Origin of the sequence: Paenibacillus dokdonensis (assembly GCF_004916975.1) — a bacterium.
Lineage (GTDB): Bacteria > Bacillota > Bacilli > Paenibacillales > Paenibacillaceae > Paenibacillus_AQ > Paenibacillus_AQ dokdonensis.
The window spans coordinates 761,609-819,108 of the sequence record NZ_STGQ01000002.1 but is presented as its reverse complement, the minus strand read 5'-3'; the positions used below and the strand labels follow the sequence as shown (position 1 = coordinate 819,108).

The following is a 57,500-nucleotide window of genomic DNA, read 5'->3' as shown; positions in this document are numbered from 1 at the left end:
TGATGCTCTTGGCTTAGACAGTATATAACACATTGAAGAAGGAGGAATTTTAATGGAGAGTAAAAGAAAGCTGTTTAAAACAACGACGAGTTTACGAAAAATACTTGTATTCCTGGTTATACTTGCAATCGCACTCCCTGTAACCGGCACGGTTTCTGCAGCCACTCCGCCGTCACTTGTTATTACTAATACAACCTCCAACGTAACGCTGCCCAGCAGCGGTATCGTCACGCTCTCTGCGAGCGTAACTTTTACTGGGGGGACCGCGCCTGCCGGCTGGATTAATACTACACTAACTACACCCAGCGGCGTATTAACAACTCCTTTTTCTGTCACTGGAAATAAGTCATTTACTGTGTCCACCACTCTTCCCACCGCTGGACTGATAGCCGGCACATATACCTGGGCTGCAGCCTATACCGATGATGTTAATTCGGACAATAATACTGTCAGCAATCAAATTCAAACTACCGTTTACGCAGCAGATACTACCCTTGCACCCAACGCCTCCTCCTCGACCACGATCGGATCGTCCCCCGCCGTGCTCAGTTCTTCCGTGAATTTATCCGGAGGATATTACCCGACCGGTACGATTACGTTCAATCTGCACGCTCCCAGCGGAGCCGTTGTTGATACTGAGACAGTCGCCGTTAACGGAAATGGAACTTATACAACTCCAACAGGATTCACACTTACCCCATCAGGGGCGGTAACCGGCACGTATACTTGGTATGTACTTTACTCAGGTGATTCTAACAACATCAATTCCACCACTTCCAACGACTGTTCTGTAACGGTAATTCCTCTACAGGCAGACCTCTCCATCACAACTACGGCGATTAACGCGACGCCGAATGTGGGAGACACGATAGCTATCACCGTCACTGTTAAAAATAATGGGCCTGCTAGTGCGACAGGTGTCGTTGTAAACGATTTGCTGCCTGCCGGTCTGACATTCGTTTCCGCAACGCCAAGTCAAGGATCCTACAACTCCTCAACAGGAGCTTGGACTGTCGGAACCGTCGCGGTAGCATCGCCTGTATCTCTCCTGCTCCAAGCCAGAGTTGTCTCGCCGAATACTCAAACAAACTCAGCGACGATATCGCAAGCCGACCAGTCCGACCCAGACATAAGCAACAATTCGGCAACGGTAATGGTAACTCCCCAACAAGCTGACCTCTCCGTCGCAAATACGGTGAGTAACGCGACACCGAATGTCGGAGACACGATAACCTTCACCGTCACTGTCTCAAACAATGGACCTGACCGTGCAACCAATGTGGTTGTAACCGATTCGCTGCCTGCCGGTCTGACATTTGTTTCTGCAACGCCAAGTCCAGGAACGACCTACGACTCCATATCCGGAGATTGGACTATCGGAACAGTCGCACAAGCTTCGGCTCCATCTCTCAAGCTCCAAGCTGAGGTTGTCTCGCCGAATGCGCAAACAGACACAGCGACAATATCGAGGGCTGACCAGTATGACCCCAATACAGTCAACAATACGGCATCGGTAGCGGTAACTCCTGTAGCTCCCCAAGCCCCAACCTACACTGTAACCTTTGACTCCCGGCAGGGTAGTTCTGTATCAAATATAAGCGGTGTTCCCTCAGGCTCCACAATAAGCGCACCGGCTGCACCTACATTATCAGGCTATACATTTGTTGGCTGGTATAGGGAATCATCCTATACTACCGCGTGGAATTTCAGCATAGATACTGTAACCGGTAACTTAACCCTATTTGCGAAGTGGATGTATAATGGTGGCGGCGGTAGCGGTAGCGTTAGCGGGAGTAGTGGCGGTAACAGTAGCGATAGTAGTGGCGGTAGCGGAAATCCCCCTGTCACATCAACTTACTATGCAGTTGCATCAGGAACCGGCATGTCAGGTTCTACCCTGCCTATTATTACAAATACGGATGCCGGCAGCGCTGCGGTGGACCTGGGAAATATGGCAGAATATAAGCCCAATGGCGAAAAAACGATTGTTATCACCATGCCTGGCATCCCTGGAGTGAATACCTATACCTTGGGAATTCCCATTGACTACCTGTCCACGCCAGATAGCAAAGGTATTTTGGTCTTCAACACCAATATAGGCGGCATAACTCTTCCTGCGGGAATGTTGGCTAATATTGGTGGATCAAAAGGACAAAAAGCTGAAATTACCATCAGCCGGGGCGATAAATCAGGTTTGCCTAACAGCGTAAAAACAGCTATAGGTGATAGGCCGCTGATCCAATTGACAGTGAGTATAGGCGGAAAGAGGAATAATCCCAATGCACCGGTCATGATATCCATACCCTATACACCGACAGCGGCCGAGCTTGCAAGCCCCGAAAGCATTGTGATCTGGTACATCGACGACAGCAGCAAGGCGGTCTCCGTACCAAACGGACAGTATGACCCGGTCACAGGAACCGTGACCTTCTCCACCACCCATTTCTGTAACTACGCTGTAGCCTACAATCAAGTTAGCTTTAAGGACGTGGCGGCAGGCACGTGGTTTGGCCAAGCGGTTTCCTTTATTGCCGCAAGAGAGATTACCACAGGAACAAGCAGCGGGAATTACAGCCCAGATACCAAACTGATCCGTGGGGATTTCCTTGTCATGCTAATGAAGTCATATGGTATAGCCGCGGACACTAATCCGGCGGATAACTTCTCCGACGCAAGCAATGCATACTATACCGGTTATCTTGCAGCGGCAAAGCGGCTCGGCATATCCTCTGGCGTGGGTAATAATATGTTCGCACCGAAAAAGGAAATCACACGCCAGGAAATGTTTACTCTGCTCTACAATGCCTTGAAGGTCATCGGAAAACTGCCGCAAAGTCATTCCGGTAGGACGCTCTCTGATTTCACCGACGCTAACCTAATCGACTCTTGGGCAAAAGAAGCCATGACGCTGCTGATCGAAACGGGAAGCATCGGCGGCAACGCTGGAAAGCTCACCCCTACGAGCACGACTACAAGGGCGGAAATGGCGCAGGTGCTGTACAATCTATTGGCGAAGTAAATCAAATACACTTTGAAAATCAGGCCGCGAGTCAAAAAGCACGCGGCCTGTCTTACATACAATAAAGCCTGTAAATAAGTAGTAAAGAACTGGACGTAACAGTGATGAAAGGATTAGGTCATTGGGGCCTATAAGGATATTATGCGCGCGTCGATCCCTCACGCATACGTAACACGGAAACGACAAAAATCCACAACCTAATCGGTTGTGGATTTTCATAATGGAGGCGAGGGGAGTCGAACCCCTGTCCGAAGACAACGCCACATAAGCTTCTACGGGTGTAGTAACAGTTTTGATGTCACCCAATCAAGCTCCCCGTTACCGGATCTCAAAAGGGTCAGCCTGATTATCTTCTTCCGTCGACCCCAGGCGGAGACCGAAGCGGCGTATCCCACTACTTGTTAGCCCCTAGCCTAGTCACATGGGCGATGCTAGGTAGGAGCACGCTAACAGGTTATTAAGCTGCTAAAGCGTAGTTGTTTTGTTGTTTGCCGTTTAATAGGCTTTAGCGTTGATGAAGTGGACGCGTCCCCACTACCCGCAACCTATGCTCGAACTATCCCCGTCGAATCCAAGAACGCCCCCTTATTATAAAGGGCTTCTTCGGATTAGATGAGCTGCTCTGCAGCATAAGAAGCAATCTATTCCGCATCCTTTCCCTCCATAAGAAAGGATGATCAGAAGCAAATTCATCAGTCATGTAAAGGACGTTGTGTTAACCGCGCCTCTTACATTACTTATTATATCACACCATCCGGCCAAAATGACACAGAGGATGCAGGAAATACAGGTGAAACTTGGTTGTTTTCTCGCTTAACCGTGCGTTAACGCGCGATTTTCTGCTTCTCACGCAGTGCGCGCTGAATGTCACGCTGTGCATCACGCTTGGCAGCCGTTTCACGCTTGTCATACTGCTTCTTACCGCGGCCTAAGCCCAGCAGCAGCTTGGCATAGCCGTTGCGGATATAGATCTTCAGCGGAACAATAGAGAAACCCTCCTGCTTGGATTGACCTAGCAGCTTATGAATCTGCTCTTTATGCATCAACAGCTTACGCGTGCGCGTCGGATCTGTCGGATTGCTCCGGTTTCCCTGCTCAAACGGGCTGATGTGCATGTTGTGAATATGAATTTCCCCATTACGGATCGTTGCGAAGGCATCACCGATGTTCGCCTTACCGTTACGGATCGATTTGATCTCCGTCCCAGTCAGCACCATGCCTGCTTCGTACGTATCCTCGATGAAATAATCATGGGAAGCTTTCTTGTTCTGGGCCAGTACCTTCCCGTCACTCTTCTTACCACCCATGCTCTTCACTCCTCACCCATTACAAAAATAGCCGGACTTCCGGTCTTTTCTGCATCATTCATGACGCATCTAACCAGAAATCCATTGTATCAACTGACCTCCGCAAAATCAAGGTGGAGCAAGGCTCCACCCATACCCAAAGTTCAGCTGTTTTTACACCAAACTACAAACTACGTAGCAGCTAACCGATTATTTTTTCTTCTTCCGAACAAAAGCCGCCGTGCTGTTTTTACCTTCACCTTTTTTCTTCTTGCGCTTGCGGAAGCCGCCTTCTCCATTGCCTGGTGCGCTGCCTGCTTCCTGCTCGCCGCTGCGGCGCTTCTGTCCACCATCACCTGAAGATGCGCCTTCTCCAACAAACACACCGCTGCCCGATGTCTTCTTCCGGCGTCCGCCGCTAGTGTTCTCGCCTTGTGCAGGCGAGCTGTAGCCACCTTTGCCCGAGCCGAAGCCAAAGGCCATCGGACGTTTCGCTTCCACGCTTGCGTCCGAAGGGGCCGGACCGCGTCCGCCACCACGCTTGCCGCGCTTGTCCGAGCCTGGCGTCGCCGATCCAGCGCTACCTGCAGCTGGGGAGCCAGTCGCTGTGCGCTCACGTTTACCCGGCCGGCCGGATTTGCCGTCGCCTGCGCCAGCCTTTTTGCTGCGGCCTCCACCGCGCGCAAATCCGCCTTTATCGCCGCTGCGTTCGCCGCCACGACCGCCAAACCCGCCGCCGCGATTGCGCTCGCGGCGCGGCTTCATATCCAGCAGTTCAAAGTCGATGGTGTGATCGTCCATGTTAACCCGCGCCACCCGGATTTTAATCTCATCACCGATGCGATAGATCTTCGAAGTCCGCTCGCCAATCAGCGACATGGATGCTTCATCGAAATTATAATAATCATCAGTCAGTGCAGCCAGACGGATCAATCCCTCAACCGTGTTCGGCAGCTCGATAAACATACCGAAGCTGGTCACGCTGCTGATCATGCCATCGAATTCCTCTCCGACCTTGTCCAGCATATACTCCGCTTTCTTCAGCTGGTCGGTGTCGCGCTCCGCTTCAACAGCTACGCGCTCACGCTCGGAGGAGTGCTGAGCAATCTCCGGCATCCGTGATGCCAGATACTCCTGCCGCTTCTCTGACAAAATGTTATTGCTCTCAATGACCTCGCGAATAACACGGTGTATCACCAAATCCGGATAACGGCGGATCGGCGACGTGAAGTGTGAATAGAACTCAGCAGCCAGACCAAAGTGACCCGACATGTCCGCATCATACTTCGCCTGCTTCATCGAACGCAGCATCATCGTGCTGATGACCGTTTGTTCCTTGGTATCCTTGATTTGCTCCAATAAGTTCTGCAGCGCACGCGGGTGTATAGCATTGCCCCGTCCCTTAACGTGGTAGCCAAAGTTCTCGGCAAAAGCCATGAAATTCTGGAGCTTCTCAGGATCCGGATTTTCGTGAATCCGGTAGATGAACGGTACCTTCAGCCAGTGAAAATGTTCCGCTACGGTCTCGTTGGCCGCCAGCATGAACTCCTCGATAATCTGCTCGGCAATCGAGCGCTCGCGTTTCACGATATCAACCGGCTTGCCGTTTTCATCCACGATGACCTTGGATTCCACAAAATCGAAATCCACCGCGCCTCTGTTCATACGCTTCGAACGCAGTCTTAATGCGATTTCTTTCATCAATCTGAAATCGTCGACAAGATCCTTGTAGCGCTCCATCAGCTCAGGTTCTTCATCCTCGAGGATTTTACGCACATTATTATAGGTCATTCGTTCTTTCGTCTTGATGACGCTTGTAAACACGTCATGCTTTACAACCTTCATATGCTCGTCGAATTCCATCTCACAAGAAAGTGTCAGACGATCCACCTGCGGATTCAAGCTGCAGATTCCGTTGGAGAGACGATGCGGCAGCATCGGAATAACCCGGTCTACGAGGTATACGCTGCAGCCCCTATTATATGCTTCCTTGTCGAGCTCAGAGTTCTCCCGCACATAGTAGCCGACATCAGCAATATGAACGCCTAGACGGAAATGACCATTCTCCTGACGCTCCACGTTAACGGCATCATCCAAATCCTTGGCATCCTCGCCATCGATAGTGACGATTTTTTTACCGCGCAGGTCTCGGCGGCCCTGCTTTGCGATCTCTTCATCGGTGATCGAATCCGGAGCATTCTCCGCTTCTTCCATAACTTCCTCAGGGAAGCCCTCTGGCAGTTGATGCTTGCGGATAATGGATAGAATATCCACGCCTGGGTCATCCTTATGTCCCAGAACCTCGACAATTTCACCTTCCGCCGCCGTACGCCCTTCCGGATAGCTGATGATTTTCGCAACGACCTTATCCCCGTCTACCGCGCCTGCGATCGACTCCTTCGGGATGAAAATATCGCGTACAATCCGCTTATCATCCGGCAGCACAAAGCCGTATGCTTCATGCCCCTGAAATACGCCTACAACCTGACTGACAGCGCGTGTAACGATCTTCACGACTTCACCTTCAAGCTTGCCGCCTGCAGGTCCCCGGGTTGTAACGCGGGCAAGCACTGTATCGCCGTTCATGGCGCCCATGAGATCATGGGCTCCGATATACACATCCGGATGCTCCTTATCCTCGGGAATCAGGAATGCAAAGCCCTTGGCATGCATCTGCAGCCGTCCGCGCTGCAAATCCAGACGCTCTGGGAGACCATAACGGTCCGAACGTGTCATCATGATCTTCCCTTGCTGCTCAAGCGCGTTCAGCAGCTTCAGGAATTCCTTGAATTCCACCGCATCGGCGATTGCAAAATGCTTCTCAAGCTCCTGATAGGTCATTGGTTTATAATCCGGTTCCTGCATCAAATCCAGTATTGATTGTTCCGTTATCATGATTATCTCCTCGGTTGACTCGCAGTTGGAGTAATCCTTCCGCAAGTATCTATGTATTGATTCATAATGTTTTTGCCGCTTTAGTATACACATACCCTAGTATACACGAATTTAATCGTTTACATCCCTGCCAGCACCCTGAATACTGCTGAAAGTGGCGGTCGTATGCCGGTTTCAATATATCAAAAAACCCCCGCTCATCTTCATTGCAAGAGCGAAGGTTTTCTCAAATCAGCTATATTATTTCGCAAAGACAGCCGTAAGAATGGCCAGAATAAAGAAGCAGGCTGCGACAACCACCGTCACGCGCTGCAAGACCAAGTCCATGCCGCGTGCTTTCGTTTTTCCGAAAAGATGTTCTGCGCCACCGGAGATGGCACCGGCCAGACCTGCGCTTTTCCCTTTCTGCAAAAGAACAATTGCGATCAAAGCAACAGAGAAAACCACAAGCAGCACTTTCAATAAGATATCCATTCGTTCCACCTCCTAATAGCTAAACATCATCTTATATGGGATTTTTTCAAAACCCTCTAATAAATGCAAATTCATCGTCCATAAACAGCATTTTTATTGTACCATAGCCCATTTCCTAAAACAAGGACTTCCCCCTCCCTTTGGCAGAAAAAAGAACAAAAAAGCTGTTCCGGCATAAAGCCGGAACAGCTTTTATTCAGCACGAGGGCTGCAATTATCTTTTCAAGTTGTAGAAGGATTTCAGGCCGTTGTATTGAGCCAGATCAGCCAATTCGTCCTCAATGCGGAGCAATTGGTTGTACTTCGCAATACGGTCGGTACGGGAAGGTGCACCTGTTTTGATTTGGCCTGCATTGGTTGCAACAGCGATGTCAGCGATGGTGCTGTCTTCGGACTCACCGGAACGGTGGGAGATAACAGCTGTGTAGCCAGCGCGTTTTGCCATTTCGATAGCATCAAAGGTTTCAGTCAGTGTACCAATTTGGTTCACTTTGATCAGAATCGAGTTACCGATGCCTTCATCGATGCCTTTGCCTAGGCGCTCTGTGTTTGTAACGAACAGGTCGTCACCAACGAGTTGGATTTTGCTGCCAAGCTTCTGGGTAAGAAGCTTCCAACCTTCCCAGTCATCTTCGGAGCATCCGTCTTCGATCGTGATGATCGGATATTTGTCGACCCAAGAAGCGAGCAGATCAACGAATTCTGCGGAAGTGAAGGATTTGCCTTCGCCTTCGAGATGGTATTTACCGTCTTTGTAGAACTCGGTCGAAGCCACGTCCATGCCGAGGAATACGTCAACGCCTGGTTTGTAACCGGCTTTTTCAATAGCTTCCATGATGGAGGACAATGCGTCTTCGTTAGAAGTGAAGTTAGGAGCAAAGCCGCCTTCGTCGCCTACTGCAGTATTGAGGCCTTTACCCTTCAGTACGTCTTTCAAGCTGTGGAAGATTTCAGCGCCTGTACGAAGTGCTTCTTTGAAAGTAGGAGCGCCCACTGGCAGAACCATGAATTCTTGCACGTCTACGTTATTGTCGGCATGAGCGCCGCCGTTAACGATGTTCATCATAGGTACAGGCAGTTGTTTAGCGTTGAATCCGCCGAGGTATACATACAGCGGCAGGTCCAAAGCGTCAGCTGCTGCGCGTGCAGTAGCCATGGAAACAGCCAGGATAGCGTTCGCGCCCAGTTTACCTTTGTTTGGTGTTCCGTCCAGTTTGATCATCATTTTGTCGATGCCGAGCTGGTCAAGAGCGTCCATACCGATAACTTCAGGTGCGATAATTTCGTTTACGTTATTAACGGCAGTCAGAACGCCTTTACCGAGGTAACGGGATTTGTCGCCATCGCGAAGCTCAACAGCCTCGTGAGCGCCTGTAGATGCGCCGGATGGTACGATTGCGCGGCCCATAGCGCCGGATTCCAGATAAACTTCAACTTCAACAGTCGGGTTGCCGCGGGAGTCGAGGACTTCGCGTGCGTACACGTCAGAAATAATAGTCATAGTACTTGTTCTCCTTTGTCGTTCATATTTAGTCCAGGTTAAATCTCATCTATATCATTATACCGCCTATTTACGGCTTGCAATCATCGATTCTCCGGTCATTTCAGCAGGCTTCGGCAGCTGCATCAGATCGAGAATGGTAGGAGCCACATCGGCCAGGATACCTTCCTCACGCAGTGTCACGTTATCAGCTGTCAAAATAAACGGTACCGGGTTGGTCGTATGTGCTGTAAACGGACGTCCATTTTCATCAAATACCATATCGGCGTTACCGTGGTCCGCGATGATAATCGCTACCCCGCCTTTGGCAATGACGGCATCCACAACTTTACCCATGCATTCATCTGTCACTTCAACGGCCTTGATTGTCGGCTCCAGCATGCCGGAGTGTCCAACCATGTCAGGGTTCGCAAAGTTCAGGATAATCGCATCATGCTTTTCAGCCTCAATTTCCTTCACGCAGGCATCTGCCACTTCATAAGCGCTCATCTCAGGCTGCAGATCATAGGTTGCAACCTTCGGCGAATTAATCAGGATGCGCGTTTCGCCCGGAAGCTCAACATCGCGTCCACCGCTGAAGAAGAAGGTAACATGCGGGTACTTTTCCGTCTCCGCAATACGAAGCTGCTTTTTGTTGTTCTGAACAAGCACTTCACCAAGCGTATTGTCCAGGTTTTTCGGCTCGTAAGCCACAAACCCTTCCACCGTCTCGCTGAACAGCGTCAGACATACAAAATGAAGGTTCTCAGGGAACTTCGGTCCACGGTCAAAACCGCGGAAGTCCTTGTTCGTGAATACCTGGGACAGCTGAATGGCACGGTCCGGACGGAAATTGAGGAACACGACAGAATCGCCGCTTTCCACAAGAGATACCGGCTGGCCGTTCTCATCCACAATAACCGTAGGCTCTACAAACTCATCGAATACCGATTTGTTGTAGGATTCCGTAACAGCTTCCAGAGGATCGGTGTATTTAGGTCCATCACCGTACACGATCGCACGGTAAGATTTCTCTACACGCTCCCAGCGCTTGTCACGGTCCATTGCATAATAGCGGCCTTGTACGGTCGCAATCTTGCCGATGCCTACTTCTTTAATTTTGGCTTGAAGATCTTCAACGAACTTCTTGCCGGAATCCGGAGCCACATCGCGTCCGTCAAGGAAGGCGTGGATATATACTTCATCCAGTCCTTCTTTCTTGGCGAGATCGAGCATAGCGAACAAATGCTCAATGTGGCTGTGTACGCCGCCGTCCGAGAGAAGGCCGTACAGGTGCAGTTTCTTGCCGTTGTTTTTGGCAGCACGCACTGCCTCTACCAACGTCGGGTTTCCGAAGAACTCGCCCTCGCGGATCGACTTCGAAATCCGGGTCAAATCCTGATACACGACGCGTCCTGCCCCAATGTTCAAATGGCCCACTTCGGAGTTGCCCATTTGGCCTGCAGGCAAGCCTACGGCTTCACCGCAAGCAGTCAGCGTGGTATGCGGATATTTTGCTCTCAAACGGTCATAATTGGGCTTCTTGGCCTGAGCAACGGCGTTGCCCTCCTCTGTGCCGCGAAGTCCGAATCCGTCCATAATAATCAGTGCTACCGGTTTAGGTGCGGTCATCTTACTTCGCCCCCTGGGTGAGCTGGATGTAAGAGGCAGGCTGCAAGCTGGCACCGCCGACAAGAGCGCCATCGATGTCGCTTTGGCCCATGTATTCAGCTACATTCTCAGGCTTCACGCTGCCGCCGTATTGAATGCGTACCTTGTTTGCTATGCTTTCTCCATACAATCCTTTCACCAGTTCGCGGATGTAAGAAATAACTTCATTCGCGTCCTGTGCCGTTGAGGATTTACCCGTTCCAATGGCCCAGATCGGTTCGTAAGCAATGACTGCTTCAGCTGCCTGATCCGCGGACAGACCTTGGAAAGCTGCTTCCGTTTGCACTTTGCAAACATCCTTCGTTTGGCCGGCTTCACGCTCTTCGAGCTTTTCACCCACACATACGATTGGAGTCAGTCCATGGCGGAATGCCGCATGCATTTTCTTGTTGACGGTCTCGTCCGTTTCCGCAAAATAAGCACGGCGTTCGGAGTGTCCGATGATGACATAGTCCACGCCCAGATCCTTCAACATTTCGCCGCTGATTTCACCGGTATACGCACCGTTGTCTTCGAAATGCAGGTTTTGGGCACCGATTTTAAGGGAAGTTCCTTTAACTGCTTCGACCAAAGCTGGAAGATTGGTGAATGGTGCACAAATCACGCTTTCCACGCCGTCGACTTCCGCTTTTCCTTTTACTTCTTCGATGAATGCTTTGGCTTCCGGAACGGTTTTAAACATTTTCCAGTTGCCTGCAATGATTGGTGTTCTCACATGTTTCAACTCCTTCTTAAGTCCTTACAAGCTGTACCACCCGGATTATTTATCGTTCAGGGCTACGACGCCAGGAAGCGCCTTGCCTTCCATGAACTCCAGCGAAGCGCCACCGCCTGTGGAGATGTGATTCATTTTGTCAGCCAAATGGAATTTTTCCGTTGCTGCCGCAGAGTCACCACCGCCGATGATTGTGTAGCCTTCTGTTGTTGCACAAGCTTCAGCCACTTCACGCGTGCCGTTGGAGAATGGGTCGATTTCGAATACGCCCATCGGTCCGTTCCATACGACCAGCTTGGAGTTTTTGATCACTTCGGCATATTTCGCGCGGGTTTTCGGTCCGATGTCCACGCCTTCCCATTTCTCAGGGATGTTGCCTACTTCTACGATCTCAACGTTGGCATCCGCTTTGAAGTCGTCCGCAATAACGATATCCACCGGAAGCAAGAAATTCTTGCCGAGGTCCTTCGCTTTTTGGATAAATCCGAGCGCTACATCCAGTTTATCATTATCGCACAAAGACAAGCCAATTTCATATCCTTGAGCCTTCATGAAGGTATAGGACAGTCCGCCGCCGATCAGAACGTTGTCAGCAATGTTCAGCAGGTTGTCGATAACATCGATTTTATCTTTAACTTTCGATCCGCCGATAATAGCTGTGAAAGGACGTTCCGGATTCAAGAGCGCTTTACCCAGTACAGACAATTCTTTCTCCATCAAAAGACCGGATACAGCCGGCAGGAAGTGAGCGATGCCTTCTGTCGAAGCATGTGCGCGGTGAGCGGCGCCAAATGCGTCGTTAACGAACAGATCGGCAAGCTCTGCAAATTGCTTGGCAAGCTCCGGATCATTCTTTTCTTCACCAGGATAGAAACGCACGTTTTCAAGCAAAAGCACGTCGCCGTTTTGCATCTTCGCGATTTCAGCCTTTACAGCCTCGCCCACAGCTTCGTCCGCTTTTGCGACCGGTTTGCCAAGCAGCTCGGACAGACGCTCTGCAGCAGGCGTCAGACGCATGGAGTCCACAAATTGTCCTTTTGGACGGCCCATATGGCTCGCCAAAATGACTTTAGCACCGTTTTCGATCAAATACTTGATCGTTGGCAGTGTTTCGCGGATCCGTGTATCGTCAGTAATTTTGCCATCTTCCAAAGGCACATTGAAATCCACGCGTACAAATACGCGTTTTCCGTTTACTTCCACATCACGTACAGACTTTTTATTCATTGTTCGTTCCTCCGCACCCATTATTTGTTTGTATCAGGAATCAGGGGTAACAGTTATAGAATGAACTAAAGAGAAGTCATGCCCCGAACACCTATCTGCCCGCAAAGCCTTTAGTTCAATCTATAATAAGTATCGGGATTTTTACAATCCTCTAGATTCTATCTATCCAAACTCTCCAGTTTCTCTATCCAAATCTTTTCTCTATCCGAAAAAACCTGGTATTTATAAAGAGCGGAAACAAAAAGTTCTGTTTCCGCTCCATATGTTCGTTAAACGGCGTCGTTATTACTTAGCCAGTTTAGCGAAGTATTCCAATGTGCGAACCAATTGAGCTGTGTAGGACATTTCGTTGTCATACCAAGCTACTGTTTTAACGAGTTGCTTGTCGCCAACAGTCAGCACTTTTGTTTGAGTAGCGTCGAAGAGGGAACCGAAAGTGATGCCTTTGATATCGGAAGATACGATTTCGTCTTCAGTGTAGCCGTAAGTTTCTGGATCGGAAGCTGCTTTCATAGCTGCGTTAACTTCGTCAGCTGTTACTTTTTTGTCCAGAACAGTTACGAGCTCAGTCAGGGAACCCGTTGGTACCGGAACACGCTGAGCTGCACCGTCAAGTTTGCCTTGAAGATCAGGGATTACCAGACCGATGGCTTTAGCAGCACCAGTTGTGTTAGGAATGATGTTCTCAGCAGCTGCACGAGCGCGGCGGAAGTCGCCTTTTGGATGTGGAGCATCCAAAGTGTTTTGGTCGCCAGTGTAAGCATGGATTGTAGTCATCAGGCCTTCAATGATACCGAACTTGTCGTTCAATGTTTTAGCCATTGGTGCGAGGCAGTTCGTTGTGCAAGAAGCGCCGGAGATTACTGTTTCAGTTCCGTCCAGAGTTTCATGGTTTACGTTGTAAACGATCGTTTTCATATCGCCAGTAGCTGGAGCGGAGATTACAACTTTCTTAGCTCCACCTTTCAGGTGCTTTTCAGCTGCTTCTTTAGTAGTGAAGAATCCAGTACATTCAAGAACGATATCAACACCGAGGTCTCCCCAAGGAAGCTCTTCAGGGTTACGGTTCGCAAGAACCTTAACTTCTTTGCCGTTTACTTTGAAGAAGCCGTCATGAACTTCAACGTCGCCACCGAATTTGCCTTGCGTTGTATCATATTTAAGCAAATGAGCCAACATTTTAGCATCAGTCAAGTCGTTGATTGCCACAACTTCGATGCCTTCCACATTTTGAATGCGGCGGAAAGCGAGTCGTCCGATACGTCCGAAACCGTTAATGCCTACTTTTACACTCATTGAATAGTCCTCCTAGAATTTCTTTTTTTTGAGGATTCTGCAGAAGCCGTTCATACGGTCGCAAAATCCAGTATTTATTCAAAACAGGCATTACACCTGTATTGATAACTCTGTTGTGTTATTGACTTTCCGGTAATTGTCCATCAATCCGTCTGCAAATTTCGATTGCTGCTGCTTCATCCGTAACGAGAATGTTCTCATGTCCGAACTTCAGCACCGAGTGAATGGCATCCGCCTTGTCTCTCCCGCCAGCGATCCCAATCACAATCTCCGTACTCACAATATCCTCGAGCCGGAGGCCAAGCGTGAGCATCCGATGAACAACTTCACCCTGTTCGTTAAAGTAGTAGCCAAAAGATTCAGCCACCGCGCCTTCCTTCTGAATATCCTGCACCGCAGATAAATCCAGCCTTCTGCGCCGGGTCATTTCCATTGCGTCCCCAATGCCGTGCATAATAATACGGCACTGCCGGATCACCTGTACAATCTCCTGGATATTCCGGTCCTGTACAAGCGATTGATACGCGTCATCGCTCAGCAGATCCGGTACATGAAGCAGCCGGTACTGTGCGCCTACACGCTTCGCCATGGTTGAGGCAATGGTGTTCGCCTGGAATTCCATACTCTCTCCAAGGCCGCCCCTCGCCGGTACAAACCAGCTGTTCTTCATTGGGACAGACACTTGAGGATTGAGCTCCTCCGCGACAGCTGCCAGCGTGGAACCACCGGTAACTGCCACGGTGTCTTCCTGATTCATAACTCCCAGCAAAGCCTTGGCCCCTGCACGTCCGAGATCCCGTTTGGTCAGCGGCGAGGTTTCACAATCTCCCGGCACGACCACAACCTTCTGCAGGCCGTAGGCATGACGGATTTTCTCGCCGAGCTCGTTCAGTCCGAACAGCTCCTTGGCCATCGGTCCCATCTGTTCCAGCAGGCTTCTTCCCGCTTCGCTGATCTTCATGCCGGAGCTCTCAATTTCAATGAGGCCTTGGGCTTTCAACAGATCTGTCTCTGCCCGCAAAACCCGCTCCGTCATATGAAGCGATGCTGCCAGCGTACGCCGGCCTATCAGCTCCGAAAGCATGATCTGATGAAGAATGGTGTACCTTGTCTTGAGGATGTCCATGAGATCAGGCAGAAGCTGCTTTTGTATCTCTATTATTTTCCGCATTGCTTTCCACTCCTGCAACTTCAACTTCCTTCACTCTGACTCCATGGCCCTAAAATGTCCCGGGTTAACGTTTTAAGTCCCACTTACATTCTACTCAATTTTCAGGCCAGTTGCAAGTAGTCCAACGTCTATCATTCACATTCTTCTTTCCTCTTATACGGGTGTACAGGCAAAAGGCCCGCAGCGCCGCTAATAACACGTGCTTGTCCCTATTCACCAAAAGATCTCTTGCAATCTTCAGCCATTTATCATATAATAATTTTTGCTGTATAGGACATGTGGTGAATTGATTAACCAGCACCCATTTTACAGAAATTACATTATGCGCCCGTGGTCCAATGGATATGACGTAGGCCTCCGGAGCCTGAGATCGAGGTTCGATTCCTCGCGGGCGCGCCATTATTTTTACCAAACTTCTACCATATGTTTAACCAGCAGGACAAAAGCCAATCATCGGCTATTTTTTTTACCCTGAGTTTGACTTTCTTTGACTTTTTGTTTGAAATTGTTTATCATGTGGTTAATACGGTAACAGTATGTATAGAATGATTATACTTGATCTATGTGAATAGGGAGGTTTTCCACGTGAGTTATGTACCTATGGTCGTTGAACAAAGCAACCGCGGCGAACGCGCGTACGACATTTATTCCAGACTCTTGAAAGACCGCATTATTTTCCTGGGTTCCGATGTCAACGACGTGGTTGCCAATTCGATTATTGCCCAGCTTCTGTTCCTGGCTGCCGAAGACCCTGAAAAGGATATTCACCTGTACATCAACAGCCCGGGCGGCTCCATTACAGCCGGTATGGCGATTTTTGATACAATGCAGTACATCAAGCCGGATGTGTCTACCATCTGCGTAGGCCTCGCTGCTTCCATGGGCGCATTCCTCTTGAATGCGGGTGCCAAAGGCAAACGTTTCGGTCTGCCAAACAGTGAAATCATGATTCACCAGCCGCTCGGCGGCGCTCAGGGCCAGGCAACGGATATCGAGATCCGCGCCCGCCGCATCCTGAAGATGCGTGATACGTTGAACCGCATCCTCGCTGATCGTACGGGTCAACCGCTGGAACGGATCGAGAAGGATACGGACCGCGACTACTTCATGAGTGCAAAAGATGCCGCTGAATACGGCCTGATCGATAAAGTATTGGAGCATCCTCCGGTACAAGGCGTCTAAGCTTCTAGGCATTAAAAGAGAGCTGCTTCCTGAAGCAAAGGAGGCGGCTCTCTTTTTATCATATTCCATGCTTACATTCCATCGTATTTTCTGAATGCCACAATAAAAGGTGCCGCTGGCTTAATACCCGCGGCACCTTTTTTTTATTTTCGAATGAAAAATATTTTATTTGTAATCCGCGAATGGATCGGTACCCTTCGGAAGCAGCTCACCGAAGCTGAACGTATATGTCGGAAAGCCGGCTGCATAAGGCGCAATTTCATATTGCTGATAGTAGATAGCAAGTCCGCCCTCTTTGACATAGAAATTCGGCTGATCCGAGAGGCCTGCTCCCTTGGCGTCAAAGGTAACCTTTATCGTCTTCTGTTTCAGCAGCTTGTCGAGCTTCTGCTTGTAATCCGGTGCGGCTTTAAGCACATCGCCCAGCTCCAGCTGCTTGCCGTCCTTCAGAGAGAAGGTCATGCCGTCGCGGTAGGTGCTTCCGTGAGCCCCACCCGAATATCCATACTTGTCGGTAACCACGCTGAGAATTCCTTCACGGTTGTAGGTAACAACGAAGCTCTGGATAAAGTCGTACATATGCTCGATCTTACCATCCCTGTGGCTCGCCTGCTCTTCGCTATCTGCAGCAAAGGCTTCAGCATCATCCTTAAAGGCTTTGTTGATCTTGGATTGCACATCCTCAGGGAGTCCACTCACTTTCGGATAATGAATCACGATACTAGCGTTTTTATTGCTCTTGGTCAGGGTTTCACTGGAAACACTGATGTTGTTCATCTCCTGCTTGCTGATGTCGAGCGACTTTAGGGAAGGATTCCATACGCCCTTAAAGCCCATAAAATCGTTCAGCACCTTAAATGGCACGTACAGATGACCGCCGATATTTTTGGATTCATAGATATCGATGTCGTTATCGCCGTAGCTATAAATATAATAGCTGTTCAGATTCGAGGTCACACCATACTCGGACAATTCGAGATTCAGCTTGGTTGTTCCGCTTCCAATGCTGTAAGTTTTCGTACCCGGGTTATAATTCAGCGGCAGACCCAGCGAATCACGCAGAACCGTCACCGGAATCATCGTAATGCCGTTTACGATTTTCCCCTGCTCTTTTAAAGTTGTACCGTTATATTTGAGGACAACGGACGGCTGCACACTTTGCTTTGCTACCGGTTTAACGGCCGCAGCATGTACCATTGCTCCCCCTGTCATATTCGCTCCGCCAAAAAGCACGCCGGCAGCAAGTACAGCCGCGCTCCATTTCATTGTTTTATTCATTGATTGCGTCCCCTCTCTCCAAAGATTGCTACATATGCTAGTCATATGAATGATTACAGAATTTATCCACTTCCCCATTATACAAAGGGACTCGCCTTATTTGATGACAAACGCGGTTACAGTATTGTCGTTTACAAGCGAAAAAAGTATAATTCTGTTCATCATTTTTCCATATGCCTGGATAAATCCAGTACTAAGACGATTTACTTGAACGCTTGCAAAGGATCAGCATCTGCTGGCAGCAGCTCGTGGAAACCTACCGTATAAGTCTGAATTCCTTTGACAAAGGATTCCGGACCGGTATTTCCGAAGTAAAAGTTCAGACCCGCACCGGATACGTAGAATTGGAGAGAACTCCGGTCATTTTCAAGAATCATGGTATTGCCATCCTTCTTCATACGCTGCTCCAGAATCTGATACAGCTTCTGCTCTGCTCCGCTGCCTTGGGGAAGCAGATCACTCAAGCTTAAGGGACGTCCATCCTTCAGGGAGAAGGTCAGGGCCTCACGCTGAACAGGATCCTCGCCGCCGGTATACGTAGATTGGTCAGTCAACACACTGAGGATACCATTTTGATTGTACGTCACCACATAATTCGTATTATAGCTGTAGGGAAAAGGAACAAGTTTAGGATCGCGGTGTAAAGATCTTTCGTTTCCTTCCGCTGCAAAAGCATCCGCTTTTCTCTTGAATTCTTCGTTGATCTGCTGCAGTACCTGTGTATCAGCCAATCCGGTAATCTGAGGATATTGGATCATCGTCTCGAGATCTTTGGTCTTCTGCGATAAAGTCCCCGTCATCACTTGGATGGCGTTGGTATCCCTTTTCTCCAGCTTCAGCGTACGAGTTACCGCATCGTACTCTCCCTTGTAATTGAGCACATCATTCAATAGCTTGAAAGGTACATAAAGCCTGCCTTGAATATTCACAGCGTTGTACTCGGTACTGATGCTTCCCATATAAAAATGGTTTACACTCGTCAGCACACCGTATTCGGATGTGTCCAAATTTAGCTGGCTGGCTCCTGAGCCCACATTATACGTATACGTGCTGTTATCGTAGGAGATGGGAAGACTCATGACATCCCTAAGTACTGTAATCGGAACCATGGTTCGCCCGTTTACCAGCAATCCCTTCTGCTGCAGCTTATTATCATTAAATATGAGTTGTACCTGTACCCTCTGTACGGCCTTTGTGAGAGCAGGCGCTTTTACTGAAGCCGGAGCTTTCGCGGCCTGAACTGCGTTTGCTCCGCCCATCAGCAAACCTGCTGACATCATGATGGAACTCCATTTCATCCATTTATTCATTTTTCCCGGTTCTCTCCCATTCCAATTCCAATAAATATGCGCTAGGGATTATTACCCAAACTTGCAGGCATTTATATCCTAAGCGATGTAAAAGAGAGATAAGTAACAAGAAAATGACAGGTGAGGGAGCCTTTTTTAGTCTTTTTACAATTTATTTGCCCGCGGACGTTTGTTATAGCCCTTATCATCATAAGGTTGGAGCTTCTCAAGCCATTCCTTCTCCATCTTGGCCACCTTATCCGTATAAATCTTTTGCTGCTTCTGATCATTAGCCGCCTGTGGATCAGGCTGCAGCTCCTCAAGAATTTCAAAAGCAAAAGCTTCCTCCCCAAGCTCCTTCCAGTCTTTTTGCAAGGCTGGACTGACATGGTAATTAGAATAAAGTCTCGCTTTCTGGCCGTTAATTGCTCCCGGCACATTCGTGCTGCTTGTCACATATATCTTTCCATTTTCCAGGTTGCGGATTTGGATAACCCCCATAGGTCGCGGCGTGCTCATATATTCATCTACCAGTTCTTTTCTTCTCTGGTTTTTCATTTCTTTCTTCACCTTCCCTTTCTCTTCGGTCTGCTTAACCCAATATTCGCTACCGTCCGGCAAACGGTCCATAAAGCCATATTCGATCAAAAACCTTCTCATCGTCACAAAGTCTGCGTAGCGTGCTTCAATGACTTGGTTGACCTCTTTTTCGGAATAGATGCGCCCCTGCTCGAAATCTCCGGCCATGTGCCGCAGAACAGCAACTCTGCGCTTTTCCTGTTTAGGAAAAGATGTAAGCGGTCCATACAGCCCATCCGCGAAATATTTGCTTAAAATCTGCTCATTCTCTTCATTTGTAATTGAAAGACGCTCGCCCAGCTTGCCTGGCAGCTTGGATTGCGCAGTTTTAGACGAAGCAGCCGATGGCTGGCGGCCGGGGCCCTTCCCGCCTTCCTCCATCAGTTCCATCACAGCCAGGAACAACTTCGCCTGCTTCATCTTCTCCCGCAGCATAAAGCGGTGATTACGGATGGTGGACGTGCTCCCCCCGTCAATCTCGGCAATAATGTCATGATCACTTAATCCCCGGTTGAACAATCCGATAAGCGTACGCTGCAGATCCGTCAATCCCGTTACCTTCTTGTCGAGGCTCAGCAGATAATCGAGCATGGAATCATGCCCATCCTGTATATGGCGGCGCATGGACTTCTCTGCTTCATATAAAATCCCGTTCTCCAGGTAGACAATTCCTTTTTCTGTTTGGTACCCGCAAATCAGGCATGTATACGTATCCACACCGGAATCCTCCACATACCCTCGTTTAAGATCATGAATATCGGCATGCAGCAGATCTTCGGAAACAGTATCCATTAGCAAACAACTCCTCATAACATTTATTATATATTAGACATTTTATATTATTGCCTATTATTTTTCAACAGAAGTCATTATTATTCACAAAAAAAACCCTCTCCATAAAGGAAAGGGGCTTTGCTCTCTATGATAACTGCTGTTGCAGCATTCCGGTGATTACTCCCGTCCGCTCTTGAGTTCAGTCCAGAAACGGTCGTATACCTGAAGCGTCGAGCCGACGTCTCCGAGCCATTCGGTACGCTTCATCTCATCTTCAGTCAGATTAATCATATGGTTGTTACGGTATGCTTCACTGTGATATTGCATCGCCTTGGCGTTTGGATCGCTGTAGCCGACAGTTTCGTAGTTCTTCGCACTCACCTGCGGATCCAGCATGTAGTTGATGAACTTTTCAGCCAGCTCCTTGTTTTTTGCGCCTTTTGGAATCGCATAGTTGTCAGAGAAGATCGTGGAACCTTCTTTGGGTACTACATATTCAATATCTGGATTGTCCTTCACAATAAAGGCAGCGTCACCGGACCAAACCGCTCCGATCCAGCCTTCTTCCTGAATCATTTTCTGTTTAATGGTATCTGTATCAAAAGCAAGCACGTTTGGCAGCAGCTTTTTCAGATCATCCACAGCGGATTTGATTTCGCCTTCATTCGTGGAGCTGTTGGAATGGCCTTGCTTTTTCAGCGCCATGCCGATCACCTCGCGGTTGTCATCCAGCAGCAGCACCTTGCCTTTATAAGCAGGATTCCACAGGTCTTCCCAGCTGTCGATCTTGTCCTTCACATACTTCTTGTTATAAGCAATACCGGTCACACCGGACATGTACACGATCGAATATTTATTGCCTGGATCATAGACCGGATCTTTCAAAGATTCCTGAACGTTGGCGAAATTCGGAACGTTTTTCATATCCAGCGGCTCAAGCAGCTGGTTCTTGATCATGGTAGCCACCATATAATCGGAAGGCTGGATCAGATCATAACCGCCTCCGCCTGCCTTGATCTTGGCCAGCAGGTCCTCATTGTTTGCATAGTTATCGTACGTGATATCAACGTTGTACTTGTTCTCAAAATCCTTCAGTACATCCTCGTCGAAATTATCCGCCCAACTATAAATATGAAGCGTCTCCTTGGAGGAGCACCCTCCCAAAGATGTTAATGACAATGCAGCAATAGCCCCTGCCAGCAGCAAGCCGGCGATACTCTTTCTTTTCACAGTTACATATCTCCTCTCTTTCCGTTACTCCATTTTATTGGATCATGCGATTTTACTTTTCAATACCTTAATACCCCGAACAGTCATCTGCCCGAAAAACACCTTAAATCGGTAGTGTCTTATGCTTCTTCTGTCCTTTGCCCCGGTTCAGGAAGAACTGCGCCAGCAGAATCAGCGTCACACTCACCAAGATCAACAGCGTACATAGTGCATTGATTTCCGGCGAGATTCCCCGCTTCACCTGCCCGTAAATATAGATCGGCAGCGTGGTCGAGCTCGGGCCCGCCACGAAGAAGCTGACCATGAAATCATCCAGGGACATCGTAAAGGCAATCAGTGCCCCCGAGATGATCCCCGGAGAAATCTGCGGCAGCGTCACATACCTGAATGTCTTCCAGCCGGTAGCACCCAGATCTGAAGCAGCCTCTTCGAGCTGCCGTCCCATACCGGCCAGACGTGCGGTTACCACCACATAGACATAAGACATGCTGAATGTGATATGGGCGATAATGACGGTCGCCTTACCCAGCGGAATATGCATTTGGTTAAACAGTACCAGCAGCGACAAGCCCATAATAATATCCGGAATGACGACAGGCAGGTACATCAGGCCATTCATGCCGCCCTTCCATCTCCTGCTTAGATTGCGGAGCGAGAGCGCGGCGAGTGTCCCCAGCAGCGTTGCAGCAATTGTGGAAATCACCGCTACCGTCAAGCTGTTGGTGAGTGCCTCCATGACATGCCGGTCCTTCAGCAGCGAGGTATACCATTCAAACGTAAAGCCCTTCCAGTCCCCGCTCAGTCTCGTGTTGTTGAACGAGTATACGATGATGAGCAGGATGGGCACATAGATAAAGATCATCATCAGCAGAGAATGAATTCCCAAGAGGGGATGACTTTTCTTCTTCACGCGCTCCCCTCCTTTACACGATCAGCCTTGGACTGCATCGCCCGGTTAAACAGTAAAATCAGGATCAGTGACGTTATAACGAAAATGACGGATAGCGCAGACCCGAACGGCCAGTTGCGCGCCCCCAGGTACTGTGACTGGATGATGTTACTGATCATCATGGATTTTGCACCGCCCAGAATGTCTGTAACCACAAACATCCCCGTTGTAGACACATAGACCAGCACACAGCCGGTCATGATGCCCGATTTGCTCTGCGGCAGCGTAATATGGCGGAACGCCTTCCAGCGCGTAGCGCCGAGGTCGCTGGCTGCATCCAGCAGCCGCTTGTCCATCTGCTCAAGCGCCACATAAATCGGCAGCACCATAAACGGAATGAAGTTGTACACCATGCCAAGCAGTACGGCTCCTTTGGTATACAGCATTTGCACCGGATCCTGAATCCATCCAAAATGCAGCAGCAGCGAATTCACGATGCCCTGCGTCCGCAGCAGAAGTACCCACGCATAAGTACGGATCAAGAAGTTGATCCAGAATGGAATTGTAATCAGTACAAGGCCCCAAGTCTGGATTTTCGGCGCAGCATTGGCAATATAATAAGCCAGCGGGTAGCTGACCAGCAGACAAATCACGGTTGTCACCACGGACAGAACAAGTGTGTCCCAGTAGATGCCGAGATATAGTGAGTCAAAAAAAGTCTTGTAGCCGGTCAGGCTGAAGCCAAAGACAACATTGCCCAGTGTGTCGCGATTCATAAAAGAGATTACCACGACAATGATCATTGGAATGAGAAGGAAAAGCGCCATCCACAGCAGCACGGGTATCATCAAAAATTTCGATTTTCTCATGCCCCGATGACCACCTCGTCCTTCGGACTCCAGTTCACCCCGATCTTCTCACCGATTTGCCACGGTCTTTCATCCGTAAAGTCGAGCGCTATCGTAACGGCCATCGGCTCATGATCGAGATGGACCGTCAGCTTATGCACGTTGCCTAAATACAGGACATCCTGAATGACTCCCGTCACACGGGCTTGTTCCAATTCACGCACCGGGCGAAGCTTCTCCGGACGAACGGCAAAAAGCCCTTGGGCAGAAGAGAAAATGTTATTCTCACCCACAAAGGTTGCAGCAAATAAGGTTTTTGGCGTTGCATAGATTTCTCTCGGCGTACCTACCTGCTCAACCTTTCCGTTATTCAAAATGACGATCCGGTCGGACAGCATCATGGCTTCCTCCTGGTCATGCGTTACATACACAAAGGTAATTCCCAGTGAACGCTGCAGATGCTTGAGCTCGGACTGCAGATTTTTGCGGAGCTGCAGATCCAGCGCGCCAAGCGGCTCGTCCAGCAAAAGTACTTTCGGTTTATTCGCAATCGCGCGGGCAATAGCCACACGCTGCTGCTGTCCGCCTGAAAGCTGATGCGGATAACGCGAAGTAAGTGCCGTAAGCTGCGTCATAGCCACCGCTTCTTCAATCCGCTTCTTTTGCTCTGGCTTAGGCATCTTTTTCATTTTCAGCCCGAAAGCAATGTTCTCCTCAACCGTCATATGCGGAAACAGCGCGTAGTGCTGGAATACGAGGTTCAAATCCCGCTGGTTTGGCGGAAGATTCGTCACTTTCTGGCCTGCCAATACGACATCACCGTGAGTTGGCGTCTCAAAACCGGCAATCATGCGAAGTATAGTCGTCTTACCACAGCCGCTTGGACCGAGCAGAGTCAGGAATTCTCCCTCTTCGATGTTCAGTGACAACGGATGCACGACCACTTGTCCCTCGAAATGCTTCTCAATCTGGACAAGGTCAATCATATGCATCAACCCCCTATCATGTATTTCAGGATCTCTAAAATCCATCTTTTCAGATAAAACTTCCCCTTACATTAAGAAAAGCGTCTATCGACTTAAAATTCACAGAAGACAGACCGCCGTTTGGTGTGCATTTAAGAAAAAAAGCCATATTCATGGGTATGGCTTACCAGGCTTGAAATTATTCATTTATAAGAAGATACACATATATCATTCCCTGGAAGTAACCCTTGTAAGTACAAAAATTCGCATATTCACTATACCGTTTTTTCTCCCTCGGTACAACTCTTTTCTATAGGATTCGACAGGAAAAAGCTGCATATGTATCAAAAAAAGAAAACCGCCCGACCTGATGAGCCGTTTATGCTCAAGAGGAAGGGGCGGTTCTTATGAAGCTGTGATCCTTATTTCAATTCATACTGAACGCTCAGCTGTGTCGACACTTTCACTTCTCCAGGCGCCACTGCCGTGGAACTATTCGAATCCGCAGCGGACATCGCTTCCATTTTAGCTGCCGTATAAATCACTGGGTTGCTTACATCTCCCTGGCTGACTACCAGCACCATTCCAAGCTGACGTTTAGCCGCTTTAGCGATGGTTCCTGCCTTCAGGTCCGCATTCGCCATGGCTTTTTGAATGACCTGCTCTTCATATTGATCGCGGTTTTCAACCGAGAAGCTTATGCTGTCGATGTTGTTCGCTCCTGCATTCGATGCATCGTCAAGCAGTTTACCGATTTTGGACAGGTCCCGATAGGAAACCTGAAGCGTGTGATGCGCTGTATAGCCCTTCACCTTTTGCCCGTCTTTATCATTGTAAGTGTAATTCGGCTGCACATAGAAGGATACGCTTTGAATGTCCTTGTCTGCGATTTTCCATGTGTTTTTCAAGGTATCTGTAATCTTTTGAATTTTCTCGGCGTTGGCCTTTTGCGCACTTTGCGCTGTATCTGCCTGTGTATCCACTCCGATGGACAGGTAGGCGATATCCGGCTTCACGGAAATCTCACCTTTGCCGACGACGTTAACAATATTGCGCTGCACATCCTGATCCGCATATGCCGTGGAAGTTAACCCCATTCCACTTACGCCTGCTCCTCCGACTAACAAAGCGCCCGCGATCAGTACGGAACCCACAGGCTTCATCCATTTGTTCATTTTTATGCCCTCCTCTAGTTATCGAACAGTTTTCCCAAAGAGGCGCAAGTGCAAAAGTCAGCAGGATCTAACCTATCTTTTTCACTTTCACCTGATTTGTCTACTAGACGCAGAGGATTGGTAAATGTTGCAGATATACGAAATATTTTCTGCCCAAATATGGAATTAGGTAATTGCCTGCAAATTGCTTTGAGCATTTTTGATGCCTTGCAGACTGTTTTCATTATTGCTCAGCAAGGACTGCAACGTCGCCAGCAGTTCCTGAAGCGTAGCCGATGTCTGCTCATTGACCGATGCCAGATGTGATGTCGAATCATCAATGGAACCGGAAAATGAGGCAATCTCACGGATATGAGCAAGATAACCGTCCGAGATTTCCAGAAGCCCTGCAATAGACTTTTTAATCGAATTAAAGGCCTCGGAGGTTTCCTGAGTCAACGTGCTGCTCTTCTGCATCCCCTCTGCAACCTGTCCCATACGGTTAATTGTGTCATTCATCAGGCCGGAGAACCCGCTCATTTCAGAAGAGATCTGTTCTGCCGAACTTGAAGCTATTTCAGCCAGCTTGCGGATCTCCTTGGCCACGACAGCGAATCCTTGTCCATGCTCGCCCGCTCTGGCGGCTTCAATACTGGCATTCAGAGATAACAGATTCGTTTGATTGGCGATTTCCTGTATGGTCTGGCTGAATTGCGATGTGCGGCTTACCCGCTCGGTCAAGCTTTGGATATCTGTAGACATTGCGTCAATCTGCAGCTTAAAGTCTATAATGGCCTGATTCAGCAGCTCCACTTTATCCTTGCCTGTTTCCGACAGCCGGCTCGTATCACCTGTTTGTTCCAGCAGAGTCTCCGTCGAGCTCGACATCTGCTTCACCATCGTGTTCATCTGTTTTACAGACTCGTTGATGGCGTAAGTCGAGTCCACCTGTGCGGATGCGCCGCCGGAGATCTCCTGGAATGCAATGTTCATCTGCTCAAAGGAGGCCAGATTATCCTCAACGCCATGGGTGATATCCTGAATGTTGCCCGTGACAAGCGTTACGCTGTTCAACAGGCGGTTCCTCTGCTCCTGCTGCTCGGCCAATAGCCTTTCACTCTGTTCGCGTGCCTTTTTCATATTTTTCATCAGTGTATTCGTGACAAGCAGGAGGAGGAAAACCATGATGGATACAAGCACCACCATCAGTAATGCCTGCTGCTTATCCTTCAGCGTCATTGGAATCCCGGTATTTCCGAAGGCCAGATAAAGCGTAATGATCAGTGAATACACCAGTGTAATAGAGGTTATGGCGATCTGCAGCGTAATGATGGAGAGCACAATCAGATAGTAGACCGCGAAAAAGCTTGCCATCGTAGGCTGAACGAAGGACTGGATCCCAATATTCAGAGCCATGCTGAAAACGCTGATATATGATATATAGCGGATATATTTTTTGCGAATATGTAAGTAAACGTATGAAACTAAAGCAATGATATTAATTAAAAAGCAAAAATTGGCTATGCTAAATAAATGGTTCGGTTCCACCGTGGTAGCCGCAAAAAATGTTGTGATGATGATGGCGGCCAATAAAATTTTATTTCTCCCGCCCATGTCCTTTTCTTCAAGCGTCAGCATTCTTTCTGAACCTGTTCCTTCTCTCCCATTTGATGAGTTTCTCTTACTGCTCCATTTCCCCATACCGTTACTACTCCTTTTTTATATTTTCTCCATCGTAAAATAAGAGCGTGCCGCCTTCGTAGTGGGCAGCTATAGTATGATATCGGTTAAATGGTTACTTTTGGTAAGAGATCTTTTTATAAAACAGAGGTTTTCCAGACATAGCAAAACAGCCTTCTCTTCTACTTGAAGAAAGGGCTGCCTTTGAAAATGGCCGTGAGGATGACCCCCGGCAGAGTATGAATCAAACCGTATTATTGGTTCTCGAGTTCTTCCTTACCCACCAAACTGACTAAAGCGGTTACAGCCTGATCTGCGTCCGCTCCCTCGGCACTGATGATTACTTCCGTACCCGAACTGATTGCAAGGCTCATAATTCCCATGATACTCTTGGCATTTACTTTTTTATCATCTTTTTCCACGAAAATTTCAGACGAGTACTTATTCGCTTCTTGGACGAACAACGCTGCCGGTCTGGCATGAAGACCCGTTTTTAAGCGGACAACTACGGGATGTTTTGTCATGGAAACCTTACCCCCTATTTAAGAAATCTGCATAGCTCTCATACCATATTTGGTAACATTATAACATTATAACATGAACGACACTAGAAGAAAAAAACTAGCCGTTGCGAATCTTCTCAGCCAGCTCGTCGATCTTGCGCAAACGGTGGTTAACACCGGATTTGCTGACCGATCCTTTGAGGAGCTCGCCTACCTCCTTGAGGTTCATATCCGGGTGAGCCAAGCGGATCTCAGCAACCTCGCGCAGCTTGTCGGGCAGGTTATGCAGCCCCATTTCCTTCTGCAGCAACTTGATATTATCGATTTGCCGGACGGCAGCTCCAATGGTCTTGTTCAGATTGGCTGTTTCGCAGTTCACAATCCGGTTTACCGAATTGCGCATGTCACGCATGATACGCACATCCTCAAACTTGAACAGCGCCTGATGCGCTCCGATCAGACTCAGGAATTCAATAATTTTCTCGCCTTCCTTGATGTATAGAATGAACCCCTTCTTCCGCTCGATCAACCGGGCGTTAAGCTGGAATTCATTCGCCAGATCGACCAGGGCCTGGCAGTGCTCCTCATACATCGAGGAGATCTCCATATGGTAGGAAGATCCTTCAGGATTATTCACCGAGCCTCCGGCCATAAACGCTCCGCGCAGGTATGCGCGCTTACAACAGTTTTTCTTGACCAGATCAGGATCGATGTCTGCCCGGAACAAAAAGCCCTCCGAGACAATCTTCAGCTCTTTCAGTATTTCCTGAACACGGGCCGGAATACGGACGATGTACACATTATTTTTTTTCAGACGCATTTTCTTACGAACAAGCAGCTCTGTGTGAGCCTGAAAATATTTTTTGATCAGCGTATAGATCCGTCTGGCAATCGCTGCATTCTCGGTGGATATATCCAAAATGACCTTCTTGTTCGAAAGCTGGACCGCCCCGTTCATGCGGATCAGTGCCGACAATTCGGCCTGTTCGCAGCAATTGTCAGCTTCGATCATGGTCAGTTCTTTTTTAGTCAGCGCCGCAAACGACACGGGACTCTCACCTCTTTCTTGAAATCCAGTCTTGAACCAGCTGGTAAATATGATGACTCAGTTTGTCGGCATCATGCCGCAGATAAGTCCGGAATAGCACCAGCGTGTCGGCAATGATCTTGTATCCCAGGTTGGTTACCTCATCATAGTCGAGCTCGACCGGCTTGGCGCCCTTTTCTGCGTACTTATCCTGAACCTGCGGAGGAATATCCCCGCTGTTCACGATGACATAGTCAAATAAGTGCTTGCCGATATGATCATAAATAGCCTGGAGATGATCACTGACGGTATATCCGTCCGTTTCTCCCGGCTGGGTCATGACGTTGCAGACAAATATTTTGATCGCTTCCGAAGCCATCACGGCTTCAGCCAGCTTTGGAACCAGCAGATTCGGCAGAATACTGGTATACAAGCTTCCGGGACCGATCAAAATCGCATCGGCTTCTTCAATGGCGGCAACAGCCTCAGGCAGTGGCTCCACCTCGGATGGCTCCAGAAAAACACGCTTGATCCGTCCGCCCGCTTCAGGGATTTTGGATTCGCCGGTTACAACAGAGCCGTCTTCCATCTCCGCAGAAAGCACAACGGCCTCGCCAGCAGCAGGCAGCACGCGGCCCCTTACTGCGAATACCCGGCTCAGCTCCCGAACAGCCGTGACAAAGTCACCGCTAATATCGGTTATCGCCGCCAGGATCAAGTTACCCAGACTGTGTCCAGCAAGACCTGAGCCGCTGCTGAAACGGTATCTCAGCATTTCTGACATCAGTGGTTCAACATCGGCCAATGCTGTCAGAACGTTGCGGATATCGCCCGGAGGCGGCATCTGCAGTTCACTCCGCAGTATGCCTGAGCTGCCTCCGTCATCGGCCACGGTTACGATCGCCGTGATGTCCAGCGGCATTTCCTTTAAGCCGCGCAGCATGACCGACAAACCTGTACCTCCGCCCATGACAACAATCCGCGGACGCTCTCTTTTTTGCTCAGCCACTCTCATCACTTCCACTCTCATTAATGCCGATCACGTTCAGAATCCCGGTGGCTGACCGAAACTGATTCTGTTTCACTGGCCCCCAGCATTTTGCCCAGATATTCAGCGATGGCTACCGAGCGGTGTTTCCCGCCTGTGCATCCAATGCCGATAATCACTTGACTCTTGCCTTCCTTACGGTACTGTGGGATGAGAAAATGCAGCATATCCAGCAGTTTGGTCAGGAATGATTGGGTTTCAGGCCACTTCATGACATAGTCGTATACTTCGCTGTCCTGTCCGGTCCGCGGCCGCAAATTCTCCACATAATGGGGATTGGGCAGAAAGCGGACATCAAATACAAGGTCGGCGTCAATCGGAATACCGTATTTAAAGCCGAACGAAGTTATATTGATGGATAGCGTGTTGCTCTCCAGCTGGGAGAACCTCGAGATGATCTTATCCTTCAGCTGTCCCGGCTTCATGCTGCTGGTATCCAGCACAACGGTTGCGGAGCTTTTCAGTTCCTCCAGCATTTTGCGCTCAAGTCGGATGCCATCAAGCGGCATGCCCTCAGGAGCAAGCGGATGACGACGCCGGCTTTCCTTGTAGCGTTGCACCAGAACCGAGTCGGTAGCTTCCAGAAACAGAATTTCACAATGTATCGTAAAATGGTCCTTGATATAATTCAAAGATTCCGAAAGGGCCGTAAAAAATTCGCGTCCGCGCAAATCGATTACCAGCGCCACCTTCGCGATTTTACCCTTCGATTGTTCAATCAGTTCAGCGAATTTTGGAATCAGCACCGGAGGCAGGTTATCTACACAAAAAAAACCGAGATCCTCCAGGCTTCGTACTGCTAGCGTCTTTCCAGCCCCTGACATGCCTGTAATAATAATCAGGGTGGCCATGGCCGACGCAGTATTGTCACCGTCTTGCATCAGCTTTCCCTCCCTTGGTTTGGTATTCAGAAAGCGAAAGAACGGGCCGCAAATACTTCAAATTCTTATTCATTCAAAGCCGCCCGCTGTACATCCGTTTCTCCGTTTAAACAGCCGATACAGCTGTTCTAGGAACGAAGCAGGAGTCCGGCAGCGCCGACAACACCGGCATCGTTTCCAAGCTGTGCAGGCAGGATCGAAACGCCCTTCTGCAGTGGCTCTGGTGTCAGTTTGGCGAACACTTCGCGCACCTCGTCAAACAGGATATCTCCTGCTTTCGATACACCGCCGCCGATAATGAACACTTCCGGGTTGAGTGCAGCCGCTACAGCTGCCATGGATTTGCCCAGATAGAACGCTGCACGCTTCACGATGCGCTGAGCAACCTCATCCCCCGCTTTTGCAGCATCGAATACTTCCTTCGCTGCGATATTCGACTCCAGCGCCAGAGAAGTGCGGTCACCGCGCTCCACAGCATCCTTCGCCATACGAATAATCCCGGTAGCCGAAGATACTGTCTCGAGACAGCCCATTTTGCCGCAGCCGCATTGGATTGCTTCCAGATCAGGAACCACCGAGATATGTCCCAGCTCTCCTGCAAGGCCAGAGAAGCCCTGATAAATTCTTCCGTTCATAATGATTCCGCCGCCTACACCCGTACCCAGTGTATAGCACACACAGTTGTCGATTCCGCGTCCCGCGCCGCTCCAAGCCTCACCGAGAGCAGCAACGTTAGCATCATTGTCTATTTTAATAGGCTTGCCGATCTTTTCCTCCAGAATAGCGCGAATCGGCACATCACGGAAACCTACGTTTGGTGCGAAAATAATGATTCCCTCACGGACATTGGTGAAGCCGGCAACTCCCGCTCCCACACCGGCCAGCTGATCCCAGCTGTATGGGGACTGGTCAACAATATGTCGAACATATTTCTCGATATTATTGACGACAACATCAACGCCTTTTTCCGTTTCTGTGGGTCCTTCATACGTTTGAATAAGCTGTCCTGCTTGATTGCAGATGCCGACCTTGATCGAGGTTCCCCCTAAATCGACACCAACGTAGATTTGCTCAGACATGTTACAAGCCACCTTTTTTCTTCAATAATAGTTTACCCCTACTGTACCAACTATAATTGAAGCTATTCTATCGGTCAAGAGATGTGAGAACCGTCACAAACCGCCTTCAATGCCCGTACCGCGGGCTGAAACGGCTTTGTGGAAATTTCGTGAAACAGTTCGCACGCCCTATTTTCCCCTCACATGAAATGACAATTGTCATATGCTTTTCATGACAGCGTACACTAACCGCACCCGCTTCCTGTGATTAGAATGGAAGTATCAGGTATTCAGCAGTAACAGAACCTATCTCAGGCGGAGGTTATTATGGAAAATATAGCAGAGCTTCAGCATGTATCTAAAATATTCTCAGGTAAAAAGGCCGTGGATGATGTTTCATTCGTTATCCCGAGCGGCTCGGTCACCGCAGTTCTTGGTCCCAATGGAGCAGGTAAAACAACCGTGCTCTCCATGATGCTGGGACTACGGGAGCCTAGTCTTGGCAGTGTCAGAATATTCGGCCAATCCCCTAAGCATGCCCAGGTCAAAAGACGCATTGGCGCCATGCTGCAGGAGGTCAGCGTCATTGATGGACTCAAGGTGCATGAGGTCATGAGCCTGATCCGGAGTTACTATCCGAGCCCCATAAAGCTGTCCGAAATGGTACATCTGGCCGGCTTTAAGCCGGAGGAGCTGAATAAACGCGCTGATAAGCTGTCCGGAGGGCAGAAGCGCAGGCTCGGATTTGCACTAGCTCTTGCGGGAAATCCGGATCTTCTTTTCTTCGATGAACCAACGGTTGGTCTCGATGCTCCTGCGCGCAAGGCGTTTTGGCAACAGGCTGATGAATTGGCCGATCGGGGCAAAACCATTCTCTTCTCCACTCACTATTTGCAGGAGGCTGAGGATACCGCGGATCGGATTCTTCTTTTTAATAAAGGAAAAATCGCTGCCGACGGCACGCCTGACGAAATTGTTTCGAAACTGACCAGCCGCTCCGTGTCTTTCATCGCAGACATGACCGGAGAAGATTCCTATGCTGCGGATGAGATGGTTCATCGCATGCGCTCCGTTCCCGGTGTACGCGACTGCATGGAGCAGGAAGGAAGATGGGTCGTTACGGCAGATAATACGGATACCGTGCTGGCTGCAATCTTCAGATACAATATACCCGCGAGGGATATCCGCACCGGGCAGGGGCGGCTCGATGATGCATTTGAAATCATGGTTAGCGCGGATCACGACAAGGAGGCGGTATCATAATGAAAATGCTGTTGATGCAGTGCAGGGTGGAAATGCTGCGGATTATCCGTAATCCTTATTATGTATTTTGGTCCCTGTTGATGCCTATAGTATTTTATTTTATCTTCACCAAAATCGTGAATACCGGCATTGATAACGTGGAGGCGTGGCAGGCACATTATCTAATGTCAATGACCACCTTCAGCGTTATGGGATCGGCGATCATGACCGTCGGCATCCGCATGGTTCAGGAGCAAAGTCTTGGTTGGGCCGTCTATATGCGGATCACCCCGCTGCCGGGGAGTATCTATTTTATATCCAAGATGTTTGGGCAAACCGTCATGCATGCTTTTTCGGTCATCGTTATTTTTATTGCAGGATTCCTTATTAACGGAGTTCACATGTCCATCGGCCAATGGATTGGAAGCGGATTGTGGATTCTGGTTGCCTCCATCCCGTTTCTTGCTCTGGGCACCCTGTTCGGAACCATGAAAAGAGTGGACACTGCAAGCGGTGTGAGCAATATTGCATACATGCTGATGGCTGTTCTTGGCGGCATGTGGATGCCGATCGACAGCTTTCCCTCCGTGCTGCAAACCATTGGCAAGTGGCTTCCATCCTACAATTATGGCGCCGGTGTATGGTCCATTGCCGCAGGGAATGCCCCTGATCTGAAACCAATATTGATTTTGGCCGGATATTTATTCCTGTTTATGGTACTATCCATGTATATTCGAAAAAAACAGGAAGCGGTGTAATCCTTGAATCGTTCACGATTTAGATTTTTCCCAAGTGAACTGGGAGTTTTCCCTTATGTTTGGCTAATATATATATCCATGCCGATTTTCTATATCAGCCAGGAGCAGGGTTTACGGATGGCGGTGGGCTATTTGATGATCGCCATCTTTCTGTTAACCTACCGTCAGCTTTTTTTCGCCAAAAAATCATTCACCTACTGGCTGGGTCTTCAGATGCTCCTTGCCTTTATTCTCTGTGTCGCATACAGCCCATTCAATGTATTTCTCGGATTCTACACAGCCAGCTTTATTGCCTATTACAAAGAACAGCGGCGGTTTTCCATTGCCCTGGCTGTCTTTTATATCATGCTGATTCTGCCCATCTTTATCAATATCCCCCGTATGGTAAGGCAGGATCTGTATATCGTCCTACCCTTTTTAGTGGTCATGATGATGTCTCCCTTCGGGATGCGGTCCATGTTCAAGCAGCAGCAGCTCCAACGCGATCTGAAGCAGGCGAATGAACGGATTGAGGAGCTGATAAAGCGCGAGGAGCGGATGCGCATTTCGAGGGACTTGCATGACACATTAGGACACACTTTGTCACTGATCACCTTGAAAAGCCAGCTCGTTACACGGTTGATCGACCGCGACCCGGGGAAAGCGCTGATGGAGGCACGGGAGATTGAACAGACCTCCAGAGCCGCCCTGCGGCAGGTACGGGAGCTTGTGACCGGGATGCGGACATTGACAGTTATGGAGGAGCTCAGGGCTTCTGAACGAATGCTGGAGAGTGCAGGCATACAGCATAAGGCTGAAGGTGACTTTCGGGTAGAAGGCATTTCAGGATTGACGCAAAACATTCTTAGCATGTGTTTGAAAGAAGCCGTCACCAACATCGTGAAACACAGCCGGGCGGATGCTTGTACGATTGCTATCGAGCAAACATCGGGTGAAATCCGGCTCACCATCAGCGATAACGGTATAGGCTGGAATTCCGGCTCTGAAGGAGAACCGAAGGCTGGTAATGGCTTAACAGGCATGAAGGAGCGGCTGTCCCTGATCGACGGTACCGTGGAGCTCTCTTCATCCGACGGTATGGTTGTCCGAATCGGCATTCCAATCGTCATAAAAAATGAAACCGGCAAGGAGTGTGAAACCGCATGATCCAAATTGTGATTGCCGAGGACCAGCGTCTTTTGCGCGGCGCCCTTGCCTCTCTTCTTGACCTGGAGGATGATCTGCAGGTGGTAGGCCAGGCCGGTGACGGGGCGGAAGCGCTTTCCCTGATCTTGAAAATGAAGCCTGATGTGTGTCTGCTGGACATCGAGATGCCTGTACAAACAGGCATAGAGGTGGCTGAGCTGCTCAAAACGGAATCATCACCATGCCGCGTCATCATTCTGACGACCTTTGCACGTCCGGGATACTTTGAGAGGGCCGTTAAGGCAGGCGTCAGCGGCTATTTGCTGAAGGACGAGCCAAGTGATCGGCTCGCCGAGTCGATCCGCCGTGTCATGCAGGGACATCGTGCCATATCACCTGAGCTGATCTTTGACTCCGTCTCTCAAAAGAACCCGCTCACCCCGAGGGAATGTGAGATTCTACAGCTGATTGCCGCTGGCAAAACTGCTAATGAAATCGCACGCTCCCTACATCTCTCGCACGGCACTGTCCGCAATTATATCTCTGAAATCCTGAACAAGCTCGAGGTCAAAAACCGGATCGAGGCGATCAGCATGGCGGAAGAAAACGGCTGGCTATAAGGAGCTACGGTTTCGGGCTATCCGCTCTGTTGTTCGCCAGTTTTTGGATTGGAAGGGTCTAAGGTGAAAACTGGCTCTCAAAGGATCGGATATCCCCAAACCTCCGCTCCTTCCTCCTTGCAAAGGCCAGTTCTTTCCTCACCTCATTCTTCGGTGAGATGGGAAGAAGCTGCTCCTGGTTTTCAACCAGGCGACAGCTTCTTTCTTTATTTATGGAATCTATCTATGTTCGGAGAGCTACGGTGAAAGATTGCTGCTGCAAAATGATTCCGTCCCCTCGCTCAGTTACTTTATGGAAAAAGCATCAACTAAAAAGGATGCCCCCTTAGCCCTACAATGGCCTAATGGGACACCCTTTTGTATTAAATCAGTACTTACAGCGTTTCGCTCCAGTCATGCACCATACTGCCTTCCAGGAACTTCTCACAGTCCATTGCAGCCATACAGCCTGTACCGGCTGCGGAAATGGCTTGGCGGTAACGCAAATCCTGCACGTCCCCGCAAGCGAACACGCCCGGAATATTGGTTTCCGTCGTTCCCGGCTTCACGAGAATGTAACCAACCTCATCCGTCGTAATCTGGCTGTCTAGGAATTTGGTATTCGGCGTATGCCCGATAGCTACGAAGACACCGTCTGCCTCGATCAGTTCTTCCTGTCTGCTTTCGTTATTAAATACCTTCAGACCTTTCACACCGTTCTCACCAGCTACCACTTCTAGCGGAGCTCTGTTCAGCGCCCAGATTATCTTTTCATTGCCACGCGCACGATCCTGCATAATTTTCGAAGCTCTCAGCTCTTCTCTGCGGTGCACCAGCGTTACGCTGGAACCAAAACGGGTAAGGAAGTTTGCTTCCTCCATAGCCGAGTCGCCGCCGCCGATGACAACAATCTTCTTGCCGCGGAAGAAAAATCCGTCACAGGTTGCACAAGTGCTGACTCCGCGTCCAATATTCTCCTGCTCCCCTGGAATTCCAAGATATTTCGCAGAAGCACCGGTCGAAATAATCACAGACTCAGCTTCAATCTCGCCCATACCTTCCACAGTCAGCTTAAATGGGCGTTTGGAGAAATCCACCTTGTCCACCCAGCCGGTTTTGAACTCTGCGCCGAAGCGCTCAGCCTGCTTGCGCATATTATCCATCAGCTCCGGACCCATAATCCCATCGGGAAAGCCAGGAAAGTTCTCAATATCCGTGGTCGTGGTCAGCTGTCCGCCGGGCTGCATGCCTTCAATTACAAGCGGCTGCATATTTGCCCGAGCCAGATAAATGGCTGCCGTAAGCCCTGCAGGACCCGTTCCGATTACGATTGATTTGTACATATCATTAGCCTCCTTAAGCAGATCATCCATGTCTTTAATAAAATTATATGTTTTCTGTAAAAGGACGGAAAATATCATCCTTTTCATCCTTGAGCGAACATACACTGTCGATACGTTTCACATAACGGCTTACCGTTGATACTGAAACCCCGTAGCGCTGTGCCACTTCCTGATAAGTCAAAGAGCTGCCGTGCTGCTTGGCTGTTAGGTACTCCAAAGCCGCAGACCATCCCTCTGTCTGACGGATCATCGGTGTGTCGGGATGCAGCTTGCCCAGAAATTGGGCCCATAAATTCTGCAGATGGTTCTTCTGCTCGCGGTCCGCCTTCGCGCCCATATGCTTTAGCGCTTGATCTACAACTGCCTGAAAGGAGTCGCCTCCATGATACTCATAGGCCGCCTGCGTTTCTGCGATAATCGAAGCAGAAGAAGCGCTGACCTCTAAAATGGCTTGGGCAGAGCCGCCTACCCCCATCTCTTGTAAAACACGCAGGGCTTCATCCTTCAGCTCGGCCGGCTCATCCGGCTCTTTCAGGAAAGCTTCAAGCGTCTCCTTCACCTCTTCGTCGGCAATCCAGCCAAGCGCACGAATAACCTGCAGCTTAGTTCCTTTGTCTCCATAACGAAGCGCCCAGAAAAACGAAGAGCGAATCAGCGGATTGACCTTAATCTCCTCGCAAAGCTCGGTTTCATCCTGCTCCCAACGTTTCAACTGCTCCTCGAATGGCAGATGGTAATGATAGCTCAGCTCAAGTCGCTGCGCGCCTGATAAATCCAATTCCTCCAGCTGCGTGAGATAAAAGCGTGGAATATCCGATGCAGGATCCATTTTTTTTACCTGACGCCAGTACCGCTGCGCTTCTTTGTAGCGCCCGCTGTTGAAAGCAGCCACGGCGGTATAATGATAAATGCTTGGATCCCCGTTCACTTCCTCATCCTTCAGAAGCCTGCGGAAATGTCCGTAAGCTGACTCATGTCTACCCAGAATGCCCATTGTGGTAGCCAGCTTAAATACATGCTCCTGGTGGAAGGGAACCGTGATTTCAAGCAGCTCCAGCAGAGGATTCAAAGAATTAGTATCCCCTTCATGCTGGTAAAATATCGCCAGATTACACAGACCGTGAATATTGCCTTGTTCCAGCTCCAGCACTTCACCGATCGTAGTCTTGGCTTTGTGGAACAATCCCATATAATAGTAAGCCAGCGCCAGATTATTACGTGCTGCCAGGAAATCCGGATGCTCCTGCACGATCTTTTCCAGCAGCTCGGCTGCCTGTGAGAACTTCCCCTCTTCCATCAGCGCCCGCGCATCTTCGTGTTCCACCATGCCTTCGCGGCTGCGAATCCTGTTCAGCTTGACCGGACGCTCCAGCTCATATTGGAACAGCTCCATCATTTCTTCGGCCTCATCCAGAAACTGGCCTGCGGGATCCTCTTCCAAGTACTTGATCAGCACCTGTTCGGCTTCTTCAAAATTCTCCATATTGGCATAATTATTAGCCATATAGAAATAGCATTCCGTCATGGTAGCATCGACATGCTCCAAAATATCGGCAAGGACGGCGTTTGAACCTTCATAATCGCCCATCTCTGATAATATACCCGCCATATTGCAATGATTCACCGGATTTTCCGGTTCATATTCAACAGCTTTGCGAAAATATTTCAATGCCTTATCGTAATGAAGGCGGTCCAGTGACCGGACAGCACGTTCAAAAAAGAAATTGGCATCCATATGAATGGGTATTACTTTATGTTGTAGGTCCTCAGCCTGCAAATGATTTTCCTCCATGTAAGCAAGGCACCTCCCTTAAGTTGCATCTAACATTCTATCAAAGCGAAACCATAGTTTCATCTATATATAAAATGAATCATTTTTCTATCCAGAATAGTATACCATAACTTTTAAGGTGCATCTAAGGCAATATCTATTATATAAATACTGTCCAACAATCTATTTTTTATGGACTATAAGTTCATGTCAGAAGATTCAATAATCATAAAAAAAGACGCCGGAGCATTATACTCCTGCGTCTTTAAACATGGTGGCAAGCGATCCGCCCTCCATGATAATCCTTACAGCTGCGGATAGCATGGGGGCCACAGATAACACTTTGATCCGGTCATGCTGTCCCTCTCGAACCGCTATCGAGTCTGTAACTACGATCTCCCTGATGTGGGAATGGCTTAAGCGCTCAAGCGCATTTCCTGAGAACAGCCCGTGAGTCGCACAGATGATTGCTTTCGCTGCGCCGCGCTCCTTAAGGCTCTCCACCACATTGACGATCGTTGACCCGGTATCGATAATATCTTCGATAATGATCGGTGTTTTTCCCTCCACGTCCCCAATAACATGTGTTATCACCGATTCATTATGGGCGGGACGCTTCTTGAACATGATAGCAAATGGAGAATCCAAATGGTTAGCCAGCTTTTCGGCCGTCTTGGCCCGTCCTGCATCAGGTGACACGATGACAGGACTCGCCAGGTTTAAGGACTTCAAGTAATGGCTGATCAAGTCCAGCGCTGTCAGATGATCAACAGGGATATTGAAAAAACCCTGGATCGCCGGCGCATGCAGGTCAATGGTAATAACCCGGTTGGCGCCGGCGGTCGTCAGGACATCAGCTACCATTTTGGCGGAGATCGGCTCACGTGGTGCTGATTTCCGCTCCTGCCTGGCGTATCCATAGTATGGAACGACAATGTTAATCGTACGTGCCGAGGCGCGCTTCGCCGCATCAATCATGACCAGCAGCTCAACAAACATCTCATTAATCGGATGTGAAAGGGATTGTACGATGAACACATCACAGTTGCGGATGCTCTCTTCATAATTTACGTAAATCTCACCGCTCTTAAAGCGGGATAACGTAATATTGCCCAGCTCCGCTCCCAGCTTCTCGCACATGCTCTCAGCCAGCAAGGGATTGGATGACCCGGAAAAAATACGCACCTTATGCTGCATATGCTCCTCCTGATACCCGTTTAATTTAGACTTCCAGAGGCATCATTGTTCTCTGACGCTTCTCAAACACCGCCAGTTCGCGGAATCCAACTTCCCACAATGCTGCCCGCGCGCGATCCAGGTTTTCACCGAGTTTCTTTGGATCATGCGCATCCGATCCGACCGTTAGGGGAATGCCCAGCCGATATGCCTCTCGCAGCATCCGTTCCGATGGAAACATCTCTGCGCATGGCTTGGACAATCCGGAGGCATTCAGCTCCATCGCCACTCCACTTCTGGCTACGGCGTTGAGGGCAGCATCTTCCAGTGCCTCCACTTCATCCATAGCTTCCACGCCCGGATGATATCCGAACCTTTTAATGACATCCAGATGGCCCATGATATCATAGAAACCGGTCGCAGCTGCTTTTTGAATGGCATCGTAATAAGTTTGATAGACCTCGAGTTTATTACGGCCCTCCCAGCCCTGGGTCTGCCGGTGATCCGTAATATCCCATTCCCCAAGGAAGTGGACGGAGCCAATGACATAATCCCAAGGGTAAGCCTTTACGATCCGCTCTATCGCTTCTTCCCATCCTTCTATATAGTCCCCTTCGAGACCTAATCGTATATCAATCTGTCCCTTATATTTCTCTTTTAACTTCAGACATTCCTCCACATAGCGTGGAAGTTCATCCATCGGCATGGCCATTTCCGGATAGTAGCGGGAAGGGTCAACGTGAAGCAGCGGCATATGATCGGACAAGCCAATTTGGCCCAATCCGATCTCTATGCCGCGGCGTACATACTCCTCAAGCTCTCCGACCGCATGACCGCAGCGGACATGATGCGTGTGATAATCGATCAGCATACTTGGCTCGCCTCCTAATCCCTGCGGGGACGCTCATGGCGCCGGTTAAGCTCAGCCATAACCTCATCCAACGGAAGCTTGCGTTCCTGCAGCAGAACGAGCAGGTGATAGATCAGGTCACTGACCTCAAGACGCAGCTCGGCGTTGTCCTTGTTCTTGGCGGCGATAATCGTTTCAGCCGTCTCTTCGCCGACCTTTTTCAGAATTTTGTCAACGCCTTTATCAAACAGATAGGTGGTATAAGCGCCTTCCGGACGTTCTTTTTCACGCTGGGCAATGACCTGCTCGAGCTCCTCCAGTACCGCAAAACGGTGTCTTTCCAGATCAGTATCCTCTCCAGTCCCTTTTGCTGCCAGTGCCCGGGAAGTAATTCCGCGGTAAAAGCAGGTCGTCTCGCCAGTATGGCAGGCCGGTCCTGCGGGCTTCACCAAAAACAGTAGGGTATCGCCATCACAGTCATAGTGTGCAGAGACGATTTTTTGCGTGTTGCCAGAAGTAGCCCCTTTATGCCATAGTTCTTGACGTGATCTGCTCCAGAACCAGGTTTCGCCGGATTCAATTGAGCGCTTAAGGGACTCCTTGTTCATATAAGCCATCATCAGTACTTCCTTGCTGGCTGCATCCTGGACGATGGCAGGGACAAGACCTTCCCTGTCAAAGATGATTTCCTCCTGCATTTGCTCCAGCGATTGCAGCTTCGTTTGTTCACTCATCTGATTTCAACCCCTTTTAGCTTTAGGTCCAGCTTCAGTTCCGGTATGGAAATTTCCTTATAGTGAAAGATGGTGGCTGCAAGCCCCGCATCCGCTTTTCCCTTTGTAAATACTTCGACAAAGTCATCCTTTGTTCCCGCTCCGCCCGAAGCGATTACCGGAATCCGGATGGCATCCGCTACTGCTGATGTCAGCGAAATATCGAAGCCGTCTTTGGTGCCATCGGCATCCATACTTGTCAGTAAAATCTCACCGGCCCCTAATGCTTCCGCCTTCCGCACCCATTCGAGCGCATGAATCCCGGATGCTTTGCGTCCGCCATGTGTATAAACTTCCCATTCACCCCATGCTTCGTTATATTTGGCATCTACAGCCACGACGATGCACTGCGAGCCGAAACGGCGTGCTCCGTCTGCAATGAGCTGCGGATTAAGCACCGCCGCCGTGTTGATCCCGATTTTATCGGCACCGGCGCGTAAAATTCTCTTCATATCATCGACCTGAGAGATTCCACCGCCAACCGTAAACGGAATAGCGATTTCACCGGCTGTTTTGCGCACAACCTCTACCATTGTTTGCCGGCCCTCGACAGAAGCTGAAATATCCAGAAACACCAGCTCGTCAGCGCCCTCCCGGTCATATAGCGCCGCCAGTTCGACCGGATCTCCCGCATCGCGCAAATTCTCGAAATTGACTCCTTTAACCACCCGGCCGTCCTTTACGTCCAGACATGGGATAATGCGTTTTGCCAGCATGGCATTGCCTCCTGCTCCAACAGCCTTTTAATTGTCCCTTCCGCTTACGATCACTTGGGGGCACACGCATGATAATAATGATCCTGTTTATGATTGTTTATTTCAGCGTTCTTACTGCTTCAGCCAGATCAATACTGCCCGTATATAAAGCCTTGCCGACGATGGCACCGCCAACGCCTTCTTGGCGATATTGGTTCAACCTAACCAGATCGTCCATCACGCTGACACCTCCGGAGGCAATGACGGTTCGTCCGCTGCTTTTAGCCAAAGCCACAATCGCATCCACGTTGGGGCCTTGCATCATGCCATCCCGGGAAATATCCGTGAAGATAAAGGTTTCTGCACCCTTGGAAGCCAGTTCCTTGGCAAGCTCCTCAGCCTTTACCTCTGAGGTTTCCAGCCAACCGCGTGTTGCCACATAGCCGTTTCTGGCATCAATGCCAATTGCCACTTTGTCACCATAGGTGCCGAGCACCTCCTCTGTAAACGCACGGTCCTCAATAGCTGCCGTACCGATGATGACGCGGCTCACACCAAGGGAAAGCAGACGCTTGACATCGTCAACGGTCCGCAGCCCGCCTCCGACCTGAACCGGAACGTTGACACCGGACGCAATAGCGCCAATCACCTCGTCATTCACTGGATGTCCGGCTTTGGCACCGTCCAGATCCACCAGATGGATATAAGAACCGCCTTGATCTTCCCATGCTTTGGCAGCCGCCAGAGGGCTGTCGTTATAAACTGTTTCCTGATTATAATCCCCTTGAATCAGCCGGACGCATTTGCCCCCGCGGATATCAATGGCCGGATAGATGATGAATGATGACATCGAATGACTCCCCCCGCTTCCCTTTTTCATGGCTTAAGCCGCAAACTGCATCTAGCCTGATATTTAGTGTTGTGACTGCTCCAATGAATGATCGTTCTTCCGTTCGGCGCATAGCTTCAAGAACTGCCCAAGCAGCTCCATGCCAAGCTCCCCGCTTTTTTCCGGATGAAACTGCATGCCATACACAGAACCGCGGCCGACAATCGCCGTAATCGGTTGTCCGTAATCCGTTACCGCGATCAGGTCAGACTTCACTTCCGGAAGAACATGATAAGAATGCACGAAATAGACATGCCCTTCCGCAAGTCCCGCTAACAGCGGATTGTCTTTCTGAAGGAACTCCAAGCGGTTCCAGCCCATATGCGGCACCTTATAATCGCCGTCCGCAAAACGGATGACCTTGCCCGGTAAAATGCCAAGCCCATCATGCTGTCCATGCTCTTCGCTGCTCCCAAACAAGAGCTGCATCCCAAGACAAATGCCAAGCAGTGGTCTCTTTGCGGCCGCCGCCTCCTTCATGACATCGCCCAGCCCACTCTCCCGCAAATGCTCCATAGCATCGCCAAAGGCGCCTACACCGGGCAAAATAATGCCGTCAGCCTTCATGATCTCCGCACGGTCGCCCGTAACGAGCGCCTCGACTCCGAGACGCTCCACGGCCTTGCTCACGCTGTGCAGATTGCCCATGCCGTAATCTACAATCGCGATCGCCACTTACAGCACTCCCTTCGTCGATGGAACCCCCGTCACCCGCGGATCGATGCAGGTCGCTTCGTCAAGCGCACGGCCAAGCGCTTTGAATACCGCTTCGATCATATGATGCGTATTTTGTCCGTAATGCACAATGACATGAAGCGTGATCCGCGCTTCGAGCGCAAGCTTCCAGAGAAACTCATGCACAAGCTCCGTGGAGAAGCTGCCTACCTGAGTGGATGGATACTGCGCACGGTATTCAAAATGCGGCCGGTTGCTGATATCGATCACAACCTGAGCCAGTGCTTCATCCATCGGTACGAAGACGCTCGCATAGCGCTTGATACCTTTTTTGTCCCCAAGAGCCTCTCGCAGCGTCTGACCAAGGCAAATGCCGATGTCCTCAACAGTATGATGATCATCGATCTCAATATCTCCGTGGGCCTGCACCTTCAAATCAAATTGTCCATGCTTCGTGAACAGATCAAGCATATGGTTCAGAAACGGTACATCCGTCTCCAGCTCCGAAACGCCAGTTCCATCTACGGAAAAAGCCAGCTTGATATCGGTCTCATTCGTTTTGCGGCTGATACTTGCATTTCGTGTACTGTTCTCCTGATTAAATTCCATTTTCTTCTCCTGCCTTCCCTTCCCGTTTAAGCCGGACCTCGATTGCCCGTGCATGCGCCTCCAGCCCTTCACCTCGTGCCAGCTCCATAATAGCCGCTCCGTTCTTCATTAGGGCTTCCTTACTATAGTAAATCATGCTTGATTTCTTAATAAAATCATCCACATCCACCGGCGATGAGAATCTCGCTGTGCCGTTCGTTGGTATAATGTGGTTCGGGCCGGCAAAATAATCCCCTACAGGCTCAGAACTGTATGCCCCAAGGAAAATTGCGCCTGCATTCTCGATCAGGCCCACATGTGACATCGGATCGGCGACCATCAGCTCCAGATGCTCCGGTGCTAAACGGTTGACTACCGAGATTCCCTCAAGCAGCGATTCCGTAACAATAATAGCTCCGTAGTTCTCAACGGAAGCAGAAGCGATCTCGCGTCTTGGCAGAAGCTCCAGCTGACGCTGAACCTCGGAAGATACAAGTTCTGCAAGCTCACGGGATGGGGTGACCAGAATGGCCGATGCCATTTCGTCATGCTCTGCTTGCGAGAGCAGATCTGCAGCGACAAATTCAGGGTCAGCCGTCTCATCCGCAAGAACGACGATTTCACTCGGTCCAGCGATGCTGTCAATGTCGACCGCGCCATAAACTTCGCGCTTGGCAAGTGCTACATAAATGTTGCCAGGTCCGCAAATTTTATCAACCGGAGCGATCGTTTCCGTACCATAAGCCAGTGCAGCAATGGCTTGCGCACCCCCGACTCGATATATTTCATGCACGCCCGCTTCTGCGGCCGCAACCAGAATATAGGGATTAATCCCTTCCGCGCCACCGGTTGAAGGCGGCGTAACCATGACGATCTCGGGTACACCCGCCACTTGAGCCGGGATGACGTTCATCAGAACGGAGGAAGGATATGCAGCCTTGCCACCGGGCACATAAACACCCACGCGCTTCAGCGGCCGGATAATCTGGCCCAGAATACTTCCATCCGGCTGCAGATCCATCCATGAATTCCGCTTTTCCCGCATATGAAAAGCGCGGATGTTATGAGCTGCAGCTGAGATGGCCTGGATAAAAGAGTCCTCCACCTGATCATAAGCTGCATCCAGCTCGGCCTTCGTGACCCGCAGCATACCGGCGGAGAGCTCGGTACGGTCCAGTTCCTTGGTATAACGGAGCAGAGCTGCATCTCCTTCAGCTCTGATGTCACTTACAATTTGTTTAACCACTGCATTTTGCTCCGGAGTCCCATAATCCACCTCTCTCCGCAGATCAAAGTCCTGTAAAGATACAACTTTCATTCGCTTCTCTCCTCGCTCTCTCCATCTGTCTTCCGTTCGACATAGGCCCGGTTTATGAATTACACCTCGGCGGCAAGAGCTTTCTGAAGACGGTCGCACAGCGACTGAATTTGTCCGTTCTTCATCCGGTAGCTCACCCGGTTGGCAATCAGACGGCTTGTAATCTCAAATATCTGATTCATCTCGACAAGTCCATTTTCCTTCAGCGTTTGTCCGGTTTCCACCATATCAACGATGCGATCAGCTAGACCGATCAACGGTGCCAATTCAATGGAGCCATTCAGCTTGATTACCTCCACCTGCTGACCCTGCTCACGAAAATACTGGGATGCCACATTCGGATATTTGGTTGCCACCCGCTGCTGAATCCCTGGTTGCCAGTTCGGAAGTCCGATTACTGACATTCGGCATTTGGCGATTCCCAGATCGAGCAGCTCGTATACGTCCCTGTTTTCCTCCATCAGCACATCTTTGCCGACGATCCCGATATCTGCCGCCCCGTACTCCACATAGGTTGGTACGTCCACGGGTTTAGCCAATATAAACTCCATATCGAGTTCAGGTAAGGCAATCACCAGCTTGCGTGTCTCATCCACCTCTATTGGAATCGGCAGTCCGGCAGCACGAAATAAATTCGCTGCCTTTTTGTAGATCCTTCCCTTCGGCATAGCTACCTTCAGTGTCTCCGTCAACGTACTCCCTCCTTATTTTTCTTATAGTCTTCAGTCCCTGTTGATCTCTGAAGAAATCTATAATCCTTCTCGGACTCCCTTAGGAGAATGTCTCTACTCGGTCATACATTCCATCGGGCTTATTCAGGCTCTCGCTCTCCTGTTGAATGAGCAGCGTCACCACCGCTCTGCCCTGTTCTCTTAGCTCAGCTGCCCGCGCAAGTCCTTCCCGGCGCTCTGCTGAAGTATATCTGATCAGGACAGGATGCTTTTCTTCATCCACAGCCCCTTTTACACCGTCAAGAATCCGGTTTGTTTTCAATGCAAAGCCTGTAGCCGGCACATCCCGGCCAAACTGGCGCAGCAGGTTATTATACCTTCCGCCGCTGCATACCGGAAAACCAAGCTCAGCTGCATAACCTTCAAACGTCATCCCTGTATAATAAGAGAAGTCACCGATCATTGTCAGATCAATCAGGACATGCTCCGAAACTCCATACGCCTCAAGTACTTCCCATACCTTGCACAGATGGCTGATCGAGGCTTGCGCCAGCGGGTGACTGCTCAGCTCTGAAGCCTGATCACAAATTTCCTTGTTACCCCTTAGCCGTAAAATGCCTTCAAGTACTTCCCGCTGCTCGTCGTTAATGGCAAGATCTCCGATCGCTTTGCGGAATCCGACATAGTCCCGGTCCAGCAGATGCTTTTTCATGGCCTGTTGCTCATTGCCGCGGCCAGATAACACTTCCTCAAACAATCCGTTGAGAAATCCGACATGACCCATCGCAATTTTAAAAGAAGCAACCCCTGCCGCTTTCAGTGATTCGATGGCAAGCGCCACCACCTCAGCATCAGCCTCCGGCGAATCATCGCCAACCAATTCAACACCCGTCTGGAAAAATTCAGCTTCCCGCCCGGCTTCCTCTTCAAAGGCCCTGAATACGTTAGCGTGGTACGATAGGCGGATCGGCAGCGGTTCCTCTTTGAGCAGCGAAGATACCACCCGTGCAATCGGTGCAGTCATATCCGAACGAAGCACCAAAGTGGTGCCGCGGTTATTCAGCAGCTTGAACAGCTTTTGATCTGACGTAGAGCTGGCTACGCCCACCGTTTCGTAAAATTCCATCGTAGGTGTCATAATCTGACGATAGCCCCAGCGGCTCATACAATCGAGTACATTGCGCTCAATCGCGCGCAGCTTGTCGACGGCATACGGTACATAATCCCGGACACCGACCGGTTTTTCAAAACCTTTTGGTTTCGACACGTCCATCTCACCTCATTTATGCATAGTAAGTTGTTTATTTTTTTGTTATGAACTTATTTAGAATTTACAAAATGCTTTATTTTATTAAAGTGGTACCTTGCTAATAAAGTAAAGTATGTTTTGATATTTTAACATGCTCTTGAAGTGCCCGTCAATGAAGAACAGCTTAGTTTATTTTAAAAAAATACCGCCCATGAATTCCAACATTTTGGATCATGAGCGGTGTCGATGAAAAACGGAAGTTTTATAAATCAATCAACCCTACATATTTTTTTAACCCACCGGAAAAGCTAATTCCCGGCAGCTTTTTTCTTTTTAGATTGGAATGGATTCGCCCCAAAGAACAACCAGGATCCTTTGACATACTTAAAAGCGAAGTACACCACAATCCAAGACAGGCTCAGGGCTATTACCCAGCCCCCTGCGATCGACACAGCATATTTCAAGCTTGAACCTCCGCTGATAAAATAGCGATACCAATACAATAGAAATGGATGCAGTAAAAATATGCCGAAAGAGCATGCGCCCATTGAGGTCAAAGCAATACGCACGAAGCGTGGGCCATAATAATAGATCGCATAGGATATATGCCAGAGCACGATACATGACAATAAAGCATGTGCATTCCTTAGAAGCTCATAAACCATGGTATTCATGCTGCTTCCTACCGTATAGTACCTATACCAAACGGCAGTATGAAGCACTCCGATTGCAATCCACAGAATCCAGGTAAGAACCCATACGGGCCCTTTTCCTGATCTGAACCCCTTGAGAGATACCGCGAGCCATTTTCTAAACTGATCATAATACATGCCTATTCCAGCCCCTAAAAATAAATAGGACAGATAGGTAATGATAATGCTGCCTTTCGGTAGGCCAAGATTCAAATGCTGCCCGGAATAACTTGGGCTAGGTAAATGAAAACCGTATTTATTGATATAGATATACAGCCACTCCAGAATCAAACCAATAGGAAAAATCCACAGCCGGATGCCGGGCTGCTTTTTAAACCACCCTAATAATAAGGGGAAAATCAAATATATCTGCAGCATGATGATGACATAATAAAGATGGGTATATGCTGTGCCCTTGTATAAGTCCTGTCCAAATTCATGCAGCATTTGTGCAAAGGGCATGTCAAACTGATCACGCCTGTATAGCTGAAATATAAAATAGAACACAGTAAACACAATATAAGGAACTAGAATATAGAGCAGCCTTTTACCATAAAAGGATTTGACGAGCCCTCGGTTCAGGGGACGGTCTATATAATTGTAGAACAGAACAAATCCACTTAAGAATATAAACACAGGTACCGCAAAGCTGCTGAATGTATTCAGAAATAGAAATGGAATATACAGCGATGTTCCCTTTGTCTCGACCAATGTCTGTGAAGTTGCGTGAATCGTTAGTACGGCCATAATGGCAAATGAACGGAAAACGTCGAGTTCATATATTCGTTCTTTTTTTAACATGATGTCTGAACACTCCTGAATACAGATCCTCTAGAAGTTGAACTATCCAATTCCCATTGTGAAAAGGAAGGTACTTGGCTAATTATCCATTTCTTCAATAGGATTTTCTGTACGCTTACTTAATTCTCTGAGCGGATTGCCTCCAACAAAAGCTCCTGCAGCCACATTTTTATGCACGACAGCCCCTGCAGCAACGACTGCTCCATCACCGATCGTTACACCCGGCAATATGGTGGTATTTGCGCCAATCAGTACATGATCTCCGATGATGACCTCACCAAGCCTGTATTCATGAATTAAATACTCATGCGCCAAAATGGTTGTATTATATCCAATGATTGAATTATTCCCAATCGTAATCTTTTCCGGAAAAAACACATCGACCATCACCATCAGGCCGAAGGCTGTGTGCTCACCGACCTTCATGCCAATCAGATGACGGTATATCCAGTTTTTGAGCGGAAGAACCGGGCAGTACCGCGCCACCTGGATACAAATGAAGTTTTTAACCCCTTTCCAGGGGCTGACGGTTTTGTAGATCTGCCAAAGCGCGTTTGGCCCTTCCACCGGATGCCGTGTCACTTTTCTCACCATGCTTACTCCTGTTCTAACAGCGTATATACATCATTCATATCATGCAGCATGTAATCCGGTTTATGTTCCAGCAGCGCTTTTTCGCCTTTCAATGACCAAGCCACTCCCGCAGAGAGGACACCGGCGGCTTTCGCCGACTGGATATCCATAGGGCTGTCCCCCACCATTAGTGTGCGAGAAGGATCTGCTCCAAGAAGTTCAACAGCTTTTAGTATCGGTTCTGCGTGAGGCTTGGGATGTTCTACATCATTAAGCGTAATGACAGCTCCCATATATTTTTGAAGACCGAACATGTCCAATACCCGGATCGTGCCGGGTTTGTTCTTCGTTGTTACCACACCGAGGCGAATCCCTCTTGCATGCAGCTGCTGCACAACCTCCTCCACTTGGGGGAACAGCTTCACCATGTCATCATGATGGACATCATTAAAGCTGCGGTATGACGTCATTAGTGTAGTGATATCCCCCAGTCCGGAAAATTGCTGCAGCTGCTGCTCCAGCGTTGCGCCCATTTTCGGAATAATTTGCTCCCGTGTCAGCGGCGCCAGCTGATGTTTCTCCAGCACATGCATAAATGAGGTGATAATCAGTTCATTGGTATCTATGATCGTTCCGTCCAGATCAAATAATATGGTATCAATCATGCTGAATTTACTCCTTTTTGTCCTCCGCATCCTCTGTTTCCTGAGTAGGTAAAGGCTCTGTGCGGGTTACTTCCTGTACTGCAGGTTTTTCTTGCAGTTCAGCGTCAGATTCTGGAACATTGTCTGGACTCGCCTTGGTCGAATAGATCGGATCCAGATAACGAACCTCCGCTTTTCCCGTTACACGGCGTACGATGATCATAACAATAGCTATGATGATAATTAAGATGGCAAGCAGCTGCGATATCCGTACATTACCATAGGCTGAATCAAGTTCACCATGCTCGAATCCCATCCATTCCATCGGTTTCCACAGTCCATTCATCAACGATGCGAGCCAGTTCGGGCCGATAAAGGCCAGGGAGTCCGTGCGGATTCCCTCAATAAAGAACCGTCCAATCGAATACCAGATAAAGTAAGACAGAAACAGCTCCGCTGAACGTAAAAACCGCTGACGGCGGAGAATGAACAAAATAATAATGCCCACGAGGCTCCATAACGATTCATATAGAAATGTCGGATGGTGAAAAACACCTTGGACATTCATTTGATCCACAATGAAATTCGGAAGATGAAGCTTGTCCCGAAGGAAAGACTCTGCGACAGGTCCACCATAAGCTTCCTGGTTTACGAAGTTGCCCCAGCGTCCGATCATTTGCCCAGTCAAAAGCCCAGGAGCACATATATCCGCAATTCTCCAAAAATTGTAGCCTCTATAACGGAAGTATATGACAGCACATATTATGGCACCGATCAATGCGCCATAAATGGCGATCCCGCCGTTCCATATTTTAAATACATCTACCAGATGATCTTTATAATCATCCCACTTGAATGCTACAAAATAGATGCGCGCGCCGATAATGGCTGAAGGCACCCCGAGCAGAAGCATATCCATGAAGAATTCGGGATTGATACCGAATCGCTTTCCTTCACGAATTGCCACCATAAGTCCTGCCAGTGCACCGAACCCCAAGATGAGGCCGTACCAGTGCACGGATAGGGATCCAATCGAAAACGCGATCGGATTGAGAAGCAATGTGGCCATTTTTTCACTCTCCTAATCCATATCTTCCATGTCTTCCGCAATGGTAGCCGTCAGCTTGTTGGTAAACTGCAGAGCCGCATTCAGGCCCATTTGCTTCAAGCGATAGTTCATGGCAGCCACTTCGATAATGACTGCAAGGTTCCGTCCAGGACGAACCGGAATCGTAACCAGCGGAATATCCGTATCGATTATTCTTGTTGTCTCTTCATCCAGACCGAGGCGATCATATTGTTTATCCTGCTGCCACGCCTCCAGCCTGACGACAAGCGTAATCCGTTTATTGTTACGGATGGCTCCCGCGCCAAACAGCGTCATAACATTGATAATGCCAACTCCGCGGATCTCCAGCAGGTGACGGATCAGCTCAGGAGCCGTGCCATGCAGTTGACTATCCGACGTTTGGCGGATTTCAACCGCATCGTCAGCAATAAGCCGGTGTCCCCGTTTAACAAGCTCCAGTGCAGTTTCACTCTTACCAATACCACTGCTGCCGGTAATAAGCATTCCGACTCCATACACATCACATAATACACCATGAATAGTCGTTGTCGGTGCTAATCTTCTTTCCAGAAATCCTGTAATACGGCTGAGTAAGATCGTTGTAGCCATACTGCTTCGCAGCACAGGCAGCTGTTTTTCCTGGCTAATCTTCACAAGCTCCTCTGGAACTTCCAAACCGCGTGTCACAACGATGCAGGGCGTGACCTCACTGCATAGGCGCTCCATGCGCTCCTTGCGTTCTTCCGCCGTAAGCATGCTAAAAAAGGCCAGCTCCGTTCTTCCTAGCAGCTGCACCCTCTCTTGGGGATGATAATCAAAATAACCGGCCATCTCAAGACCCGGCCGATTCAAATCATCGGTTGTAATAATACGTTTCAATCCTTGTTCTCCGGATATTACTTCCAGCTGAAATTGCTGTACTAATTCTGCCACTCTAACCTTTTTAGCCATGCCATGTCTCCCTTTCTGTCCGATTGGCTCAGAATCCAGCCTTATTGCTGTCCGAGACGATTCTAACGAATCCAATGTACTCATCGTAAATGAAATTTCCAATGAATGCAATCTTCGTAAAATGAACCCCTGAATCTTTGAACACCCAATAAAAAAGCCGCCCTTAAGGGGCGGCTTTGGGTTTCAGGCATACCGCCTGTATTAGTCCGTCAACAATACATTCAGTTCAGACTCTTTGTCGAAAATATGAATTTTGTTCATATCAACGGCGAGGCGAACACTAACGCCTTCACGAGTATTAGAACGTCCGTCTACACGAGCGATTACAGTGTCATTGCCAATGCCGCTCAGGTAGAGGAGCATTTCATGACCAAGGTTCTCTGTAACATCTACGTGGGAAGTGAAGATGGTGTTCGGAGAAGCTTCCATGAATACTGGCTCTTCGTGGATATCTTCAGGACGCACGCCCATGATAACTTCTTTACCAACCAGACCTTTGCTCTTCAGTGTTTGTGCTTTACCGCCTGGTACTTCAACGTCAAGTCCTTGGGAACGGAAACGTACAGCACCATTGGATTCGCTCAGGGTTCCTGTGATAAAGTTCATCGTTGGGGAACCGATAAAACCAGCAACAAACAGGTTCGTAGGGCTGTTGTACAGCTCTTCTGGAGAAGCAGCCTGTTGAATGATACCGTCTTGCATTACAACGATACGATCACCCATGGTCATAGCTTCTGTTTGGTCATGTGTTACGTAGATGCAAGTGGTTTCAAGACGCTTAACCAGTTTCGTGATTTCAGCGCGCATTTGACCGCGAAGTTTAGCATCCAAGTTGGAAAGTGGTTCGTCCATCAGGAAGACTTGCGGATCACGCACGATAGCGCGGCCCAAGGCAACACGTTGACGCTGACCACCGGAAAGTGCTTTTGGTTTACGATCAAGCAAATGCTCGATATCGAGAATTTTTGCAGCTTCACGTACACGTTTGTCAATTTCGTCTTTCTTCACTTTACGAAGTTTCAGACCAAATGCCATGTTTTGATATACGTTCATGTGGGGATACAAAGCGTAAGATTGGAATACCATCGCGATATCGCGGTCTTTAGGAGCAACGTCGTTTACAACGCGGTCACCGATATAAAGTTTGCCTTCGGAAATCTCTTCCAAACCGGCGATCATACGAAGAGTTGTAGACTTACCGCAACCGGAAGGACCTACCAGTACCAAAAATTCCTTGTCTTGAATATCAAGGCTGATATCCATAACTGTTGCTTTGTCGGAACCCGGATATTTTTTGAAAATATGCTCTAAACGTACACCTGCCATGAGATTTGCCCCCTTAAGTATATGTTATGAAATCGAATACATTTTTATAATACTATATTACCCAACATCTCGCAGACTGGCTATACACAAACTGCACAAAAAACCTATTTTCTTTTCGTTACTTTATACAATAACATCGTCAACTTCACTAAAACCGCGTCTCCAAAGCTTCTGACGTCCAGTCCGGTCTCCTGTTTGATCTTATCCAGCCGGTATAAAAGCGTGTTACGGTGAATATATAAGCGTTTGGCCGTCTCGCTCACGTTGCAGTCAAGCTGGAAGAAGGTTTCAAGTGTAGACAGGGTTTCATTATCGGAAAATAATACTCCATGGTCACCGGCCTGCTCCAAAAACAGCCTGCGCTGATCTACCGGGATGCTGTAAATCAACCTCTCCAGTAAGAGCTCCCACGGAAAATGAACATGCTCAGCAACATGGAAGGTCCGCCCCAGAAAAATGGTTTCTCTAAGGAGAGCTACCATGGAAACCAGCCACTTGGCCGGTGAAAAGGGAGTCCCCACCGATAAATGAAAAGTTCCGACCCACTCGTTAGCGATCAGTTCATATAACCCCAGTGAAAAAGCGGACAGCATGTCCGTTTCAGAATCGGAGTTTTCCTCTTCCTTATCTTCCCCTGCTCCGATGACCAGTTCCTTTTTGGCTAAAATCAGCCATTCATGACTGCGCAGAGGTACAAGTACAACCTCTCCGTCAAAATAGCTTTTCAGCAGCTTCTTAAGCTGGCTGCGGTTTACATCCGCCGCATGCACGCTCTCACAAGTAAGCAGAAAAGGTATCATTTCGCCCGTCAAACGACGCTTCAGCTCAAGGTCATCCGGGATTTCACTATCTCCACGTTCTTGGTCCAGCTGCTCTACAATCCATGAACTGAAACGAAGGCTTTCGTGTTCCTCATCGCCGTGTACTGGTCCAGGCGCATCAGCATCTGGTCTGACCTGCGCTACCAAAAGTTCAATCAGCTGCATCACTTCCCCGCTTAACTCCCGGACGGGAGCCTCCAGCGCGTATATGTGTCCGCTTTTGGAGTACAAGGGGTACCAGATCATATCCTCTACAACAACTGAATTTTTCAGTATCGGCTTGTGTTCAGTAATTCCGCTGCTACCGCTTAAAGTTTTGGGCGGCTCTTGACCTTCGGTTCGATTATATACGCTTTCAGATTGCTGTTTGGTCAACTGCTTGATGCGCAGGGGCGTTCCCACAATCTGTTCCAACTTGTTACGTAATGTCTCCATCTCCACCATCGATGTCATCCACCACTTTGCCGTTTTTGTTTCCTATTTTATCATATTACGCACCAAATTCCGAAAATCGTTAAAATGAATTAATCTAACGTTCATTCCCTCATCTAAAAAGGCATATATATAGCAAAAAGACCACCAACCGTAAGGTTAATGGTCTTTTGGATGAGCCATGAAGGACTCGAACCTTCGACACCCTGATTAAAAGTCAGGTGCTCTACCAACTGAGCTAATGGCTCATGAAACGGATGGAGGCTGATGGATTCGAACCACCGAACTCGTAGAGAGCAGATTTACAGTCTGCCGTGTTTAGCCACTTCACTAAGCCTCCATATAAGGTGGCTCGGGACGGAATCGAACCGCCGACACGAGGATTTTCAGTCCTCTGCTCTACCGACTGAGCTACCGAGCCTTACAAAAAAAATAAAGTGGTCGATGTTAATCTTCCCACTTTTTCTTGTGGAAATGCATTTTAGAATAAATGGCGGAACCGACGGGATTCGAACCCGCGGTCTCCTGCGTGACAGGCAGGCATGTTAGGCCTCTACACCACGGTTCCGCAATATTCAGGTGGTGCCGGCGAGAGGACTTGAACCCCCAACCTACTGATTACAAGTCAGTTGCTCTACCAATTGAGCTACACCGGCATATGATGGTGGAGGCTGAGGGGATCGAACCCCCGACCCTCTGCTTGTAAGGCAGATGCTCTCCCAGCTGAGCTAAGCCTCCAAAATATGTATGGTAGCGGCGGAGGGGATCGAACCCCCGACCTCACGGGTATGAACCGTACGCTCTAGCCAGCTGAGCTACACCGCCATAAATATTATATACCCTATATGTTATACAGATGGCGGAGAGAGAGGGATTCGAACCCTCGCACCGCTTACGCAGTCTAACCCCTTAGCAGAGGGTCCCCTTATAGCCACTTGGGTATCTCTCCAAGCATATCGCTGTATATACATAAAGATATCATATTCAAGTGTTTTGATCACCTGAAAACTAGATACGAAACGAATTTGTGTGTTTAGAAATGGTCTCCGTGGCCCTTACTCCGATGCAAAGCGTAACGCTTCCGGAGCAAGTTTCCCTACGGTAAACTTAGCATATGCTTCCGTAGCAAGCTTTCTTTCAGAAAGCTTTTAGGATAAGCCCTCGACCGATTAGTATTGGTCAGCTCCATGCATTGCTGCACTTCCACCTCCAACCTATCTACCTCGTCGTCTTCAAGGGGTCTTACATACTGGGAAATCTCATCTTGAGGGGGGCTTCACGCTTAGATGCTTTCAGCGCTTATCCCGTCCGTACGTAGCTACCCAGCCATGCTCCTGGCGGAACAACTGGTGCACCAGCGGTACGTCCATCCCGGTCCTCTCGTACTAAGGACAGCTCCTCTCAAATTTCCTACGCCCACGACAGATAGGGACCGAACTGTCTCACGACGTTCTGAACCCAGCTCGCGTACCGCTTTAATGGGCGAACAGCCCAACCCTTGGGACCTACTTCAGCCCCAGGATGCGATGAGCCGACATCGAGGTGCCAAACCTCCCCGTCGATGTGGACTCTTGGGGGAGATAAGCCTGTTATCCCCAGGGTAGCTTTTATCCGTTGAGCGATGGCCCTTCCATGCGGTACCACCGGATCACTAAGCCCGACTTTCGTCCCTGCTCGACTTGTAGGTCTCGCAGTCAAGCTCCCTTCTGCCTTTGCACTCTTCGAATGATTTCCAACCATTCTGAGGGAACCTTGGGGCGCCTCCGTTACTCTTTAGGAGGCGACCGCCCCAGTCAAACTGCCCACCTGACACTGTCCCCGCACCGGATGACGGTACTAGGTTAGAACCTAGATACGATCAGGGTGGTATCCCAACGGCGCCTCCACCTAAGCTGGCGCTCAGGCTTCAAAGGCTCCCACCTATCCTGTACAGATCGTACCCAAATCCAATATCAAGCTGCAGTAAAGCTCCATGGGGTCTTTCCGTCTTGTCGCGGGTAACCTGCATCTTCACAGGTATTAAAATTTCACCGGATCTCTCGTTGAGACAGCGCCCAAGTCGTTACGCCATTCGTGCGGGTCAGAATTTACCTGACAAGGAATTTCGCTACCTTAGGACCGTTATAGTTACGGCCGCCGTTTACTGGGGCTTCGGTTCATAGCTTCGGGTTACCCCTAACCACTCCCCTTAACCTTCCAGCACCGGGCAGGCGTCAGCCCGTATACTTCGCCTTGCGGCTTCGCACAGACCTGTGTTTTTGCTAAACAGTCGCTTGGGCCTTTTCACTGCGGCCCCCTCGTGCTATTCACACTACCGGGGCACCCCTTCTCCCGAAGTTACGGGGTCATTTTGCCGAGTTCCTTAACGAGAGTTCTTCCGCGCGCCTTAGAATTCTCTTCTCGCCTACCTGTGTCGGTTTGCGGTACGGGCACCTTCACCTGGCTAGAGGCTTTTCTTGGCAGTGTGAGATCATGACCTTCGCTACTATAATTTTCGCTCCCCATCACAGCCCAGCCTTACGATGTGCGGATTTGCCTACACACCAGCCTCACTGCTTAGACGGACATCCATCAGTCCGCGTCACTACCCTACTGCGTCACCCCATTGCTCATAACGGTTTACGGTGGTACAGGAATTTCAACCTGTTGTCCTTCGATTACGCCTTTCGGCCTCACCTTAGGTCCCGACTTACCCTGAGCGGACGAGCCTTCCTCAGGAAACCTTGGGCTTTCGGCGGATCAGATTCTCACTGATCTTTTCGTTACTCATACCGGCATTCTCACTTGTATGCGCTCCAGCACTCCTTACGGTATACCTTCAATGCTGCATACAACGCTCCCCTACCCCTG

General features: G+C 49.2%; 47 protein-coding genes, 9 tRNA genes, 1 other RNA gene, 1 pseudogene and 2 other annotated features. Of the genes and pseudogenes, 7 read left to right on the top strand and 51 right to left on the bottom strand.

The features are described 5' to 3' along the window. Window positions 1-52 precede the first annotated feature (52 nt). A complete protein-coding gene (locus E6W40_RS21765; RefSeq protein WP_136607679.1) occupies window positions 53-3,019 on the top strand; it encodes an S-layer homology domain-containing protein in 2,967 nt (988 codons plus the stop codon). Window positions 3,020-3,237: 218 nt separating this feature from the next. Here E6W40_RS21765 and ssrA read toward each other — a convergent pair. From ssrA to E6W40_RS21715, 10 genes are all read right to left on the bottom strand, one after another. Further along, window positions 3,238-3,604, bottom strand: a transfer-messenger RNA (tmRNA) gene (gene ssrA / locus E6W40_RS21760). 239 nt (window positions 3,605-3,843) lie between these two features. After that, on the bottom strand, window positions 3,844-4,326 hold the full coding sequence (smpB, locus tag E6W40_RS21755; protein WP_136607678.1) for an SsrA-binding protein SmpB: 483 nt from the start codon (window positions 4,324-4,326) through the stop codon (window positions 3,844-3,846). 189 nt (window positions 4,327-4,515) lie between these two features. Further along, window positions 4,516-7,200 (bottom strand): ribonuclease R, encoded by a 2,685-nt coding sequence (gene rnr, locus E6W40_RS21750; RefSeq protein WP_136607677.1) that lies wholly within the window; start codon window positions 7,198-7,200, stop codon window positions 4,516-4,518. Between the two features lie 240 nt (window positions 7,201-7,440). Continuing rightward, complete coding sequence (gene secG / locus E6W40_RS21745) at window positions 7,441-7,674, bottom strand: preprotein translocase subunit SecG (protein WP_136607676.1); 234 nt, start codon at window positions 7,672-7,674, stop codon at window positions 7,441-7,443. 214 nt (window positions 7,675-7,888) lie between these two features. Next, window positions 7,889-9,175: a phosphopyruvate hydratase gene (eno, locus tag E6W40_RS21740; protein ID WP_136607675.1), complete on the bottom strand. Its 1,287-nt coding sequence runs from the start codon at window positions 9,173-9,175 to the stop codon at window positions 7,889-7,891. Window positions 9,176-9,241: 66 nt separating this feature from the next. Beyond that, on the bottom strand, window positions 9,242-10,786 hold the full coding sequence (gene gpmI, locus E6W40_RS21735) for a 2,3-bisphosphoglycerate-independent phosphoglycerate mutase (protein ID WP_136607674.1): 1,545 nt from the start codon (window positions 10,784-10,786) through the stop codon (window positions 9,242-9,244). Window position 10,787: 1 nt separating this feature from the next. Beyond that, on the bottom strand, window positions 10,788-11,540 hold the full coding sequence (tpiA, locus tag E6W40_RS21730; RefSeq protein ID WP_136607673.1) for a triose-phosphate isomerase: 753 nt from the start codon (window positions 11,538-11,540) through the stop codon (window positions 10,788-10,790). Window positions 11,541-11,585: 45 nt separating this feature from the next. Next, complete coding sequence (locus E6W40_RS21725; protein WP_136607672.1) at window positions 11,586-12,767, bottom strand: phosphoglycerate kinase; 1,182 nt, start codon at window positions 12,765-12,767, stop codon at window positions 11,586-11,588. A gap of 285 nt (window positions 12,768-13,052) precedes the next feature. Further along, a complete protein-coding gene (gene gap / locus E6W40_RS21720; RefSeq protein ID WP_136607671.1) occupies window positions 13,053-14,063 on the bottom strand; it encodes a type I glyceraldehyde-3-phosphate dehydrogenase in 1,011 nt (336 codons plus the stop codon). Between the two features lie 118 nt (window positions 14,064-14,181). Next, the gene (locus tag E6W40_RS21715) at window positions 14,182-15,234 is read right to left on the bottom strand and encodes a sugar-binding transcriptional regulator (RefSeq protein ID WP_136607670.1); all 1,053 of its coding nucleotides are present in this window, start codon (window positions 15,232-15,234) and stop codon (window positions 14,182-14,184) included. Window positions 15,235-15,558: 324 nt separating this feature from the next. Here E6W40_RS21715 and E6W40_RS21710 point away from each other — a divergent pair. Both E6W40_RS21710 and clpP read left to right on the top strand, forming a co-directional pair. Continuing rightward, window positions 15,559-15,633: transfer RNA gene (locus E6W40_RS21710), tRNA-Arg, on the top strand. A gap of 186 nt (window positions 15,634-15,819) precedes the next feature. Then, window positions 15,820-16,416: an ATP-dependent Clp endopeptidase proteolytic subunit ClpP gene (clpP, locus tag E6W40_RS21705; protein WP_136607669.1), complete on the top strand. Its 597-nt coding sequence runs from the start codon at window positions 15,820-15,822 to the stop codon at window positions 16,414-16,416. 165 nt (window positions 16,417-16,581) lie between these two features. Here clpP and E6W40_RS21700 read toward each other — a convergent pair whose 3' ends face one another. The 14 genes and pseudogenes from E6W40_RS21700 to E6W40_RS21635 form a co-directional block, all read right to left on the bottom strand. Beyond that, the gene (locus E6W40_RS21700; RefSeq protein WP_168929001.1) at window positions 16,582-17,694 is read right to left on the bottom strand and encodes a PdaC/SigV domain-containing protein; all 1,113 of its coding nucleotides are present in this window, start codon (window positions 17,692-17,694) and stop codon (window positions 16,582-16,584) included. Between the two features lie 203 nt (window positions 17,695-17,897). Beyond that, entirely contained in the window at window positions 17,898-19,004 is a 1,107-nt protein-coding gene (locus E6W40_RS21695) for a PdaC/SigV domain-containing protein (RefSeq protein WP_136607667.1), read from the bottom strand. A gap of 570 nt (window positions 19,005-19,574) precedes the next feature. Beyond that, window positions 19,575-20,354: pseudogene (locus E6W40_RS30155) on the bottom strand (DUF2087 domain-containing protein); the annotation flags it as partial. Between the two features lie 159 nt (window positions 20,355-20,513). Further along, on the bottom strand, window positions 20,514-21,566 hold the full coding sequence (locus E6W40_RS21685) for a polyamine ABC transporter substrate-binding protein (RefSeq protein ID WP_136607665.1): 1,053 nt from the start codon (window positions 21,564-21,566) through the stop codon (window positions 20,514-20,516). 103 nt (window positions 21,567-21,669) lie between these two features. Next, window positions 21,670-22,476: an ABC transporter permease gene (locus E6W40_RS21680; protein ID WP_136607664.1), complete on the bottom strand. Its 807-nt coding sequence runs from the start codon at window positions 22,474-22,476 to the stop codon at window positions 21,670-21,672. Beyond that, window positions 22,473-23,324, bottom strand: a complete 852-nt coding sequence (locus E6W40_RS21675) for an ABC transporter permease (protein WP_136607663.1) — start codon at window positions 23,322-23,324, stop codon at window positions 22,473-22,475. Before E6W40_RS21675 ends, E6W40_RS21680 begins: the two co-directional genes overlap by 4 nt. Continuing rightward, window positions 23,321-24,295 carry an ABC transporter ATP-binding protein gene (locus E6W40_RS21670; protein ID WP_211147060.1) on the bottom strand — a complete coding sequence of 325 codons (975 nt, stop codon included), beginning with the start codon at window positions 24,293-24,295 and terminating at the stop codon, window positions 23,321-23,323. The genes E6W40_RS21675 and E6W40_RS21670 overlap by 4 nt, the downstream gene beginning before the upstream one ends. A gap of 395 nt (window positions 24,296-24,690) precedes the next feature. Beyond that, the gene (locus E6W40_RS21665; protein ID WP_136607661.1) at window positions 24,691-25,443 is read right to left on the bottom strand and encodes an SIMPL domain-containing protein; all 753 of its coding nucleotides are present in this window, start codon (window positions 25,441-25,443) and stop codon (window positions 24,691-24,693) included. Window positions 25,444-25,608: 165 nt separating this feature from the next. After that, entirely contained in the window at window positions 25,609-27,123 is a 1,515-nt protein-coding gene (locus tag E6W40_RS21660; protein ID WP_211147059.1) for a methyl-accepting chemotaxis protein, read from the bottom strand. Window positions 27,124-27,356: 233 nt separating this feature from the next. Beyond that, complete coding sequence (locus E6W40_RS21655; protein ID WP_127604616.1) at window positions 27,357-27,626, bottom strand: HPr family phosphocarrier protein; 270 nt, start codon at window positions 27,624-27,626, stop codon at window positions 27,357-27,359. Between the two features lie 97 nt (window positions 27,627-27,723). Continuing rightward, window positions 27,724-28,653, bottom strand: a complete 930-nt coding sequence (gene whiA, locus E6W40_RS21650; protein WP_136607660.1) for a DNA-binding protein WhiA — start codon at window positions 28,651-28,653, stop codon at window positions 27,724-27,726. A 7-nt stretch (window positions 28,654-28,660) separates the two neighbouring features. Then, a complete protein-coding gene (locus tag E6W40_RS21645) occupies window positions 28,661-29,647 on the bottom strand; it encodes a gluconeogenesis factor YvcK family protein (RefSeq protein WP_136608190.1) in 987 nt (328 codons plus the stop codon). A 14-nt stretch (window positions 29,648-29,661) separates the two neighbouring features. Further along, the gene (gene rapZ, locus E6W40_RS21640) at window positions 29,662-30,561 is read right to left on the bottom strand and encodes an RNase adapter RapZ (RefSeq protein ID WP_136607659.1); all 900 of its coding nucleotides are present in this window, start codon (window positions 30,559-30,561) and stop codon (window positions 29,662-29,664) included. Between the two features lie 128 nt (window positions 30,562-30,689). Further along, the gene (locus tag E6W40_RS21635) at window positions 30,690-31,640 is read right to left on the bottom strand and encodes an ROK family glucokinase (RefSeq protein ID WP_136607658.1); all 951 of its coding nucleotides are present in this window, start codon (window positions 31,638-31,640) and stop codon (window positions 30,690-30,692) included. Between the two features lie 306 nt (window positions 31,641-31,946). On the opposite strand from E6W40_RS21635, the gene E6W40_RS21630 reads away from it, so the two are divergent. From E6W40_RS21630 to E6W40_RS21615, 4 genes are read left to right on the top strand one after another with little or no spacing between them, the layout of a single operon-like run. Next, on the top strand, window positions 31,947-32,882 hold the full coding sequence (locus E6W40_RS21630) for an ABC transporter ATP-binding protein (RefSeq protein ID WP_136607657.1): 936 nt from the start codon (window positions 31,947-31,949) through the stop codon (window positions 32,880-32,882). Further along, window positions 32,882-33,619, top strand: coding sequence for an ABC transporter permease (locus E6W40_RS21625; protein ID WP_136607656.1), 738 nt, complete (start codon window positions 32,882-32,884; stop codon window positions 33,617-33,619). The genes E6W40_RS21630 and E6W40_RS21625 overlap by 1 nt, the downstream gene beginning before the upstream one ends. Before the next feature lie 3 nt (window positions 33,620-33,622). Further along, window positions 33,623-34,765: a sensor histidine kinase gene (locus tag E6W40_RS21620; RefSeq protein WP_136607655.1), complete on the top strand. Its 1,143-nt coding sequence runs from the start codon at window positions 33,623-33,625 to the stop codon at window positions 34,763-34,765. Next, on the top strand, window positions 34,762-35,364 hold the full coding sequence (locus E6W40_RS21615) for a response regulator transcription factor (protein WP_136607654.1): 603 nt from the start codon (window positions 34,762-34,764) through the stop codon (window positions 35,362-35,364). The genes E6W40_RS21620 and E6W40_RS21615 overlap by 4 nt, the downstream gene beginning before the upstream one ends. 374 nt (window positions 35,365-35,738) lie before the next feature. Here E6W40_RS21615 and trxB read toward each other — a convergent pair whose 3' ends face one another. The 27 genes from trxB to E6W40_RS21480 all read right to left on the bottom strand — a co-directional run bounded on the left by trxB (window position 35,739) and on the right by E6W40_RS21480 (window position 55,599). Continuing rightward, window positions 35,739-36,686 (bottom strand): thioredoxin-disulfide reductase, encoded by a 948-nt coding sequence (trxB, locus tag E6W40_RS21610; protein WP_136607653.1) that lies wholly within the window; start codon window positions 36,684-36,686, stop codon window positions 35,739-35,741. 43 nt (window positions 36,687-36,729) lie between these two features. Then, a complete protein-coding gene (locus E6W40_RS21605; RefSeq protein ID WP_136607652.1) occupies window positions 36,730-38,478 on the bottom strand; it encodes a tetratricopeptide repeat protein in 1,749 nt (582 codons plus the stop codon). 228 nt (window positions 38,479-38,706) lie between these two features. After that, entirely contained in the window at window positions 38,707-39,654 is a 948-nt protein-coding gene (locus E6W40_RS21600) for a ribose-phosphate diphosphokinase (protein WP_136607651.1), read from the bottom strand. 25 nt (window positions 39,655-39,679) lie between these two features. Next, entirely contained in the window at window positions 39,680-40,504 is an 825-nt protein-coding gene (gene hisJ / locus E6W40_RS21595) for a histidinol-phosphatase HisJ (RefSeq protein ID WP_136607650.1), read from the bottom strand. 14 nt (window positions 40,505-40,518) lie between these two features. Further along, a complete protein-coding gene (gene hisIE / locus E6W40_RS21590; RefSeq protein ID WP_136607649.1) occupies window positions 40,519-41,217 on the bottom strand; it encodes a bifunctional phosphoribosyl-AMP cyclohydrolase/phosphoribosyl-ATP diphosphatase HisIE in 699 nt (232 codons plus the stop codon). Further along, the gene (hisF, locus tag E6W40_RS21585; RefSeq protein ID WP_136607648.1) at window positions 41,214-41,972 is read right to left on the bottom strand and encodes an imidazole glycerol phosphate synthase subunit HisF; all 759 of its coding nucleotides are present in this window, start codon (window positions 41,970-41,972) and stop codon (window positions 41,214-41,216) included. The genes hisIE and hisF overlap by 4 nt, the downstream gene beginning before the upstream one ends. A 97-nt stretch (window positions 41,973-42,069) precedes the next feature. Continuing rightward, a complete protein-coding gene (gene hisA / locus E6W40_RS21580; protein WP_136607647.1) occupies window positions 42,070-42,801 on the bottom strand; it encodes a 1-(5-phosphoribosyl)-5-[(5-phosphoribosylamino)methylideneamino]imidazole-4-carboxamide isomerase in 732 nt (243 codons plus the stop codon). 63 nt (window positions 42,802-42,864) lie between these two features. Next, window positions 42,865-43,515 (bottom strand): imidazole glycerol phosphate synthase subunit HisH, encoded by a 651-nt coding sequence (gene hisH, locus E6W40_RS21575; RefSeq protein WP_136607646.1) that lies wholly within the window; start codon window positions 43,513-43,515, stop codon window positions 42,865-42,867. Further along, on the bottom strand, window positions 43,516-44,124 hold the full coding sequence (hisB, locus tag E6W40_RS21570) for an imidazoleglycerol-phosphate dehydratase HisB (protein WP_136607645.1): 609 nt from the start codon (window positions 44,122-44,124) through the stop codon (window positions 43,516-43,518). Further along, window positions 44,114-45,421, bottom strand: a complete 1,308-nt coding sequence (gene hisD / locus E6W40_RS21565) for a histidinol dehydrogenase (protein ID WP_136607644.1) — start codon at window positions 45,419-45,421, stop codon at window positions 44,114-44,116. Before hisD ends, hisB begins: the two co-directional genes overlap by 11 nt. Before the next feature lie 59 nt (window positions 45,422-45,480). Beyond that, a complete protein-coding gene (gene hisG, locus E6W40_RS21560; RefSeq protein WP_136607643.1) occupies window positions 45,481-46,113 on the bottom strand; it encodes an ATP phosphoribosyltransferase in 633 nt (210 codons plus the stop codon). 79 nt (window positions 46,114-46,192) lie between these two features. Further along, the gene (locus tag E6W40_RS21555; protein ID WP_136607642.1) at window positions 46,193-47,359 is read right to left on the bottom strand and encodes an ATP phosphoribosyltransferase regulatory subunit; all 1,167 of its coding nucleotides are present in this window, start codon (window positions 47,357-47,359) and stop codon (window positions 46,193-46,195) included. Window positions 47,360-47,649: 290 nt separating this feature from the next. Next, window positions 47,650-48,834 (bottom strand): acyltransferase, encoded by a 1,185-nt coding sequence (locus E6W40_RS21550; RefSeq protein ID WP_136607641.1) that lies wholly within the window; start codon window positions 48,832-48,834, stop codon window positions 47,650-47,652. Window positions 48,835-48,912: 78 nt separating this feature from the next. After that, window positions 48,913-49,428: an acyltransferase gene (locus E6W40_RS21545; protein ID WP_136607640.1), complete on the bottom strand. Its 516-nt coding sequence runs from the start codon at window positions 49,426-49,428 to the stop codon at window positions 48,913-48,915. Window positions 49,429-49,430: 2 nt separating this feature from the next. Further along, entirely contained in the window at window positions 49,431-50,072 is a 642-nt protein-coding gene (gene ppaX, locus E6W40_RS21540; RefSeq protein ID WP_136607639.1) for a pyrophosphatase PpaX, read from the bottom strand. Window positions 50,073-50,079: 7 nt separating this feature from the next. Next, window positions 50,080-51,120 (bottom strand): prolipoprotein diacylglyceryl transferase, encoded by a 1,041-nt coding sequence (lgt, locus tag E6W40_RS21535; protein WP_136607638.1) that lies wholly within the window; start codon window positions 51,118-51,120, stop codon window positions 50,080-50,082. Between the two features lie 12 nt (window positions 51,121-51,132). Next, entirely contained in the window at window positions 51,133-52,071 is a 939-nt protein-coding gene (hprK, locus tag E6W40_RS21530) for an HPr(Ser) kinase/phosphatase (RefSeq protein WP_136607637.1), read from the bottom strand. Between the two features lie 201 nt (window positions 52,072-52,272). Beyond that, entirely contained in the window at window positions 52,273-53,397 is a 1,125-nt protein-coding gene (locus tag E6W40_RS21525; protein ID WP_136607636.1) for an ABC transporter ATP-binding protein, read from the bottom strand. 104 nt (window positions 53,398-53,501) lie between these two features. Beyond that, entirely contained in the window at window positions 53,502-54,662 is a 1,161-nt protein-coding gene (locus E6W40_RS21520; protein ID WP_136608189.1) for a PucR family transcriptional regulator, read from the bottom strand. A gap of 163 nt (window positions 54,663-54,825) precedes the next feature. After that, a tRNA-Lys gene (locus E6W40_RS21515) sits at window positions 54,826-54,898 on the bottom strand. A gap of 10 nt (window positions 54,899-54,908) precedes the next feature. Further along, window positions 54,909-54,990 (bottom strand) — tRNA-Tyr (locus E6W40_RS21510). Window positions 54,991-54,998: 8 nt separating this feature from the next. After that, window positions 54,999-55,071: transfer RNA gene (locus E6W40_RS21505), tRNA-Phe, on the bottom strand. A 70-nt stretch (window positions 55,072-55,141) separates the two neighbouring features. Continuing rightward, window positions 55,142-55,218, bottom strand: a tRNA-Asp gene (locus E6W40_RS21500). A 12-nt stretch (window positions 55,219-55,230) separates the two neighbouring features. Then, window positions 55,231-55,306 (bottom strand) — tRNA-Thr (locus tag E6W40_RS21495). Between the two features lie 6 nt (window positions 55,307-55,312). Then, a tRNA-Val gene (locus E6W40_RS21490) sits at window positions 55,313-55,388 on the bottom strand. A 10-nt stretch (window positions 55,389-55,398) separates the two neighbouring features. After that, window positions 55,399-55,475: transfer RNA gene (locus E6W40_RS21485), tRNA-Met, on the bottom strand. Window positions 55,476-55,507: 32 nt separating this feature from the next. Then, window positions 55,508-55,599 (bottom strand) — tRNA-Ser (locus E6W40_RS21480). Window positions 55,600-55,811: 212 nt separating this feature from the next. Further along, window positions 55,812-56,672, bottom strand: a sequence feature (23S ribosomal RNA rRNA prediction is too short). 1 nt (window position 56,673) lies between these two features. Next, window positions 56,674-57,420, bottom strand: a sequence feature (23S ribosomal RNA rRNA prediction is too short). Between the last annotated feature and the right edge of the window lie 80 nt (window positions 57,421-57,500).

Coding starts and splice junctions, on each gene's coding strand:
- E6W40_RS21695 (WP_136607667.1), bottom strand. CDS start 19,004: ATGAATAAATGGATGAAATGGAGTTCCATCATGATGTCAGCAGGTTTG.
- E6W40_RS21765 (WP_136607679.1), top strand. CDS start 53: ATGGAGAGTAAAAGAAAGCTGTTTAAAACAACGACGAGTTTACGAAAA.
- E6W40_RS21550 (WP_136607641.1), bottom strand. CDS start 48,834: ATGTTAAAAAAAGAACGAATATATGAACTCGACGTTTTCCGTTCATTT.
- E6W40_RS21675 (WP_136607663.1), bottom strand. CDS start 23,324: ATGAGAAAATCGAAATTTTTGATGATACCCGTGCTGCTGTGGATGGCG.
- E6W40_RS21520 (WP_136608189.1), bottom strand. CDS start 54,662: ATGGTGGAGATGGAGACATTACGTAACAAGTTGGAACAGATTGTGGGA.
- hisIE (WP_136607649.1), bottom strand. CDS start 41,217: ATGAGTGAACAAACGAAGCTGCAATCGCTGGAGCAAATGCAGGAGGAA.
- E6W40_RS21670 (WP_211147060.1), bottom strand. CDS start 24,295: ATGCATATGATTGACCTTGTCCAGATTGAGAAGCATTTCGAGGGACAA.
- rapZ (WP_136607659.1), bottom strand. CDS start 30,561: ATGCAAGACGGTGACAATACTGCGTCGGCCATGGCCACCCTGATTATT.
- E6W40_RS21525 (WP_136607636.1), bottom strand. CDS start 53,397: ATGGCAGGTGTACGTTTAGAGCATATTTTCAAAAAATATCCGGGTTCC.
- E6W40_RS21655 (WP_127604616.1), bottom strand. CDS start 27,626: ATGACAAAACATCCCGTAGTTGTCCGCTTAAAAACGGGTCTTCATGCC.
- E6W40_RS21615 (WP_136607654.1), top strand. CDS start 34,762: ATGATCCAAATTGTGATTGCCGAGGACCAGCGTCTTTTGCGCGGCGCC.
- secG (WP_136607676.1), bottom strand. CDS start 7,674: ATGGATATCTTATTGAAAGTGCTGCTTGTGGTTTTCTCTGTTGCTTTG.
- eno (WP_136607675.1), bottom strand. CDS start 9,175: ATGACTATTATTTCTGACGTGTACGCACGCGAAGTCCTCGACTCCCGC.
- gpmI (WP_136607674.1), bottom strand. CDS start 10,786: ATGACCGCACCTAAACCGGTAGCACTGATTATTATGGACGGATTCGGA.
- E6W40_RS21645 (WP_136608190.1), bottom strand. CDS start 29,647: ATGAGAGTGGCTGAGCAAAAAAGAGAGCGTCCGCGGATTGTTGTCATG.
- rnr (WP_136607677.1), bottom strand. CDS start 7,200: ATGATAACGGAACAATCAATACTGGATTTGATGCAGGAACCGGATTAT.
- E6W40_RS21700 (WP_168929001.1), bottom strand. CDS start 17,694: ATGAATAAAACAATGAAATGGAGCGCGGCTGTACTTGCTGCCGGCGTG.
- hisJ (WP_136607650.1), bottom strand. CDS start 40,504: ATGCTGATCGATTATCACACGCATCATGTCCGCTGCGGTCATGCGGTC.
- smpB (WP_136607678.1), bottom strand. CDS start 4,326: ATGGGTGGTAAGAAGAGTGACGGGAAGGTACTGGCCCAGAACAAGAAA.
- E6W40_RS21600 (WP_136607651.1), bottom strand. CDS start 39,654: ATGCAGCATAAGGTGCGTATTTTTTCCGGGTCATCCAATCCCTTGCTG.
- hisA (WP_136607647.1), bottom strand. CDS start 42,801: ATGTCATCATTCATCATCTATCCGGCCATTGATATCCGCGGGGGCAAA.
- E6W40_RS21605 (WP_136607652.1), bottom strand. CDS start 38,478: ATGGAGGAAAATCATTTGCAGGCTGAGGACCTACAACATAAAGTAATA.
- hisB (WP_136607645.1), bottom strand. CDS start 44,124: ATGGAATTTAATCAGGAGAACAGTACACGAAATGCAAGTATCAGCCGC.
- E6W40_RS21725 (WP_136607672.1), bottom strand. CDS start 12,767: ATGAATAAAAAGTCTGTACGTGATGTGGAAGTAAACGGAAAACGCGTA.
- E6W40_RS21545 (WP_136607640.1), bottom strand. CDS start 49,428: ATGGTGAGAAAAGTGACACGGCATCCGGTGGAAGGGCCAAACGCGCTT.
- hisF (WP_136607648.1), bottom strand. CDS start 41,972: ATGCTGGCAAAACGCATTATCCCATGTCTGGACGTAAAGGACGGCCGG.
- E6W40_RS21665 (WP_136607661.1), bottom strand. CDS start 25,443: ATGAACAAATGGATGAAGCCTGTGGGTTCCGTACTGATCGCGGGCGCT.
- hisD (WP_136607644.1), bottom strand. CDS start 45,421: ATGAAAGTTGTATCTTTACAGGACTTTGATCTGCGGAGAGAGGTGGAT.
- lgt (WP_136607638.1), bottom strand. CDS start 51,120: ATGGCCACATTGCTTCTCAATCCGATCGCGTTTTCGATTGGATCCCTA.
- E6W40_RS21660 (WP_211147059.1), bottom strand. CDS start 27,123: ATGGGGAAATGGAGCAGTAAGAGAAACTCATCAAATGGGAGAGAAGGA.
- E6W40_RS21625 (WP_136607656.1), top strand. CDS start 32,882: ATGAAAATGCTGTTGATGCAGTGCAGGGTGGAAATGCTGCGGATTATC.
- trxB (WP_136607653.1), bottom strand. CDS start 36,686: ATGTACAAATCAATCGTAATCGGAACGGGTCCTGCAGGGCTTACGGCA.
- gap (WP_136607671.1), bottom strand. CDS start 14,063: ATGAGTGTAAAAGTAGGCATTAACGGTTTCGGACGTATCGGACGACTC.
- E6W40_RS21630 (WP_136607657.1), top strand. CDS start 31,947: ATGGAAAATATAGCAGAGCTTCAGCATGTATCTAAAATATTCTCAGGT.
- E6W40_RS21715 (WP_136607670.1), bottom strand. CDS start 15,234: ATGCGGAAAATAATAGAGATACAAAAGCAGCTTCTGCCTGATCTCATG.
- hprK (WP_136607637.1), bottom strand. CDS start 52,071: ATGGCTAAAAAGGTTAGAGTGGCAGAATTAGTACAGCAATTTCAGCTG.
- E6W40_RS21635 (WP_136607658.1), bottom strand. CDS start 31,640: ATGTCTGAGCAAATCTACGTTGGTGTCGATTTAGGGGGAACCTCGATC.
- ppaX (WP_136607639.1), bottom strand. CDS start 50,072: ATGATTGATACCATATTATTTGATCTGGACGGAACGATCATAGATACC.